The organism is Salibaculum halophilum, from assembly GCF_002094885.1.
Lineage (GTDB): Bacteria > Pseudomonadota > Alphaproteobacteria > Rhodobacterales > Rhodobacteraceae > Salibaculum > Salibaculum halophilum.
The window spans coordinates 165803-214961 of sequence record NZ_MSIT01000006.1 but is presented as its reverse complement, the minus strand read 5'-3'; the positions used below and the strand labels follow the sequence as shown (position 1 = coordinate 214961).

General features: G+C 65.7%; 40 protein-coding genes (1 of these 40 only partly in view). 21 read left to right on the top strand and 19 right to left on the bottom strand.

Annotated elements, in window-relative coordinates; translation table 11 throughout:
• On the bottom strand, positions 1 to 393 hold a 393-nt coding region (locus tag BU124_RS14545; protein WP_218775096.1), incomplete at its 3' end, for a hypothetical protein.
• A gap of 725 nt (positions 394 to 1118) precedes the next feature.
• Between BU124_RS14545 and BU124_RS05560 the strand changes: the two genes are divergently transcribed.
• On the top strand, positions 1119 to 1949 hold the full coding sequence (locus tag BU124_RS05560) for a metallophosphoesterase (protein WP_084861473.1): 831 nt from the start codon (positions 1119 to 1121) through the stop codon (positions 1947 to 1949).
• Between the two features lie 228 nt (positions 1950 to 2177).
• On the opposite strand, the gene BU124_RS05555 is transcribed toward BU124_RS05560, so the two are convergent.
• The 5 genes from BU124_RS05555 to BU124_RS05535 all read right to left on the bottom strand — a co-directional run bounded on the left by BU124_RS05555 (position 2178) and on the right by BU124_RS05535 (position 9646).
• Complete coding sequence (locus tag BU124_RS05555) at positions 2178 to 5432, bottom strand: type I restriction endonuclease subunit R (protein ID WP_084861472.1); 3255 nt, start codon at positions 5430 to 5432, stop codon at positions 2178 to 2180.
• The gene (locus tag BU124_RS05550; RefSeq protein WP_084861470.1) at positions 5429 to 6742 is read right to left on the bottom strand and encodes a restriction endonuclease subunit S; all 1314 of its coding nucleotides are present in this window, start codon (positions 6740 to 6742) and stop codon (positions 5429 to 5431) included. The genes BU124_RS05555 and BU124_RS05550 overlap by 4 nt, the downstream gene beginning before the upstream one ends.
• Positions 6739 to 8757 carry a type I restriction-modification system subunit M gene (locus BU124_RS05545; protein WP_084861468.1) on the bottom strand — a complete coding sequence of 673 codons (2019 nt, stop codon included), beginning with the start codon at positions 8755 to 8757 and terminating at the stop codon, positions 6739 to 6741. The genes BU124_RS05550 and BU124_RS05545 overlap by 4 nt, the downstream gene beginning before the upstream one ends.
• Positions 8754 to 8939 (bottom strand): hypothetical protein, encoded by a 186-nt coding sequence (locus BU124_RS05540; protein WP_084861467.1) that lies wholly within the window; start codon positions 8937 to 8939, stop codon positions 8754 to 8756. The genes BU124_RS05545 and BU124_RS05540 overlap by 4 nt, the downstream gene beginning before the upstream one ends.
• 71 nt (positions 8940 to 9010) lie before the next feature.
• Positions 9011 to 9646: a hypothetical protein gene (locus BU124_RS05535; protein ID WP_084861465.1), complete on the bottom strand. Its 636-nt coding sequence runs from the start codon at positions 9644 to 9646 to the stop codon at positions 9011 to 9013.
• Between the two features lie 288 nt (positions 9647 to 9934).
• Between BU124_RS05535 and BU124_RS05530 the strand changes: the two genes are divergently transcribed.
• From BU124_RS05530 to BU124_RS05510, 5 genes are all read left to right on the top strand, one after another.
• A complete protein-coding gene (locus BU124_RS05530) occupies positions 9935 to 10600 on the top strand; it encodes a hypothetical protein (RefSeq protein WP_084861463.1) in 666 nt (221 codons plus the stop codon).
• A gap of 706 nt (positions 10601 to 11306) precedes the next feature.
• Positions 11307 to 12071, top strand: a complete 765-nt coding sequence (locus BU124_RS05525) for a hypothetical protein (RefSeq protein WP_179141867.1) — start codon at positions 11307 to 11309, stop codon at positions 12069 to 12071.
• Positions 12072 to 12168: 97 nt separating this feature from the next.
• A complete protein-coding gene (locus BU124_RS05520) occupies positions 12169 to 14331 on the top strand; it encodes a Mu transposase C-terminal domain-containing protein (RefSeq protein ID WP_084861461.1) in 2163 nt (720 codons plus the stop codon).
• A 2-nt stretch (positions 14332 to 14333) separates the two neighbouring features.
• Positions 14334 to 15317 (top strand): TniB family NTP-binding protein, encoded by a 984-nt coding sequence (locus BU124_RS05515; RefSeq protein ID WP_084861459.1) that lies wholly within the window; start codon positions 14334 to 14336, stop codon positions 15315 to 15317.
• Positions 15314 to 17149, top strand: coding sequence for a TniQ family protein (locus tag BU124_RS05510; protein WP_084861458.1), 1836 nt, complete (start codon positions 15314 to 15316; stop codon positions 17147 to 17149). The genes BU124_RS05515 and BU124_RS05510 overlap by 4 nt, the downstream gene beginning before the upstream one ends.
• Before the next feature lie 464 nt (positions 17150 to 17613).
• Here BU124_RS05510 and BU124_RS05505 read toward each other — a convergent pair whose 3' ends face one another.
• From BU124_RS05505 to BU124_RS05495, 3 genes are all read right to left on the bottom strand, one after another.
• Positions 17614 to 20298, bottom strand: a complete 2685-nt coding sequence (locus tag BU124_RS05505; protein ID WP_084861456.1) for a DEAD/DEAH box helicase — start codon at positions 20296 to 20298, stop codon at positions 17614 to 17616.
• Between the two features lie 2 nt (positions 20299 to 20300).
• Positions 20301 to 21800 carry a site-specific DNA-methyltransferase gene (locus tag BU124_RS05500; protein ID WP_245831616.1) on the bottom strand — a complete coding sequence of 500 codons (1500 nt, stop codon included), beginning with the start codon at positions 21798 to 21800 and terminating at the stop codon, positions 20301 to 20303.
• A gap of 120 nt (positions 21801 to 21920) precedes the next feature.
• Positions 21921 to 22613 carry a sulfotransferase family 2 domain-containing protein gene (locus BU124_RS05495; RefSeq protein WP_084861452.1) on the bottom strand — a complete coding sequence of 231 codons (693 nt, stop codon included), beginning with the start codon at positions 22611 to 22613 and terminating at the stop codon, positions 21921 to 21923.
• A 197-nt stretch (positions 22614 to 22810) separates the two neighbouring features.
• On the opposite strand from BU124_RS05495, the gene BU124_RS05490 reads away from it, so the two are divergent.
• The 6 genes from BU124_RS05490 (at position 22811) to BU124_RS05465 (ending at position 29213) form a co-directional block, all read left to right on the top strand.
• Positions 22811 to 23827, top strand: coding sequence for a hypothetical protein (locus tag BU124_RS05490; protein ID WP_084861450.1), 1017 nt, complete (start codon positions 22811 to 22813; stop codon positions 23825 to 23827).
• Between the two features lie 371 nt (positions 23828 to 24198).
• A complete protein-coding gene (locus tag BU124_RS05485) occupies positions 24199 to 25125 on the top strand; it encodes a lipid A-modifier LpxR family protein (RefSeq protein WP_084861449.1) in 927 nt (308 codons plus the stop codon).
• Between the two features lie 138 nt (positions 25126 to 25263).
• Positions 25264 to 26328, top strand: coding sequence for a Hint domain-containing protein (locus BU124_RS05480; RefSeq protein ID WP_084861448.1), 1065 nt, complete (start codon positions 25264 to 25266; stop codon positions 26326 to 26328).
• A gap of 151 nt (positions 26329 to 26479) precedes the next feature.
• Positions 26480 to 27100 (top strand): 30S ribosomal protein S4, encoded by a 621-nt coding sequence (gene rpsD / locus BU124_RS05475; protein WP_084861447.1) that lies wholly within the window; start codon positions 26480 to 26482, stop codon positions 27098 to 27100.
• Between the two features lie 110 nt (positions 27101 to 27210).
• The gene (gene hisC / locus BU124_RS05470; RefSeq protein ID WP_084861446.1) at positions 27211 to 28293 is read left to right on the top strand and encodes a histidinol-phosphate transaminase; all 1083 of its coding nucleotides are present in this window, start codon (positions 27211 to 27213) and stop codon (positions 28291 to 28293) included.
• A complete protein-coding gene (locus BU124_RS05465) occupies positions 28293 to 29213 on the top strand; it encodes a prephenate/arogenate dehydrogenase family protein (RefSeq protein WP_084861445.1) in 921 nt (306 codons plus the stop codon). The genes hisC and BU124_RS05465 overlap by 1 nt, the downstream gene beginning before the upstream one ends.
• Here the strand turns inward: BU124_RS05465 and BU124_RS05460 are convergent.
• The 3 genes from BU124_RS05460 to BU124_RS05450 all read right to left on the bottom strand — a co-directional run bounded on the left by BU124_RS05460 (position 29210) and on the right by BU124_RS05450 (position 33332).
• On the bottom strand, positions 29210 to 31558 hold the full coding sequence (locus tag BU124_RS05460; protein WP_084861444.1) for a peptidoglycan -binding protein: 2349 nt from the start codon (positions 31556 to 31558) through the stop codon (positions 29210 to 29212). The two genes, BU124_RS05465 and BU124_RS05460, sit on opposite strands and share 4 nt — an antisense overlap.
• Before the next feature lie 3 nt (positions 31559 to 31561).
• Entirely contained in the window at positions 31562 to 32740 is a 1179-nt protein-coding gene (locus BU124_RS05455; RefSeq protein ID WP_084861443.1) for a biopolymer transporter ExbB, read from the bottom strand.
• A gap of 70 nt (positions 32741 to 32810) precedes the next feature.
• Positions 32811 to 33332: a gamma-glutamylcyclotransferase gene (locus BU124_RS05450; RefSeq protein WP_084861442.1), complete on the bottom strand. Its 522-nt coding sequence runs from the start codon at positions 33330 to 33332 to the stop codon at positions 32811 to 32813.
• 70 nt (positions 33333 to 33402) lie between these two features.
• On the opposite strand from BU124_RS05450, the gene BU124_RS05445 reads away from it, so the two are divergent.
• A complete protein-coding gene (locus tag BU124_RS05445) occupies positions 33403 to 34407 on the top strand; it encodes a DUF2125 domain-containing protein (protein ID WP_084861441.1) in 1005 nt (334 codons plus the stop codon).
• 173 nt (positions 34408 to 34580) lie between these two features.
• Here the strand turns inward: BU124_RS05445 and clpA are convergent, their stop codons facing one another.
• Positions 34581 to 36905, bottom strand: a complete 2325-nt coding sequence (clpA, locus tag BU124_RS05440) for an ATP-dependent Clp protease ATP-binding subunit ClpA (protein ID WP_084861440.1) — start codon at positions 36903 to 36905, stop codon at positions 34581 to 34583.
• Between the two features lie 217 nt (positions 36906 to 37122).
• On the bottom strand, positions 37123 to 37887 hold the full coding sequence (gloB, locus tag BU124_RS05435) for a hydroxyacylglutathione hydrolase (RefSeq protein WP_084861439.1): 765 nt from the start codon (positions 37885 to 37887) through the stop codon (positions 37123 to 37125).
• A 62-nt stretch (positions 37888 to 37949) separates the two neighbouring features.
• On the opposite strand from gloB, the gene BU124_RS05430 reads away from it, so the two are divergent.
• From BU124_RS05430 to BU124_RS05400, 7 genes are all read left to right on the top strand, one after another.
• A complete protein-coding gene (locus BU124_RS05430; protein ID WP_084861438.1) occupies positions 37950 to 38711 on the top strand; it encodes a class I SAM-dependent methyltransferase in 762 nt (253 codons plus the stop codon).
• 282 nt (positions 38712 to 38993) lie between these two features.
• Positions 38994 to 39566, top strand: coding sequence for a F0F1 ATP synthase subunit delta (locus tag BU124_RS05425; protein ID WP_245831615.1), 573 nt, complete (start codon positions 38994 to 38996; stop codon positions 39564 to 39566).
• Entirely contained in the window at positions 39566 to 41104 is a 1539-nt protein-coding gene (gene atpA / locus BU124_RS05420; protein WP_084861436.1) for a F0F1 ATP synthase subunit alpha, read from the top strand. The genes BU124_RS05425 and atpA overlap by 1 nt, the downstream gene beginning before the upstream one ends.
• Positions 41105 to 41139: 35 nt before the next feature.
• Positions 41140 to 42015 carry a F0F1 ATP synthase subunit gamma gene (locus tag BU124_RS05415; protein ID WP_084861435.1) on the top strand — a complete coding sequence of 292 codons (876 nt, stop codon included), beginning with the start codon at positions 41140 to 41142 and terminating at the stop codon, positions 42013 to 42015.
• Between the two features lie 19 nt (positions 42016 to 42034).
• Positions 42035 to 43459 (top strand): F0F1 ATP synthase subunit beta, encoded by a 1425-nt coding sequence (gene atpD / locus BU124_RS05410; protein ID WP_084861434.1) that lies wholly within the window; start codon positions 42035 to 42037, stop codon positions 43457 to 43459.
• Positions 43460 to 43468: 9 nt separating this feature from the next.
• Entirely contained in the window at positions 43469 to 43906 is a 438-nt protein-coding gene (locus BU124_RS05405) for a F0F1 ATP synthase subunit epsilon (protein WP_084861433.1), read from the top strand.
• Positions 43907 to 43994: 88 nt separating this feature from the next.
• Complete coding sequence (locus BU124_RS05400; protein ID WP_342743721.1) at positions 43995 to 44420, top strand: H-type lectin domain-containing protein; 426 nt, start codon at positions 43995 to 43997, stop codon at positions 44418 to 44420.
• Positions 44421 to 44463: 43 nt separating this feature from the next.
• Here BU124_RS05400 and BU124_RS05395 read toward each other — a convergent pair whose 3' ends face one another.
• Positions 44464 to 45480 (bottom strand): ribose-phosphate pyrophosphokinase, encoded by a 1017-nt coding sequence (locus BU124_RS05395; RefSeq protein ID WP_084861431.1) that lies wholly within the window; start codon positions 45478 to 45480, stop codon positions 44464 to 44466.
• Between the two features lie 94 nt (positions 45481 to 45574).
• Here BU124_RS05395 and BU124_RS05390 point away from each other — a divergent pair, with 94 nt between their 5' ends.
• Positions 45575 to 46171 carry a 2-hydroxychromene-2-carboxylate isomerase gene (locus tag BU124_RS05390; RefSeq protein ID WP_084861430.1) on the top strand — a complete coding sequence of 199 codons (597 nt, stop codon included), beginning with the start codon at positions 45575 to 45577 and terminating at the stop codon, positions 46169 to 46171.
• On the opposite strand, the gene BU124_RS05385 is transcribed toward BU124_RS05390, so the two are convergent.
• From BU124_RS05385 to BU124_RS05370, 4 genes are all read right to left on the bottom strand, one after another.
• Positions 46168 to 47217 carry a threonine aldolase family protein gene (locus BU124_RS05385; RefSeq protein WP_084861429.1) on the bottom strand — a complete coding sequence of 350 codons (1050 nt, stop codon included), beginning with the start codon at positions 47215 to 47217 and terminating at the stop codon, positions 46168 to 46170. The genes BU124_RS05390 and BU124_RS05385 overlap by 4 nt on opposite strands.
• Positions 47218 to 47688, bottom strand: a complete 471-nt coding sequence (locus tag BU124_RS05380) for a YcgN family cysteine cluster protein (RefSeq protein ID WP_084861428.1) — start codon at positions 47686 to 47688, stop codon at positions 47218 to 47220.
• Complete coding sequence (locus BU124_RS05375) at positions 47681 to 48607, bottom strand: bifunctional riboflavin kinase/FAD synthetase (protein WP_084861498.1); 927 nt, start codon at positions 48605 to 48607, stop codon at positions 47681 to 47683. The genes BU124_RS05380 and BU124_RS05375 overlap by 8 nt, the downstream gene beginning before the upstream one ends.
• Before the next feature lie 118 nt (positions 48608 to 48725).
• Positions 48726 to 49159: the 3' portion of a MaoC family dehydratase gene (locus tag BU124_RS05370; RefSeq protein WP_084861427.1), read on the bottom strand. The gene runs 10 nt beyond the window's last position; the window shows 434 of its 444 coding nt (coding positions 11–444); its start codon lies off the right edge, out of view; its stop codon occupies positions 48726 to 48728.

Here is a 49159-nt window from a genome sequence, read left to right as displayed (position 1 = left end):
CTCCCCGGGTTTTTTCAGAGTAGAGAACTTGTTCCTAGCGATTTCGTTTGTTTTATTCTTTGATTCCTTGGCTGCTTGAAGTAGCAGCTTGTAAGCTTGTTCAACTGCTTCTTTGCTGTGGCCGGATCTGAGCAAAGCAGCTGCTGTATCCTCGCTAGCCTCATTGGTGGTGATCAGAAAAAATTTGACGTTGCCAAGCTGTACCGTGCCTTCTTCTACAGCGGCCATCCAAATTCTTATTGTCTTCCACAGATCGACGCTCTTATCGTCCAAGGAGCCAGCAGTAACGCTGTGCTTTGCTTGAGTAAGACACTTTGATAAATTGTCGTCTTCAAAGGCAACGTCATCGAACTTTTCAACCGAGATTTGGCCATTGGGGTTCTTCTTGGCCATTCGCAGACCCTGCAGAAGTGCAAGTCTGCATTGAAACAGATACCCGGCTAATGATCCTCCGGCGTTGAAACTCGTGCTTTTCGTCAATCTTTGCCCCTCACCTCAGGCGAGCCTAGCATTTTCACTATTCAAGTCAAAGATGTATGCATGTGAGGTGTGCAATCTTTCGGGATCCATCTTCGACGAGATGGCGGGTTCCAAACGGCGTATGGTTGCTCAAGATTTCGCAGGGGCAGGAACGCCCCTTGTTCGATGTGAGCAGGGATGCCCCCAACGAATGGGACTTCGTGCGTGCGATAGCAACTAAGAAGAACTGATCATTAGCAGGGCCGGTCAGAGGTCCTCGTGACCAAGGTCCGCTTTGGCGATCTCCGCAGGATCTCGCCGCGGAGCAGCGAGTTCACACATCCCGCCCTGCGTGTTGATGCCCCGATACATATTGCTCCCCGCATGCGGTTCCGCTCCGGGCTGGGAGCCGTCATTAGCGGACCCGTCCGCTTGCGGCGAGGTGCAGCCTACGATCATTCGTATCCTGGCCCGGCCGGCGGTATGCCAAGCCGCCCTATTGAGCACCATGGGCGGCGTACACCAAGCGTTGCAGACGGCTCTCTGAAGCGCGAGAACGTTGATGGCATTCCGATACCAACGCTCGCTAAGGTGTTGCCCATGAGCCAGAGTTGAGCGAGCGTACAGATCCACCAAGACCATTGCGGAATAGGACAGGGATGAAAGCGCTCATTATCGGAGACGTCCATTTCGACCGATGGATCGAGGCCGAGCGGGACCCGTTTGCAGCGTTGACCCCGGAGGACTGGGCCGGCCTGGACGCCTTGTTCATCGCCGGAGACTTGTCCGACAAGCCGAGGGTCCGCTGGAAATACGCGATCCGCCACCTCGCGCGCCATGTTGACCCCGGTCGGATCCACATCATTCCGGGAAACCACGACTACTACGACTTCCAGATCGATAGGGATGACCGGCTGGCCGAGATCGCCGCGGGCGAAGGGGCCAATCTTGCGCAGAAGGCGGAAATCAAGGTCACCGATACCAGGTTTCTCTGTTGCACTTTGTGGACCGACTTTGCCCTGCGTGGGGATGTCCCCGGGTCGCAGGTGATCGCCCGCGAGCGGATGAATGATTACCGTTACATCAGGCACGCCAAGGCGAAGTATCGGAAAGTCCGACCCTACGAGATCGTGCAGATACACCAGGAGCACAGGGCGTGGCTCGAGGACCGGATGAGCCGTCCGCATGCAGGGCAAACCGTGCTGATCACGCATCACTGTCCGCATCCGGAATTGATCAGCGCCGCGCCGACCGAGCTGGACCCGGTTTATGGGTCGGACCTTGCGGCGATGATTGCCCATTTTCAGCCTGATGCATGGATCTTCGGGCACACACATCACCGCGCGGAAGCAAGGGAAGGCGCGACCCTGATCAAGAATGTCTCGCTGGGGTACCCTGATGAGGTGACACCGGGACGTGAGGGGGAGTTGCTGAGGCGCGGCTTGCTTGGGGTCGACGAAGACTTGCGCCAGGTCACTGCGGGTCCATAACTCTCCGGGTGTTCTCGCCGATACGCTTCCTCTCGGGCCGCGGTCCTGCTTCACCCCATCATCCAGCGGGAATGTTTCGGGCTCAACGAGCGGCCAGCGTGGCAGAGCATCCAGTCAGGATTTCACCAAGGCCCCGTGCTCGCGCATCGGGATGCCGAACGCGTCGAGCGGTTTTTTTGGGCGTGGGGTGATCGGAGCGCTCATCTTGGCGAAGGATGGCGCAGGCCGCTACCCGATATCCCCCATGTCCAGCCGCTCGCCCGTTCTGAGCAGATCGTACACCGTGGCCGTCAGGATATCGATGGCTTGCGAGTCTTCCTTCAGGACCAGCTTGGCGAGGTCGCGGTTGGACGTCATCGCCCGCACGACGGCCTTCTGAACGGCGCCGGGAAGGTTGCCCTTCAAAGCTTGCTCCTTGGGGTTTTCGTTGACCTGGGCCATGACAACGTCGCTTTCACGGGTGATCGACGCGATCTGATTGACGAAGCTGATCTTGTCGCTGAGCGGGGCCGCGTCCCCGAACAGGCTATTCAGCCGCTCGATGATCTCCTGCAGATAGGCCGGCGTCGTGCCCGGACGGCTGGAGCCGCCGGCCCCGACCGGCTTGAGCGTGATGTCGGGGGCCTGGCCGTCGCCTTCATCGTCGCCGGACCCGTCGCCGCCGCCGACAGGCTCGCGCGCCTTGATGTCGTAGCCGGTCAGGGTGATCCCGCGGAGGTCGACGTTTTCCGCCGGGACGCCGTCGAGGCGGTTCGCCAGCAGCTTCGAGAAGGCCGCGAAGTTCTCCATCTCCGGATCCCCGAGGTCGATGAGCTGCGCGATATAGGCGTAGGTGCGCGAAAACCGTGACAGCCCGGCCTTGAACTCTTCCATCTGACCGATGGCCTCGTCGACCTGTTTGCGCTCGTGGTCGGCCTTTTTCATGCCGTCCTCGTTCCCGGCGGCCTTGGCCGTTCGGTAATCGTCCTCGCAGATCTGCACCGCGTCGCGCAGCTCCTTGAGGCGCCGGTTATAGGCTTCGGTCGGCTCCGCGGTGGCCGCGAACATCGCCTTGTGCTCCGGTTCTCCGGCGCCGGCGAAATCGCGGGCGGTTTGATACCGGGCCGCCTTGAACGCCTCGATATGCGTGTTGGTGTAGATGCCGAACTCGTCCAGCTTCTCCTTCATGTCGTAGATCACGTCGAGGTCTTGCACGGTCTCGATACGGGCGCCGGAGTCATACATCGCGAAGGCCGCCTGGATCGACTCGGGTTCGTTGACGAAGTCGATGATGAAGGTCCGGTCCTTGCCCGGATGGTTGCGGTTCAGGCGCGACAACGTCTGCACGATTTCCACGGGGTTCCCGATCTTCTTGTCGAGATACATCGCCACCAGCTTAGGCTGGTCGAACCCGGTCTGGAATTTGTTCGCCACGAGCATCACGCGGTATTCGGGCCGGTCGAAAGCGACGCGCAGGTCCTGGCCGCTGACGTCCAGGTTCATGTTGGCCTCGGTGAACTCGGTGTCCGCTTCGGCCAGGAAGGTGTCCCCGGCAAGCCCGGCGTCGTCGCTGTGCATCACCTCTTCGCCCGTCAGCTTGCCGGAGAAGGCCACCAGCGCCCGGATCTCGCGGTAGGCGGGGTTGGCCTCGATGAACCGGTCAAAGGCCTTCTTGTAGCGCACGGCGGCCGCCCGGGAGCTGGTCACCACCATCGCCTTCGCCTTGCCGTCCAGCAGGTGGGCGACGTTCCCGGCGAAGTGCTCCATGATGAACTGCACCTTCTGGGTGACGTTCGTGGGGTGCAGGGTCATCCATTTCGCAAGGGCCCGCTTGGCGGCCTTGCCGTCCACGCGGTCCTCCTCGACCATCTCCTGACCCAGGTTGAACGCCGTCTTGTAGGGCACATAGCCCTGCAGCACGTCCATGATGAAGCCCTCGTCGATGGCCTGGCGCATCTCGTACTTGTGGAACGATTGGGGCGGGTTGTCGTCCGAGGCGCGCCGCGTCGGATCGGCCGGGCGGCCGAACAGCATCATGGTCAAATGCTTGGGCGTCGCGGTGAAGGCGAAATGCGAGACGTTGGAGGGCCGCGCGCGGGATTTCTGGATCTCGCTCAGCAGCTCCTCGACCGACATGCCGGCCATGTCCTGCGTCTTCGACAGGGCCAGCGTCGCCTGCAGCTTCGACGCGGTGCTGCCGGTCTGCGAGGTATGCGCCTCGTCGATGATCACCGCGAAGGATTTCTCCTTTAGCGATTTCTCGGTTAGGATCGCCTCCATCGCGTAAGGGAAGGTCTGGATCGTCACAACGATGATGGGCGTGCCCTTGAGCATCGCTTCGCTCAACTGCTGGCTCTTCGACTTTGACGAGGTCTCGCGATCAATCGCCGCGATCAGCCCGTCCTGGTGGTCGATCTGCTTGACGGCGTCCTGCAGCTGGCCGTCCAGCACGTTGCGGTCGGTCACGATGATGGCGGCGTCGAAAATGGCCTTGCCGTCATCGGTGCGCAGCTTGATCAGGTCATGCGCGGTCCAGGCGATGGTCGAGGTCTTGCCCGACCCCGCGCTGTGCTCGCACAGGTAGGCTTGGCCGGGGCCTTTTTCCTTGGCGTCGGCGATCATACTGTTGACCGCGTCGAGCTGATGGAACCGGGGGAAGATCAGCGTTTCCTTCACGGTCCAGTTGCCGCGCAGGTCCACCACGTCTTTCTTTTCGACATAGACGAAGCTGTGGAAGATCCGCAGAAAGGCGTCGGGCTGACAGATCTCTTCCCAGAAATAGGCGACGGGGTATTCGCCGTCGGCGCGCGGCTCGTTCCCGCCGTGGCCGTCATAGCCCTTGTTGAACGGCAGAAAGAAGGTGTCGGCGCCGGAGAGCTTGGTTGTCATCCAGATTTCGCTGTCGGACATGGCGAAATGCACCACGGCCCCACGCTTGAAGGTCAGCAGGGGGTGCTTGCGCTTGGTGCGGGGGTCTTCGGGCAGGCGGTCGGTGCGATATTGCTCTTTCGCGCTTTCGGCGCGTTGGGTGAAATCGGTCTTGAGCTCCACCGTGGCCACCGGCAGGCCGTTCAGGAACAGCCCCAGATCGATCGCAAGCTCGCGGTCGGGGTGGTATTTCAACTGCGGCACGACGCGCAGGCGGTTCGATGCGTAGCGGTGCAGCACCTTTTCGTTGCGCTTGTCCTCGGGGGCGGCCTCGGACAGGTCGATCGGGCCGACTCCAGCGATATCTATTCCCCGGCGCAGCACCTGCATGGTGCCGTTGCGGTTGAGCGCCTTGTCGAGGCGGTTCATCAACTTTTTGCGCGCATCCGCGCCGTTCATGGCGACCAGACGGTCCCATTTGTCGGGCTGGGTGGCCCTGACCCAATCTTCGAGGTCTTGCGGGTAAAGCGCGTAGTCCATGTCATAGCCCGCGCTGTCGCCGCGCAGCCACCCTTGGGCGACCAGCCGGTCGATGACATAGGCCTCGAAATGCTTTTCATGGTGCAGGTCGCTCATGCCGCGCTCCTTACGTCGATTTTACCCGTAACGGCGGCGGTGATCAGCGCCGCGCGCTTTTCCTTGAGCAGGGCGATGCTCTGCTCGGTCTTGGTGATGAGGTTCCGAATGCGATCCAGCTCGCGGTCGATTTCATCTGCGATGGCGCGTTGTTCATCCAAGGGCGGCAAGAATATCGGCAAGATCAAAAATTTCTCGGGTTCAAGCCGCCATTGATCGGTCCGAATGCCGTTCGAAATAAGCCTGTATACCCATGGCATCGGGCGCGCGCGCAGGTAGTGGTGCATGTAGCGGGGGTCATGCTCGCCTACCGGCTCCATGACCACATAATCCGGGCTGGTGATACCTTGCGTCCCGGCGATGCCCATGGACCCCTGCCATGCTTTCATCTTGTTGATTACCAGATCGTTCGGATTGACGAGTTGATACTTGGACAAATCCTCGGGGGTCTTGTTGATGTTGTCGTCACGAGACGCCTTTTCGATGACGCCATATTCGCGATAGACGGATAGAACCGTAAGGGTTTCGTATCCCTGCCGCTTCTGGGGGCGGAAGTGGTTCTTCATTCGCCCCCGCGTCCAGTGAGCGGGAACCTTGCCGCGCCATTCAACACCGACGTCAATTATCTTGGCGTCTGGATCGACACCCAAGCGGACGAAATGGGAAATCTTGGCCTTTTCCTTCTCGTTCAGCAGCGCGATGAAGCGGGCCTTCTTCTCGATCAACCCGTCAATCCGCGCGGTCTCGCGTCTGATCCAGTTTAAGATTGCCGCTTGTTCGGAAAATGGCGGCAAGTAAACAAGTGTGTTTTTGATCGTATTCTGGTTCAGGCCGAAGCGGGTCACCCCCGGTGTGTTCACGTAGAAATGGGCCCGATTGAAGTGCGACATGATCGAAAAATGCAGGTATGCGGACGTTGTCGGGTTGTCGGTCCGCAATACAGAAAGGTGATAGCCGCAAACAACTCCTGGCATATCTGAATTGACGTAAGCTGGAACGCCGATGTCCGTTGGGTCTTCGGAGTCTTTGGTGATGATCACATCGCCTTCCCGCAGCGAGAATTCCTTGATTTCATCAGGCGAGGCTGTCGCGATCATGAACCCGTCTGGTTTTGAGATTGTGTCGTTATAATAAACGTCAGTGTAATTGCAGAGGCGGACGGCCTCCTGATTATCATAGGATTTCTTGTCCACATTGCTGTTCGACACCGAGGCGAGCGAGCGGAGCCGCCGCTCTTCCCAGTGTTCTGGGATAGAATCTACCCAAGGAGCTTTTGCTGGCTTTAAGCCGGGATAGGGCAGGATGCTCATTCCGTCACCTCCGCCAGGATCGCGGCGATTTCGGCCTCCACGGCGTTCAGGTCGGCGTCGATCTCTTCGAGGTCGCGGGGCGGCTGGTATTCATAGAAATACCGGTTGAAATTGATCTCGTAGCCGACGATCCCGACCGCGCCATCGGTCTCGTCCCGGTAGCCCTCGTCGATATAGGCGTCCTCGGCATGGGGCAGGACCTCGGTCGCCAGATAGTCGTGGATGTCGGTGCCCATGGGCACGTTCTCGTAATCCGTCAGGTCGTCATCGGGCAGGATGTTGCCCTTCTTGTCGGTAACGGGGTCAAGCTCGGGGTCGCGCACGCCGAATACGCGCTGGAGCATCTTCACATGCGTCGCGGTGACCTTGCCCAGCCCGGCATCCTTCTTGGCCGCGCCCTTCATCCAGCCATCGACCCAATGCCAGCCATGCTCCGTGCCCATCTGATCGTGCAGGAGGGCGCGCCAGCCTTCGCGCTGATCCTCGGTCAGCTTGGCCCAGGGCTTTTCTTCTTCCAGCTTGGCCAGCCCCTCTTCGGTGATCGCGATCTTCTTGCGCAGGGGGCGCAGAACGCGGATGCGGCGATAGCCGAAGGCGGTGCTGTCGAAGATCTTGCTTTCGCGGGTCTCTTCGAAGGCCGAATACATGCCGACGATATCGCGCGTCTGCGCCTCGCCCACCCGGCGGCGCTTGTTGCCCTCGCTCTTGCGCATGGACTCGTACATATCGGTCGCGTTGATCAGTTGCACGCGGCCCTTGCGATGCGCGGGTTTCTTGGTGGACAGGATCCAGATGTAGGTGCCGATGCCGGTGCGAAAGAAAATCTCCTGCGGCAGGGCGATGATGGCCTCGACCACGTCCTGTTCCAGCAGGTGGCGCCGGATCTCGGACTCGCCCTGGCCCGCGCGCCCGTTGAAGAGGGGAGAACCCGACAGGATGATTGCACCGCGCCCGCCGCCTTTTTCGGGGCTTTCCAGCTTGCTGACCAGATGTTGCAGGAACAGCATGGAGCCGTCGCCCACGCCGGGCAGCTTGGGGCCGAAGCGGCCATCAAAGCCCTTTTCGCGGTGCTCGCGGGTGACGGCGGTCTGGTCCATCTCCCACTTCTTGCCGAAGGGCGGGTTCGAGACGCAGTAGTGGAAGCGGTCGTTTGCGAACTGATCTTCGGATAGCGTGCTGCCGAGTTTGATGTTCTTCGACAGGTCGCGGCCCGGATCGGTCTCCAGCGTCTTGAGCAGCATACCAGCAAGGCAAACCGCGTGGGTTTCCGGCTCCAGCTCTTGGCCGTGGGGGATGATCACCGGTGCGACGCTGTATCGGTCGCGCAGCCCGTCGATATGCTCCATCCCGTCCGACAGGAAGCCGCCGGTGCCGCAGGTCGGGTCATAGAGCGTGCGGATGAGGCCGGGGTTCTCGATGAACATCTGGTCATCGGGGTCGAGCAGCAGCTCAACAGCAAGGTGGACGACGTCGCGCGGCGTCATGAAGTCCTCCGCCGCCTCGTTCACCTCAGCCCCGAACTTGCGGATCAGGTGTTCGTAGACGTTGGACATGACCCGCTCGGGCACCTCGTCGGGGTGCAGCGGGATCGCCGCGAAGTTCTGACAGATCTTGTAGAGCACCCCGGCCTTGTCCATCTTCGCGATGGTGTTCGCGAAATCGAACTGCTCGAAGATCACCCGCGCGTTCGCCGAAAAGCTGGCGATGTAATCCTCGAGATTGGTGCGGGTCCGCGTGCCGCCCAGCGAGGCTAGGCTGTAATCGGAGGTGTTATAGAACGGGTAGCCGGTCAGGTCGCGCAGGACGAGATCCATGTCGATGCCTTCATCGGCCATCGAGGTGTAGGCGTCGCGCACCTCTTCGCGGGAGGGTTCCAGCACGCATTCGAGGCGGCGCAACAGCGTGAAGGGCAGGATGACCTTGCCGAACTCGGTGTGGCGGAACGGGCCCCAGAGGTCGTCGGCGTTTTTCCAGATGAAATCCGCGAGGGAGGTGTTGGTCGTTTGGGTATTCATTTCGACGTATCGCTTTTGCTCTGCTCTTGTTTTTCCAAGTGATCCTCGAGGAGCCGCGCGGCCAGCCGGAACCCGTCAACCTGGCTCATGCGGTGGCGCACGCAGAGCTCCTTGAAGGCCCATCTTTCGTCCTCGCTGACTTTCAGATTCAGGTTCGATAGCTTGGTTGCGTCGCTGGCCATCCCGCTGGACCTCCCGTGATGTCGCAGCGAGTGTCCTTTCTTCCATGAAAGAAATCAAGGCGGTCGGTCGATTATTCGGTCGGCGCGCCTGCAGGGCGGATCGATGAAAACTTGGCCCTGTACTCCGGGTCAGTCATCCCGCCAGAAAGCGAAATACTCTCTTCATAAAAGCAGTCGCTGACATCATCATCGGTGTCGTACCTGAATTCACCGCTGACCACGACGGGGTCCCCCGGGCTGACATCGTTGAGTAGCGTTTCGTGCATCAGGGTGCCGGGTTCATAGTGATTGGAGTCTTCAATAGCGACCTCATCGTTATCGCCGAAGTCGCTCAGTTCCACTTTGATCCGATCCACGGTTTGCCCGTCAGATGTTGTGGAAACCCAAGTCAGCCGACCCGGCCAGTTTCTGAAGAACCGCGAGCTGAAGGTCTGACAAAGGCTTTCACCGCGGCTCTTGCGAACAACGCCTCTTTGGACGTCATTTTCTGCGTTCAGATAGGCGTCACGATGCAGGCTTACGGTTTCAACAAAGGGATCCCGGGCATCTGGGCCCAAGGGGCGCAGCTCTTCACCTGCCGTTGCTGCATTTGTAATCGGCCGCGTCTCAGGCGTTTCCGGGCCCGTTACCGCGGAGTAGATCCAAAAACCGATCACCCCGAAGATGATCAGGTTTGTGATATCGCCAGCGTCAAGTTTGTTCGACATGATGTATCTCCTTCGTCTTAAGAAGATACATGCAATTCGTGCTTTCTTCCAATGCGCTATGCAGACAGCGTTCAGTGTTTTGTGGACAACTACGCCCGGTGGCGGATCGAAAGGCCCGCCTTACCAGCTCGAAAGCGGTCGTCGTGCTTAAGTCGGTGACCGCGTCGTTGGGCGCGGTGTCCGGCCTCCTCAGAAAAACCAGAATTAATAACCGAAGAATTTTGAGAAAATATTTGACTCAAGTCCCCTCGTCGATTTAAGCGCATTTTGTGAGCGTAAAGGAGTGGGATGATGTCGACCCCTGGACAAATGGTGAGAGCACTCGCGGATCTCTTCGACATGTCGGAGAGCTCGGTTGACGTGCTTGATCGCGGCCTTGCGGCTGCGGGGCTGCGGGCAAAGTCCCCGAGGGGACGGGCGGCGACGCAAGTGACATCGCGTGACGTGGCTCATGACGTGATTGCCCTGTGCATGGACGCGTCGATCCGTGACACGCCGGCATTCGTCGAGTGTTTCAGCAAGCTCGAGCTCAAAGGCGGTCAGAGCTGGACATATCAGGGTGTCCCTGATGATCCGGATATCCGGAACCTCCAGGAGCATCCGCGCTTGACGCCCAAAGGGATCCTCGAGGGCGGGCTCTTTCAGGAATATCCGCGCGAGGACTTGCCCATGGCGGCAACCTTCGGCGGGTCTTTGGCGTCGCTCCTCGAGCATTTGCCTGACCTCACGGATATGAGGCGGGTCGAGGTGAGGATGCTGAAAGAGCTTCCTGGTGCGCGGATCTCGTTCAAGTTGGGCGAACAGAGGGTTGAGGTCGATTTCGGCAAAGGCGGTGAACGCGGTCCTGATCTCGGGCTTTGTACGATCAAGTCGCTCAACATGCCGTTCCTGCTGTCGATAGCCGCGATATTGCGGACCGACAAAAGAACCCGGTCCAAGATCCCGCAAGCTTGATCTCGCGGTAGCTGGACCAACCGAATCGGAACGAAGTGAGGGGCAGCGCAGGCGCGTTTTGCAGCCTGTCGGGAAAGATATGTCGTGTGGTTGTGCAGAAAAACTTTTCCGTCGCTCGCGTCCTCGGGGTCCAACGGGACGTTTTCGCAGACCTTGGCGCGGCGCGTCCGGGCCGGGAAACGGGCAGATATCGGCTGGCGTGAGCGGTGGGGTTCAAGGGCTTGTGGCGTCGTGTTTGTGAAAAACCGACCGCGCCGGCTTGTCTCAAGACATTGGAAATAAATGGAAAAAACTTCCGGAGTCGTTTTCTCGATGCTACGACTCCGGCCGTTGAAACACCGGCCGCGCATCGTCGCGCTCAGATCGGACAAGACACGGAGGGTCGAGATGTAGAAACGTAAAACACCCGCGCTGCGCCAACAGCCCGGGTGCTCATATGGCGGAAGTATCCACCTGTCTTTTCATGACTCGAAGTTAGCAGGTCCGCCCTGTCGCTTCAAGGATCCTCTCCGCCGTCAAGCCCGATCCCGCAACGGCTGCAGTCCAGCCGGCCGGGTGGGGTGTGTCCGGATCACCGGTCTGTCCCCGCACCGTCCGACGGATGCGAACGGCACAGCTGTGCCTGTCGTCGCACCGCCCCCGGGATCCTCCCCGGTGCCCGACTTCCCGGGCCCCGGTGCAACGGACAACCTGAGAGGATTTCAAAATGTCCATCCATGACATGGAAGGCATCCGCCTTCCCGAACCCAGCACCGGAGACCGCGCCACGCAGGTCGGGTCTTCGCATCACTTCACCGGCCAGATCGTCCTGGGCGACGGCCCGGGGCGCGTGGTCGGCCTCGAAAGCCACCTCGAGATGAAGGCGGCGCTGATCCTGGCCGCCCGGCCGTCGACCGACGCGCTCTTCGAGCAGATCGCCTTCGCATGGCGGGACGCGGACGCGGCAAGCCGGACCCATTACATCGACCTGGTCGTTCGGCGCACCGATGGTCGCTGGATCGGTTATGCGGTCCGTCCCAAGGGGCGCGTCACGCCGACCTATCTGGCCCAGCTTGCGCGCATCAAGGCGCAGGCCATCGCGGCCGGTTTCCTGTCGGATCTGCGGCTCTTCTCCGAGCACGATGTCGATCCGGTCGCGCTTTTCAACGCGAAGCTGCTGCAGGCGGTGCGCGTTCCGGACCCCGATCCCGACGCCGCCGCCCGGGCCGCAGCGGCCCGCATCACCGGCGTGACGACGGTCGGGGCCCTCGTCGACGAAACGGGTCTTGGCGGGGCCGGCTTTCGGGCGGTCGTCCGGCTCATCCGGTCCGGCCACCTCACGCCGGTCCGCCAGACGCGGATCGACCGTGACACGGAGGTCTTCAAGGCGCGCGCGTGCAACCCGCCCTCCGATGTTGCCGACCCGACCCCTGATGCGGGCCCGGCGCCGGGCGCCGTCGCACCGGCGCGCCCGTCGGCCGAGCCGCGCTGACACCCCGGGGAAAACGCCGCGCCGTGGCGTTTTCCCACCCCCTCAACCCTACGCGGCAAGGGCCGCACACCACGACCATCCATGAAGGAGAAACGAGATGGAACTTTCTTTCACAACCCAGAACGCGACCTTCGCATTCGGTCAGCATGACCGCGTGACCATTGAAGGGTCGCGCTATTGCGTAACCTCGCGCAACGAGGAAGGCTACGTGCTCACCCGCGATGACGGGACCGGCTTGTCCGTGCAATTCGCGCACGCGCAGCTGTCCCGGCTCGCGTCCGCGCGGCGCATCCGGGTCGAGCGTGATTATTACGATCCGCGGGAATGTCAGCGCCGTCTGCGGGGCCAGACATCCATGGTCTCAAACCTGTCTGACAAGGCGCGTGCGCGTGTGTCCAAGAAGGACGCCTATTGCGAGGCCGTGGCAAAGCTCCGCCGCGAGGGCACCACCATCAAGATGACCGATGAGAGTCTCCGGGCCAACATGACCCTGATCATGGGAACCGCGCTGGAGTACGCGGGCAACCTGAACCCGCTCGGGGCCACCAGCCTGGATCTGTCCGCGGACTTCAGGAAGGCGCCGAGTACGCGCACCCTGCGCCGGTGGCTGCAGATCAAGCAGCAGGACGGGCTCGCGGCTCTCGCCGGAGCGATGCACCGCCGTGGCAACCGCGGCTCCGCGATGGAGCCGGAGGCGCTCGGACTGCTCTACAAAGAGGTGCGCGGGTATCTCCGGGTCGAGAAACCGACGCAGAAGATGATCCACGAGAATGTGGTCCTCGCTTTCGAGCAGCGCAACGCGGAACGTGCCGAGGAAGGTCTCGATCCGCTCACCACCCCGAGCCGTGAGACCGTTCGCCGGGCGATCCGCAGTCTGGACCCCTTCGAGGTGGAGTGCGCCCGCAACGGGCTTGCGGCGGCGCGCAAGAAGTTCCGGCCGGTCGCGGACGGGCTGAACCTCACGCGTCCGCTGGAGCGTGTGGAGATGGACGAGTGGACCGTGGACCTCATGACGCTCATGAAGACCAGCGAGATCTATGAGGTTCTGACCGACGAGGAAAAGCTGGCTCTGGGCCTCGACGGCGGGAAAGATCGATGGGTCCTGACGGTCGCCATCTGCTGCACGACGCGCTGCATCGTCGGCATGACGCTCAGCCGAAATGCGAAGTCGGGCGCCGCATGCCAGACCTTGCAGATGGTGCTGTCAGACAAGGGGCAGTGGGCCGATGCGGTCGGTGCCCTGAGTGCATGGGATCTCTTCGGGATGGTGGAGCTGCTGGTGACGGACGGCGGGAACGCCTTCAAATCCGAAGCTTTCCGTCACACCTGCGCGGACCTTGGCATCGCCCTTGAGATCGCAACAAATGGCGTCCCGGAAGCGCGGGGGACCATCGAGCGCGTCTTCAAGACCGTGGCGACGGGTCTGATGCCGCGGCTGTCGGGTCGGACCTTCTCGGACATCATCACCAAGGGCGATACCGACCCGCGGGACCGTGCCGCGCTGACCGTGGACGATCTGACCTTCGCGCTGATCCGCTGGGTTGTCGACATCTATCACAACACTCCGCACCGCGGTTTGAGGGGGGAGACGCCTCTCGAATGCTGGCGCCGGCTTGTCGATCAGTACGGCGTGCAGCCCCCGCCCGACATCGAGCGTACGCGTCTCGTGTTCGGTGAGCGCATGGAACGGCGTCTCGACAAGACCGGCATCACCGTCCTCGGCGTCCGCTACCATTCGGAGGTCCTGGCGACCTGGATGCTGCGCCGCGACCCGGAACAGGTGGAGGTGCGCTGGCATCCCATGGACATCGGGGCGGTTTCCGTCCGCCTTGGTTCCGAGTGGCACACGATCCCGGCAGTGGATGACAGCCTCGACGGGGTTCCCGCCCGCACCTGGCTGACGGCCGTGCGTCACGTTCGGGCCGGGGCGCCGAACTCCAGGCGCGTGGACATGGTGGCCGTGCGCGAGGCGATCAAGGCAATCGACGCCCGCACCGCGGCCAGCATGGCCGCGGCGGGGATCAACTTCGAGGACTGGTCGCCTGAGGCCATGGCGCGCGCGGAGCGCAAGAACTTCGCCGGGGTCGAGTTCTTCGAGCGCAAGGCCCCGCAAAAGGCCGACGCCGAGCCGGGCCATGCCATCCCCGATCTCTCGGAGGTGACCGGCGAGGACGATGCCGCGGCCACCTCCGGGACGTCGTCCGCCGGTGCGACCGGTCCGCGGCCCGGGAAATCCAACCTGACCATCGAGGAGGACTGATCATGCCCGACCATGAGGCCATTGACCGGCAGGTCGAAACCCTGCGCAACATGTATGTGGGCTCGGAACGGGACGCGGAATTCGCGTCCCACCTCCGGCGGCTGCTCAAGCGCGACGCCGAGGGCACCCTGCGTCCCGAGCCGTGCAAGTTCACCCGGACGGGTGAGACGCGCGGCATCCTGCATATCGGGGAGCCGGGCAGCGGCAAGTCCTGCCTGGTGGATCACGCGCTCGCGAAACAGACCGGGCTGGCCGAAGGTGACTTCGGCCAGCCGCTTTATCTGAGCTGCTCGGTGCCGAGCCCGGCCACGTTCAAGAGCGTGACGCTCGCCCTGCTCGAGCAGACCGGCTACACCGGCACGCCCAAGCGCATGGAAGCCTGGTCCCTGTGGCAGCTCCTGCGCGAGCGGCTGAGCCTGCTGGGCATCGTGGTGCTCTGGCTCGACGAGGCGCATGACCTGTTCTGCGCCGACCGCAACCTGATCCTGCGCGCCATCAAGACCCTGATGCTTGGGGATGATGCCGTCGTGGTGATCCTGTCGGGCACCGAGGACCTCTGGCGCGTGATCCGGACCGATCCGCAGGTCCAGCGGCGGTTCTCGGTCATGCGCTGGTCCCCGCTGACCGTGGAGCGCGACGGCGAGGCGTTCCGTGATCTGACCGGCGCGTTCTGCAGCCGCGTCGGGCTGACCCCGCCCGTCGAGGGGGATGTGATCGGCCGGCTGTTCCACGCATCGCGCTACCGGTTCGGCCGGGCCATCGAGATGATCATCAACGCCATCGAAACCGCCCTTCTCGCCGAGGAGGGCCATCTCGGGCTTGATCATTTCGCGGAGGTCTGGGCCATGGCCGAGGGCGCTCCGGCCACGGAGAACGTGTTCTGGGTGGACCGGTGGTGGCTGATCGATCCCGATCCGGCCGAGGAGGTCGAGGCGGCTGCGCCGACGCGAAAGCGCGGCGGCGCAAACCGGAGGGCGCGGGCATGAGACCTCTGTTTCCCGTCCTGCCGTTCGCATCTGACGAGACCCCGCTGTCCTGGGCGGCCCGGCAGGCGGCCTTCCACACCGGCGGGCGCCTCGCCCCGTTCCTGAATGATTTCGACCTGCGCCTGTCCGCGCTGGCCTCCGGCGAGCGGGACACGGTTCTGCGGATGTGCGAGATCGCGGGGCAGGACCCCGCACCTGTTCAGCGCAATACCATCGCGGCCACCGGCAAGCGCCGGTATCGCCTGCGGGATGAGGATATCTCGGTGGCGTTCACCACCGGGCCGGTGACCCGGTATTGCCCGCTTTGCGTGAAGGAGGACCGCGCGTCGGAGCCGCGTCCCGGCGCGGGGCTTCGGCACAGGCTCGCATGGCGTCTTGCGCCGGTGCGGACCTGCGCGCGTCACAAGCTTGCCCTCGTCGAGGCGCGCAGCGGCACGTGGGACGACATCGCCCACGAACTGCAGGTAATCGTGCCGCAGGATGAAGCGGCGCTCGACAGCTTGGCGGCGGCGCAGACGCAGCGTGCGCCATCGCCCCTGCAGGACTGGGTGCTGGACCGCCTCGCGGGGCGCTCCGGGCCGGACTGGCTCGATGCGCAGGGGATCGAGCAGGCCGTGCGGGCGACCGAGATGCTGGGCGCTGTCCTCACCTTCGGACCGGACCGCAAGGCCGCCGAGATGACCGGGCAGATGTGGGATGCCGCCGGGCGCGCGGGCTGGGACGTCACCGCCGGGGGCGAGACGGCGATCCGCGCGGCCTTGTCCGAGCTGATGGAGACGGGCCCGCGCAGCCGCGGCATCGCGCGCCCGCGCGGATGTTACGGCATGCTGTTCAGCTGGCTCTCGGCCAGCCGGCTCGCCCGGGATCCCGGGCCCATCCGGGATATCCTGCGCGCGCACATCCTCGACACCGTCCCGGTGACCCGCGGGCATGTCGTTCTGGGCACGCCGGTCACCGAGCCGCGGGTCGGCACCGTTGCAAGCGTCGCGGCCGCCGAGGGGCTGCATCCGCTCACGCTGCGCAACATCCTGGTCGCCAAGGGCGTTGTGCCGGTCAGCCGGCAGCATGATCCTTGCGGCCATATCATCGTGCGCCACGCCGAGGTCGATCCCGTCGTCCACCGCCTGAAAAACGCGGTCCCCGTCACCCAGCTGCCCGCTATCCTCGGTGCGTCGCGCCCGCTGGTGGCGGCCTTGCTGGACCTCGGGCTTCTGCGGCGGGTCCAGGACCAGGCGCTGCTGGTCAGCAAATGGGGCAAGGCGGTCGAGGGGGCCGATATCGACGCCCTGCGCGCGCGGCTCGAGCGCGACGTCGCGCCGGTCGAGGTACCCTCCGATCAGCTCGTCCCGTTGGCCAAGGCGGCCGAAAAGACGCGCCTGCGTCTCACCCGGATCCTCGAGCTTCTGTTCGCAGGGCACCTGACGCGGGCCCGCCGGCTGCAGAACGCGGAGGGCTTCGCGGCGGTCCTCGTCGATCCGACGGAAATCAAGCGCCTGGTCGAGACGCCGCGCCCCGGCATGCGCGCCTCGCTCGCCTTCATGATGCTCGGGGTGTCACCCACGGCCGGACGACGGCTCATCGCGGACGACGACGGCGCGCCGCTGCTGCAATCCGACGGGCAAGGGTCGGACCCGTGGATTGGTCCCGAGGCGATGGCCGCGTTCCGTCGAACCTTCGCGATCAAGAAACGTCTGTCGCTCGAAACCGGACTGAAATCAGGGACGGTCGATCGGATCATCAAGGAGCACCGCGTTCCACCGATCTTCGATCCCCGCAGAATCGGGGCGACGATTTACCGGCGGTCGGACCTGCCGGAGGCCCTGACCGTCTGAACCCCTCCTAACCTGTTGATCATGCCGCCTTCGGGCGGCATTTTTTTGGGAAAATCGATGGTCAAGAATGCTGTGTTTCATGGTCAGAACGGCCGCCGCCTGTGAGGGGCAATTCAATAAAAACAATGCCTTATGATGGGGCAAATGGACAATAATTCAGGTGTCCGACAGATGTGTACTGTAAAATCCCCCATACTTTTTCCAATATGGGGGATTTTTCCCCCTCGTACCCCCTGTTTTCTTCTACTGTCGCGTAACCCATTGAAAAATAAGGAAGTGCAAAATGCCGCTCCGGCAGGAGCGGCGTTCATGCTTAGGTACGGCTCAGGCCTTCTCCCCGATTGACGAGCGTAGCCCCGCCGGTCAATCACAGCCCGTAAGACACCCGGGTTCTTTTCTTCCACCTCCCCTTCCGCGGCTTCACGCCCCGGCATGCCGGCGTGGCGGCTTTTGCACCGCCGTTCTCAATCCTGTCTCGCAAGGGCCGCTCTCATCTGGTCCTCCATTCCCGCACCGTGCGCGATATTGCGCACCATTAGGAACACATTCCCCGTAGTGCGCGCCCATATCCTCCCGATGGCGTCCTTTTCGCGCGCCTCCGGGGCGCCGATCAGGTGTTCGCCCTTGTACTCCACCACGAACAGCCGACCATCTATTATCTTGGCGACAAAGTCCGGGAAGAAACGGCGGCCGACACGGGGCAGCGAAAACGAGTCCGGGTGCCGGGCGACGTTGCGCACCCAGACCTCGACCTCATCGAGGCTGTCGAGGCTCCAGGCGCACTGGAATTCTTCTCCGTTCAGATCGCCATCGATAAGGGGCGCACGGTCGGCGCCGAGCAGATGCCGCTTGAACCGGAGCGCGCCGATCGGCTGAGTCGGCACAGTCTGGTAAATCGTATCATCGAACCGGACCAGGCGGCTTTCCGACCAGGTCGGTTTCGCCCCCGCGTCGAACAGCGCGATTTGATGCGCGCGGAAGCGTTCAGCGTCCCGGATCGCCTGGATTTTCCACCGGATACGCGCGGCGATCTGATGCTGCCAGTCGATCAGGGTGCGGATGCTGATCTCCCTGGTCGTGACCAGATCGGCCACCACGGCGGCGATCCAGGGCAGCATCTCGGCCTGCGGTATGTCCGGCACCCGGCACTCACGCTCCAGCCATTGCACCAGCGATGCCTCGAGGTCTGCGCCCGACGGAGACGTCAGCCCCGACAGCACCGGTTGCTCTTCTGTCGTGCGGGTATAAACCAGTTTTTCACCATCAAGGTCGATCTCGACGACATCCTGCGACTGGTGAAAGCTGAGCTCCTGCTCGGTCAGCCGCGCGGGGAACCGATCCAGCGACCAGTCGACGCGTTCCATGATCGCGTCGGTTTCGGCGGGGAAGGTCTCGCCCTCCATCTCAACCAACAACCGGGGGACCTCGATCACATGGCCCTTCTGGGCCAGCGTGCGGCTGGCCTCCACGCTGGCGCGATGCTTTTCAAGCTGCGCGTCGAAATGCTGGCGCTCCGCGTCGGGGGTGATGTCCCGCACTGACGCAACCACCGCGTCGGTCACCTCGCCTTTCACGCCGACGGTCAGGGTGCCGTTATCGCGGGGGATATACTCAACACCAGCGTCCTGCATTTCGTTGAGCCGCGCGCGCACGGCGTCGCTGTCGGGCACGGTGACCTGCAAGACGGGCTTGGGGCGCACCGGATCGGGGTCGAACAACTGCCCCTGGTCATCGGCCTCGACGCCCCGCGGCTTGAGCGACTCGCGCACTTCCTCGTCGGTGAAGCCCATGTCGATCAGCTTGTCGGTCAGCGCCTGTGCCGCCTCGCGGAACGACGGCTCGGAGACATGCGCATAGGCGCAGTTCAGGGCCGCATCCTTGCGCCGTGCCGCATAGGGCATGCGCAGGACCCGGCCCAGCAGCTGCTCGACAGCGCCCCGGCTTTGCAGCCGTTGGGTCGCGCAGAGCACATAGGCCGAGGGGCAATCCCAGCCCTCCTTCAGGGCATCCACGGTGATCACGTGGCGGGTCTGCTCCGCCGGGTCGCGCAGGTTGACGCCGTCCAGCTCGCGCTGTTCCCCGGTGGCGATCCTGATCCGGCCCTCGGGGATCAGCTTTTCCTCGATCAGGTATGTCTTCAACTCGGCCACCGTCGGATGCCCGGTCCGCGCCTGCGCCTGATAGAGCACCACGGGCCGGATATGGTCGCGGTCGCGCTTGGCCTTGTCCTCGAGCATGTTGCGCGTCGCAACGGCGCCCGTGACCGCCTCGCGCCAGTCGTCATGCGGCCGCACGCGGATGGGCAGCTTGATCATCTCCGCGTCCTTGAGCGCGCGCGCCGTGACCGAATGCAGGATGTTGTTGCGCCCGCGCGGGGTGGCGGTGAATTCCACGATCGCCGCCGGGCGGATGCGGCCCTGCACCTCGCGCGTCAGGCCCGAGACGGCGTTGTGCGCCTCGTCCACGATCATCAGGGGCCGCTGGTGATAGAGCAAGTTGGCAAAGGAAAACTTCACCGCCCCCTCGGTCGGCATGTCGCTCTCGGCCGCCTCCTCGGCCGAGACGACCTCCATCCCCGCGGTCGGCACGCCGGCGAAATGCGGCTCCAGCTCCTCGTGATGGGAATAGACCTTGCGGCCGGTGGTGTTCGACACCCGGAACGCCTGGATGGTCGAGACCACGACACAGGCCGACCGCGCCAGGTCCTGCGGGCGCAGCATCTCGAACTCGGTGATGTCGAAGACGCGCACATGGCCGCCGAAACTTTCGTCCAGTCGGCGGCGGTAGGGGTGCGTCCGGTCCTTGAGCGCCTCCAGCGTCTGGGTCTTGATCGCGTCCGAGGGCACGAACCACAGCGTCAGCGGCCATGTCCGGCGCAGATAGCTGCGGGTGGCCAGACGGATCGTCTCGGCGGCCAGCAGGGTCTTGCCGCCGCCGGTGGGCAGGCGCAGGCAGACATACGGCACATCGGGCAGCCCCTGCAGCGGCTGGTAGGTCCGCGGCTCCGGCGTGCGGCCCTCGAGGCGGGCCAGCTTGTCCTGCGCGTCCACCACGTGCCCAAACGCCTCGGCCGGGCCGCTGGCCATGGCGCGGGCGAGAAAGGCGTCGAGCGTCTCGAGCGTGTCCTGCTGGTATGTCTTGAGCTGCATGGTCACACCCGCGCCGAGATATCATAGGGGGTCTGGCGGAACAGGATGCCCTGCTCCTTGAGCGTGGCCTCCGACAGGCGGCAGGCGGCGCCATAGACCACCAGATCGCCCGCGAACCCCGGCGCGGCCGCTGCGAGGTCATCGCGGATCAGGCGCAGCACCGCGCGGGTCAGGACATTGCCGCCCTGCGCGCTGCGGTCCCTCAGGATGCCGTTGTAAAGCAGGGCCACCGCGCGCGCGTCCTGCACGCCCAGCAGCGGGCCGGTGGGCACCTCGGTCATGGGCTGGCGCGTCTCGGAAAACCAGATGTGGCGGGCGAGGTCGGCAAAGCGGATGGCGGGGTCGATCCGGCCCTCGGCGTCGAACACCGCCTGCCCGAGGGTGCAGAAGCGAAAGCCGCCGCCGCCCTCCCAGCCGACATCCTGCGAGATGCCGCCCTGTTCGCCCGCGATGACCTTTTGCAGGCGCAGGGCGCAATGGCTGCGGGCATGCGCGCCCATTTCCACCCCGATCCAGCGGCGGCCCATCTTGTGCGCCACGGCCGCCGTGGTGCCGGAGCCGAGGAAACTGTCGAGCACAAGGTCGCCGGGGTTGGTGGCGATGTGGAGGATGCGTTGGAGGAGGCGTTCAGGTTTGGGGGCGGCAAAAGGCTCCTCTTTCAAAAGTTCAAGCTGATGCTTCCGGCCATCTTGGTTGTGACCTGCCTCTTCCCATGTCCAAAGGGTCTGCGCCTTTATACCCTTGTTCTTAAGTGATGATAGGAAGCGTTTAAGTGAGGGAACTTTTGCTTTTCCGTCTTTTCCCCAATAAATAAGGTCTTGAGCAACGTGCTCTGCATGCGCCTCAGGGCCATATCCCCAAACGCGTGTCCGCTTTGGCCAGACAACTTCGCCAGTGTTCGGATTAGTAATTGGATAGTATAGGTTAGGGCGCTCGTCGGCATTTTTTGCGCAGGTATAATTATCGGCGCGCCAATCGCCTCGCGGATCGCTGTCAGGATTTTTATATACTGAAAGAGATTTTTCCGGGCGCGGCAATTGCTCTGGCCGCCAAGTAGCCTTTGATTTTGCGTAGACGTGAATGTGATCATGACTTTCGCTAAGCCATAATGTATCGTTGGCGGGCGCATATTTCTTTTGCCACACAACATTACCAATGAAATTCCGCCGCCCGAATATCTCGTCCATCACCACTTTGAGGTAATGCCCCTCGTTGTCGTCGATCGACACCCAGATCGAGCCATCCTCGGACAGGAACTCGCGCAGCAGCATCAGCCGCGGCACCACCATGGCCAGCCATTTGGCGTGCTCCAGGCTGTCGTCGTAATGCTCGAAGGCCGACCGCGTGTTGTAGGGCGGGTCGATGTAGATGCATTTCACCCGCCCCGCGTAGAAGGGCAGCAGCGCCTTGAGCGCCTCCAGGTTGTCGCCCTGCACCAGCAGGCCCTCATCGCCGTGCCCATGGCTCAGGTCGGGCACCGCGTCCAGCAGCCGATAGGGCACCCGGTCCGCCGCGCGCAGGTCCTCGTCCCTCGTCAACCAGTGCAATAGCGGCATGCCCGTCCCTCGTCTCGCCCCCGGATCTTCGCGGCCCGGCCATGGTGGATCACGTTAGGCGATCCCTCAGCGAGAGGAAACCCGGCCCCGCGCGCCCGCCGCGGGCCTGCCGTCGTCGAAGCCGTAGCCGAAGCGCGCGATATCCTCGGCGCAGAGGTCGGCGAGGTAGGCGGCGTCGTCGTCGGTGTAATAGGGACGCCAGTCCGCCGCCCGGCCCGAGGCGTTGCTGTGCGGCAGCACGAGGTCGAAGCCGAGGTGCGCGCGCAGCGCGGCGGCATCCTCGGCCCGGTGTTCCAGCCGGATGTAGAGGTCGCAGTGTTCCTGGCCCGCGCCATCCGTCATGTAGTGGCGATAGGGGCTGGCGCGGATCGCGCGTTCGGTCGACTCGTGGTGCAGGAACAGCGAAAAGGGCAGGGTCCGGGCCAGCGTGACCTGCGGGTGGTCGAAGTCCTGATCCTGCAGCCAGTGGTAATAGCTGACCATCCGGTCCCAGGGGTTGCGGACGAGGGTGAAGGTGAAGAGCTCGGCCATCTCGGCGCGTGTGACCAGCCCTTCGGCGTCTGCAAGGGTCGCGTGTTTCCACAGCCGCCCGGCGCTCGCCACGCCCTTGAGCCGCTTGCGCCGCCGCTGCGCCTTCGGGGTGTCGCCGATCAGCACGTCATCGGCCATGGCGCGGTCCTCCAGCGCCAGCGCCATGGAGGTGCCGCCGGTCTTGGGGATATGCACGAAGATGTAGCGGCGCCCGCGCGACAAGATCATGGATGCAGTCTAGGGCGTTTGGCGGCGGCTGGGAACGGGGTTTCGCCGGGCCGGGGTGGCCCCCGCGTGACGCGCCCTTGCTGCGCCGTTCCCCCCGGCCGGCCCGGCCGGTCGCGCGGCGCGGGCGGTTCAAGTGGCGTCGGCCGTCGATCTGTCCTATCCTGACACCCGACAAGGTGGCAGGGCAGGCCCCGCAGATGACCGCACTCAAGGAATTCGCACGGCTGGAGAGCGAGGGTCTCTGGCGCGCCGATCCGCAGGATCAGCGGCGCGAGGTGATCCTGACCTTCGGCGACGCGACCCTGGTGATCACCGACAGCGCCGGGCGGGCGCTGGCGCACTGGTCGCTGCCGGCCATCGCGCGGATCAACCCAGGCGAGCGCCCGGCGCTGTTCACGCCCGACCCCGAGGCCAGCGAGACGCTCGAGGTTGCCGACGCAGTCATGATCGACGCCATCGAGAAGGTGCGCAAGACGATCCTGCGGGCCCGGCCCCGCCCCGGGCGGCTGCGCAACCTCGGGCTCGCGGTCGTGGCGCTGGCGCTGGTCGCGCTGGCGGTTTTCTGGCTGCCCGGGGCGTTGGTGCGGCAGGCGCAATCGGTGGTGCCGCCGGTCAAGCGGGCCGAGATCGGGGAGGGGCTGCTTGGCCATATCCAGCGGTTGACCGGGCCGGGGTGCCGCACGCCGCTGGGGACGGCCGCGCTGGCGCGGTTGCACACGCGGGTGCTGGGCCCCGATGCGGGCGGGCGGATCGTCATCGTGCCCGACGGGCCGGACCGCGCGCTCTACCTGCCCGGCGGCCTGATCGTCATGGCCAGCGACCTTGTCGAGGATACCGAGGACCCTGCCGTGGTGGCCGGCCACATCCTGGCCGCGCTCGGCCGTGGACAGGCCGAGGACCCGCTGGTCGGCGTGCTGGAGCACGCCGGCCTTTGGGCGACCGTGCAGTTGCTGACCACCGGCGATCTGCCGTCCGACGGGCTGCGCGCCCATGCCGAGGCCCTGCTGACGGACCCACCCGATCCGCTGCCGACCGATCGGCTCATCGCGCTCTTCGATGCCGCGCAGGTGCCCAGCACGCCCTTTGCCTATGCCCGCGACATCACCGGCGAAAGCACCTTGCCCCTGATCGAGGCCGATCCCATGGCGGGCCGGACCGGGCCGTTGCTGTTGACCGACGGAGACTGGATCAGCATCCAAGGCATCTGCACCTGACGCGCCGAGGGCGGGCCGGGCCTGTGATCTTCGCATTCGGGCCGGGGATTGATCCGAACCGTATCATATTTCCGTTGCTGTCGCCCTCCGGCCCCGCGTCCGGCCAACCTGCCGGCGTCAGCCGCATCGTTGCAGGATTCCGGCAAACATCCCCCGAGTTCGACCCCTGATAGGTCTTGCGCAAGATCGGCAATGTGCAAGGGTGCGGTTGTTGTCCGGTGCCCTGTCGAGCGTGGCGCCGGAGGGCGCCGGGCCATTGCATCCGGGTCACAGGGTGCGGGCGTCGAGCGGAAACCGCTCGCCTTCCGGGCGGGTTTTGGTCTAGGCACGTCCCGCCGTGGGGGCGCAGAGTTCTGGGAGTCGTACCGACAATGACGCCACGCCGCCTGTTTCTGTGCCTCGCGCTCGGGCTTGCCTCGGGACTGCCCGCAACCGCGACCGCGCAGGCGCGCGAAACGCTCGGCTGGGGCCGAATACTCAACAACGATTTCCTCGGCGATGGCAAGGATCGCTGGCGCAGCTCGTCCTACGGTGTCTCGCTCGTTCGGGGGCCGGATTGGGACGGGGGCCTGCCCGCGCGGCCCGGAGAGATTCTTGAGTATCGCGTGCGGGGCGAGATCGTCGCGCCGCGCGCCCTGACGGGGCCGGAGCGCAAGGACCGCGCCTTTGCCGGCACGCTCGGCGTCGGGCTGCACACGCACTGGGCTATGGGGCGCACGGAACTCAGCGCGGGGCTGGACCTTGTCGCAACCGGCCCCCAGACGGGCTGGGCCGAGGCCCAGGACTGGTTTCATGACGTCGTCAACGAACCGCGGCCCTCGGACTTCGTGGTGGAAAATCAGGTGGCCGACGCCCTGTATCCGACGGCCACGGCGGAACTGGGATACCCGGTCAAATTGACGCCGGGGCTGGCTGCGCGGCCCTTCGTCGAGACGCAATACGGCATCGCGGACCTGTTGCGCGTCGGCGTGGATTTTCGGCTTGGCACGCTGGGCGACGCTGCGCTGGACCTGCGAGATCCGACCACGGGCCAGCGCTACCGCGCCATCGCGCAGGACGGGTTCGGCTGGGAATGGGTGGCCGGGGCGGACTACGCTCTGCTGGGCGATAGCGCCTTCTTTCCCGACAGCTTCGGCACCCACGCGCGCGACACCCGCTGGCGCGCGCGGCTGGGCACGCACTGGCAGGGCGCGCGCGACGTCACCTTTTTCTACGGCGCCACCTACCTGTCCGAGGAATACGTCGGTCAGCCCGAGGGGCAGGTCGTCGGCTCCATCAAGCTCAATCTCAACTTCTAGGGCGCGACGATTTTTCAACGCTTTCGGAATTAGTTGCACGCCACCCTTGAAGTGACTTGATCGCCCCGAATCACCTCTGTTAACGATTTGAGCAGAACCCGCACGCAGAGGCGGGACATACAGAGGCATGAGACAGGCATGAAAACGGGCTTGAAAGGCACGTTCGTCATTTCCTGGTCGCAGACGGAACTGGATGGGTTCTGGTCCGCCCCGCTGGAACAGCTGGGTGTCGGCACGACCTGGTCCTGGGCGGGCGAAGCGGTGCGGGTCGACGGGCCGGCGGATGTCCTTCCGCTCGGCGCGGCCAAAGGCGAGGTTGACCTGAGGCGGCGCGCGGCAATGAGCGTGCGCCGGTTGTTGAAAGCGGTCGAGGCCGACACGCGGCGGCTGGACGAGGTCGAGGTCGCGGCGCGCGGCGTCGAGCAGGGGTTCACCGTTACCGACGGCCACACGACATGGACCGTAACGCTGATCGATGGCGAGGCGACGCAGGCGCGGCTGTGCATGTTCATCGGCGACCCGCCCCCGCGGCATACTGATCTCTGGGTAGTCAATCACACCCTCGAACGCCCGGCGCGCGACCAGTCGGCCGCGCCCGGCGGTGTAATCTGCTTCACCCCCGGCACCCTGATCGAGACCGAGCACGGACCGCGCCCGGTCGAGCGCATCGAGGCCGGTTGCAAGGTTCAGACCAAGGACAACGGCTGTCAGGAGGTGCTCTGGACCGGGCAGCGCCGGATCACCGGCGCGCGGCTCTATGTCATGCCCGACCTGGCGCCGGTCCGGTTGCAGCGCGGAGCGCTGGGCGCCGAGGTGCCCGACCCCGGACTTCTGGTGTCGCCGGATCACCGGGTCACGGTCCGCGGCGCCCCGGCGCGCAGCCTGTTCAACACCGACGAGGTGCTGGTCGCCGCCCGCGACCTGGTCAATGACCGCTCGATCATCGTGGACCGCAACCAGCGCGAGTTGACCTATCATCACATGCTGTTGCCCGGTCACGAGATCGTATTCGCCAACGGGGTCGAGACAGAGAGCTTCCACCCCGCCTCCGCCGGGCTGGAAACCCTGGGCGATGACGACCGCTCGCGCCTGCTGGCGCAGGTGCCGGAGCTTTCGCGGGACGTGACCGCCTATGGCCCCTACGCACGGCGCGTGGTCTCGGCGACCGAGGCGGCGATCCTGCGCCACGACCTGGTGGCCTGAGCCCCCCGCATGGCTATTGACAGCCCTGCCCGGCCCGCGTATCCGACGCGCTCATTGGTGTTGGTGGACCCCGCAAGGGGAAACCTGTCGCCCCGGCCAGATCCGGGGAGGAGGACAACGCCCTTCGAAAATTGACCGAAGGAGATCAGCCGTGACCAAACGCACGTCTGCCAAGTACAAAATCGACCGCCGGATGGGCGAAAACATCTGGGGTCGGCCCAAATCCCCCGTCAACCGCCGCGAATACGGCCCCGGCCAGCACGGCCAGCGCCGCAAGGGCAAGGTCTCCGACTTTGGCCTGCAGCTGCGCGCCAAGCAGAAGCTCAAGGGCTATTACGGGGACCTGACCGAAAAGCAGTTCCGCCGTATCTTCGCCGAGGCCGAGCGCCTGCGCGGCGACACGGGTGAAATCCTGATCGGCCTGCTGGAACGCCGGCTGGACGCGGTGGTCTACCGCGCCAAGTTCGTCGCCACCATTTTCGCGGCGCGCCAGTTCGTGAACCACGGCCACGTCCGCGTGAATGGCAAGAAGGTCAATATCCCGTCCTACCGCGTCAAGGAAGGCGACGTTGTCGAGGTGCGCGACAAGTCCAAGCAGCTGGCCGTCGTGCTCGAGGCCACGCAACTGCCCGAACGCGACGTGCCCGACTACATTGAGGCCGATCATTCCAAGCTGACCGCGACCTTCACGCGCACCCCCGGCCTGTCGGACGTGCCCTATCCGGTCATGATGGAACCGAACCTCGTCATCGAATACTACGCGCAGAACTGATCCTGTCGGTTTCCATGCCGGGGCCGCGACGGGGAACCGCCGCGGCCCTTCGCATTTGCGGGTGGTCGCCACAGCGCACCGGCGCTAGAACGTGCTGCAAGGAGGTCCGGATGACCAAGATCGAACCGCAGCCCGGCATCATGGAAATCGCGCCCTACGTTGGCGGCCAATCGGCCATCGCCGGGCGGACGGATGCGCTCAAGCTGTCGTCGAACGAGAACCCGCTGGGCCCGCCGCCGGCCGCTGTCGAGGCCATCGCGCAGGCCGCGCGGACGGCGCATCTCTACCCGTCGACGGATCACGCCGACCTGCGCGGGGCGATATCTCAGGTGCACGGGCTGGAGGCCGACCGGGTGATCTGCGGCGTTGGGTCCGACGAGGTGCTGCAATTCGTCTGCCAGGCCTTCACCGGGCCGGGGGACGAGGTCATCCATACCGCGCACGGCTTTGCCATGTATCCGATCGTGGCGCACATGGCCGGGGCCACGCCGGTGAGGGTGGCCGAACGCGACCGCGTGGTCGACATTGACGCGATCCTCGCCGCAGTCACGGAGAGGACCCGGGTTGTCATGCTGACCAATCCGGGCAATCCCACGGGCACGATCCTGCGGCAGGCCGAGTTGACCCGGCTGGCCGACGGGCTGCCGGGCGACGTCATCCTCGTGCTGGACTGTGCCTATATCGAGTATGCCGCGGGGCACGATGGCGGCGTGGACTTGGCGCGGACCCGCGACAATGTCCTGATGACGCGCACCTTTTCCAAGCTCTACGGGCTGGGCGGGCTGCGCATCGGCTTCGGTTATGGGCCCAAGGCGCTGATCGAGGTGCTGATGCGCATCCGCCAGCCCTTCAACCTGTCGGGCGTGCAACTGGCCGCGGCCGAGGCGGCGCTGCGCGATCCCGACTGGGCCGCCCGCTGCGTCGGCTTGAACGCCGACCAGCGGGCACGGCTGACCGAGGCACTGCGCGGGATGGGCATCGCCTGCGATGACAGCCATACCAACTTCGTGCTGGCCCGCTTCGCCGACGCGGACGAGGCGGGCGCGGCGCATCAGGCGCTGCTGGATGCGGGGATCATCGTGCGCCGCGTTCCCGGTTACGGTTTTCCCGAGGGCCTGCGGATGACCGTGGGCGACGCGGCGCAGACCGGCCGCCTGATCGCGGCGCTGCAGGACTGGCGCGAGGCCGCGTGATGGCGCAGGAATACGACCGCGTGGCGCTGATCGGGCTGGGGCTGATTGCCTCGTCGATGGTCTGGGGCATCCGGCGGGCAGGGCTGGCCGGCGAGGTCACGGGCCATGCCCGCTCGCCCGAGACCCGCGCCATCGCGCGCGAGATCGGCCTGTGCGATCGCGTCTGCGACAGCGCCGCCGAGGCGGTGCAGGGTGCCGACCTCGTGGTGCTCTGTGTACCCGTGGGGGCCATGGGCGCGGTCATGGCCGAGATCGGCCCGGCGCTGCAACCGGGCGCGACGGTCAGCGATGTCGGCTCGGTCAAGCGCGCGGTGATCGAGGCGGCGGCGCCGCACCTGCCCGATAACGTGCATTTCGTCCCCGCCCACCCGCTGGCGGGCACGGAACAATCCGGGCCGCGGTCCGGCTTTGCCGAACTCTTCGACAACCGCTGGTGCATACTCGTCCCCGACGGGGCCGCGCCCGAGGCCACCGCGCGGCTGCACCGCTTCTGGCAAGGGCTGGGGTCGAACACCGACGAGATGGACGCCGATCACCACGACCTGGTGCTGGCCGTCACCTCGCATACCCCGCACCTGATCGCCTACACCATGGTGGGCGTTGCCGACGACCTGCGCCGCGTCACCGACAGCGAGGTCATCAAGTATTCCGCCGCCGGCTTTCGCGACTTCACCCGCATCGCCGCCAGCGACCCGACCATGTGGCGCGACGTCTTTCTGACGAACAAGGACGCGACGCTGGAAATCCTGGGCCGCTTCACCGAGGAGCTGTTCGCGCTGCAAAGGGCGATCCGGCAGGGCGACGGCGAGATGCTGCACGACTATTTCACCCGCACGCGCGCCATTCGCCGCGGCATCATCGAGGCGGGCCAGGACACCGAGGCGCCAGACTTCGGCCGCGCGCCCCTGCGCAAGGGCTAGCGTTCGGTCAACTTCAACTCGATCCGGCGGTTCTGCGCGCGGGCCTCGGGGCTGTCGCCCTCGGCGATGGGTTGATACTGCCCGAACCCGTTGGCGGCCAGCCGGTCTGGCGGGATGCCGAGGAAATCCGTCATGTAGCGCACGACCGACAGCGCCCGCGCCTGGCTGAGTTCCCAGTTGTCGGCATATTCGCCCTGGCCCGACAACGGCACGTTGTCGGTGTGGCCGTCCACCCGGATGATCCAGTCGATCTCGGGCGGGATTTCGTCGGCGATGTCACGCAGCAGGCTGGCGACCCCGGCGATCTCGCGTTCGCCGGCCGTGGACAGGGTCGCCTCGCCCGGCTCGAACAGCACCTCCGAGGAAAACACGAAGCGGTCGCCCTCGATGCGCACGCCCTCGCGGCCCTCGACGATCTGGCGCACCTGGCCGAAGAAATCGGAGCGGAATTTCTCCAGCTTCTCGGCCTCGGCGGCCAGCCGTTCAGCCTCGGCCTCTTCGAGGGCGCGGGCGCGGCGTTCGGCGGCCAGGGCCCGGATGACGGCGCTGTTGAGGTCTTGCGTCAGCGACTCGATCTGCAACTGCGAGTCGGCCTCGGCGTCCTCGGCGATATTGAGCAGGTTCTGCAGCCGGCCCAATTCGCTGCGCAGGGTGGCGACCTGTTCGTTCAAGGCCGCGACCCGGCGCTGGCTGTCGGCCGAAAGCGCCTCTTCCTCGGCCAGTTCGCGGTTGGCCTGGGCCAGGAGCGCGGCCTGGCGCCGCGCCTCGGTGGTGGCCGTTTCGGCCGCGGCTTCGGCTTCGGACCGCGCGGCGAGGGCCTGGGCGAGGCGCTCTTCCAGGCTGGCCTGCTCGGTGGTGGCGGTCTCGGCCCGTGATCGGGCGGTTTGTGCCGCCTCTTCCGCCGCTTCGGCCCGGCTGCGGGCGCTTGCGGCCTGCTCCTCGGCCTCCTGCGCGGCCAGCAACGCCTCGGACAGGCGATCCTGCAGGTCCCGCCGGTCCGTCTCGGCCTGGTCGCGCGCCAGCACGGCGGCGGCCAGCTGTTCCTCGATCCGGGCGAGATCGGCCTCTTTCTGCGACAGGGCCTCGTTCAGGGCGGTGCGCGCGGCCTCGAGGTCGGCCTCGGTCTGGTCCTGCGCGGCCAGCGCCGCCGTCAGCCGGGCGGCGATCTCCTCGCGCGCGGCCTGCGATTGGGCCAGACGGCTTTGCGCCTCGGAAAGCTGCTCTTGCGTCTGTGCCAGGTCGCTCTCGGTCCGCGCCAGCTGCGCCTGCGAGCTGGAAAGCGCGTCTTCCGTGTCGGACAGCTCGGACTGGGTCTGCGACAGGCTCTCCCGTGTCCGTGACAGCGTGCCTGCGGTCTGTTCGAGTTGCGACAGCGCGGCGGCGAGGCGCTCGTCCAGCGCCACGGTGTTGCCCTGAGCCTCGGCCAGCGCCTCCTCGGCTTGCTGCTTGGCCAGCAAGGCATTGGCGAGGTTCTGGTCCAGTTCATCTCGCGCGTTGCGGGCGGCGGCCAGCAGGGTCAGGGTTTCCTCGGCCTCCTTGCGCTGTTCCTCCAGCGCCAGCGTCATGGCCGTCAGTTCCGCATCGGCGTTTTCGAGGCGTTCGCGCAGGGCCTCGGCCGCGGCGGCCTCGGCCAGCCGGGCCTGTTCAAGTTCGGATATGCGCGCCTCGGCGCTTTCGGTCTCGGACTCCAGCCGGGCGATGCGGTTGTCGGCGGCGCTGTTGGCCTTCTCCAGATTGGCGATCAGCGCCTCGAGCGCGTCGCGACGGGCGGCCGCCAGCCGGGCGCTTTCGGCCTGGGCGTCGATCTCGTCGCGGGCCTGCGCGACGGCCGTGGTCAGCGCCTCGTTCTGCGAGACCAGGTCCTCGCGCGTTTCCTCCAGCTCCGCGATGCGGGCCTCGTCCTCGCGCCGCTCGGCCAGAAGCCCGGCAACCCGCGCCTCGAACCCGGTGATCCGTGACTCGGCCTCGGCCAGGGCCTCGGCGCGGGCGTCGCGTTCCACGGTCAGCCGGTCGATCACGTTGGTCTGTTCGGCGATCCGGCCGCGTGCGTCGGACAGCTCGGCGCGGACCCGGCCCAGGTCATCCGAGAGAGTGCCCACCTGCTGGCCCAGCGCGGCCGAGCGATCCTGTTCGGTCGCCAGCGCCGCGCTCAGCGCGGCGACCTCTTCGGAGAGTTCCGACAGGCGGTTTTCCTGTCCCGAGATGGTCTCGCGCAGGGCGAACTGGATCACCATGAAGATGGTCAGCACGAACATCAGGACCAGCAGAAGCCCCGTCATCGCATCCACGAAGCCGGGCCAGATCGACGCCTGGAACCGGGCCCCGGTCCTGCGGCTGAGCGCCATGCGTCACGACCCTCCGTCGGTCTGGTTCTGCCGCGCGGCGCGCCTCTGGTTCTGACGCAGGCTGCGCGCCAGCGCGGCGACCTCGGTGCGCAGGTCCTGCACGGTTTCCTGGCGGCCCGCCGACATCTCTTCGAGGATGCGCATCAGCCCGACGTCGATCGAGCGCAGGCGCATCCGGCTCTCGGGGTCGATACCCTCCATGCCGCTGTCCTTCATGGCCTGCACCAGGGCCTCCTGGCTCTCGGCGATGCGGGCAAGCTGTCCGGGGGTATCGTCCTGCTCCAGCCGCTGGGCCAGCCGTTCCACGGACCCGGCCAGCACCTGCAGGCGTTCGTCCACCTGCGCGTGGCCGTCATCGGTCTGGATCACCATGCGTTGCAGCACTTCCATCTGGTCGGACATCTGGTCAACGATGCTTGCCAGCGCGCTGGTCTCGCTGCCGTCGTCGTCGGCCATGCCGACCCGCGTGATCGAGGACAGCCATTCCTCGAGTTCGCGGTAGAAACGGTTCTGCCCGTGGCCGGCGAAAAGCTCCAGCAGGCCCACCACCAGCGACCCGGCCAGGCCCAGCAACGACGAGGCGAAGGCCACGCCCATGCCGCCCAGCTGCGCCTCGAGGCCCCGTTGCAGGCGGGTGAAGATGTCGACGCCGCTCTCACCCTCTTCGGGGTTCAGCGACCGGATCGTCTCGACAAGCCCGGGCACCGTCGTGGCCAGCCCGTAGAACGTGCCCAGCAGCCCCAGGAAGATCAGCGTGTTGACGATGTAGCGGGTGATCTCGCGGTCCTCGTCGATCCGCTGCGCGACGGACTCGAGGATCGAGCGCGAGGACGACGACGACAGCTGCATCCGCGCCCCGCGTGAGCGCAGCAGCGTCGCCAGCGGCGCCAGCAATTGCGGCGCGCGGATCACCTCGTGGCCCGGGCGGGCCAGCGCGAAGCCCTCGATCCACCGAACCGAGCCGATCAACTGGTAGACCTGCCCGAAACACGACAGCACGCCGATCACGAAGACCAGCCCGATGAACCCGTTCAGGTAGGGATTGGCCAGGAACACGCCGGAGACGCGCGGATAGGCAAAGACGGCCCCTGCGGAGACCAGCCCCAGCACGATAAGCATCGAGATGATCTGCCGCACGGGTTGAGAGAAATGTGGCTCTGCCTCGGCGTCCCGTGTCGCCATGAATAGCACCGGTGTTGTTCTTTCGCCGGACCATAGGGTGTCACAGGCCAAAACCCAAATGAAAAAGGGGTTATCGGGCGAGCCGGGACACCCGTTCGGCCAGCCAATCCATGTCCGGATCGTGGATGCCCATCTGCGTCAGGTGGGCGTGGGTGTTGAGCAGATACTCGCGGTTGGGGCCGCGCCCGCCGACGGCGCGGGCGATCATCTGCGCCTGGGTTTCCAGCGGGTAGTCGACGTATTGGCGGTGGTCGGGATCGATGACATAGGCCAGCGCCTCGACCGTGCGGCCGTCGGCAAGGTGCAGCGGCACATGCCGTTCGTGATAGGCCGCCGAAACCAGCTCGCGCTCGCGCAGGTAGGCCAGCACGGCCTCGGTCTCGTGCGGGGCGGCCTGCAGGGCGACGCCGGTGCACCGCGCGCCGGGGGCGTGGTCGAGCGCCAGCACCAGGCCGGGGGTTTCGCGGGTGCCGCGGTGATGGATCGAGAGCATGCAGAAACTGCGATGGTAATCCGCCAGCACGGCGGTGACCTGGTCGGCGGGTGCGAACCCGGGGTTCCACAGTAGCGATCCGTATCCGAACACCCACATGATCTGGTCTCTGGCCCTTGTTGCACCGTCCCTGTAAACACCAAGCCGAGGACGGGCGAAAGGGCAAGCGATGCGCTGGCTGACGATCATCGTGGCGACACTGGCCGCGCTTTACGGCGGCTACTGGGTCTACACCCGCGGCGCGGTCGAGGAGGGTATCGCCACCGCTCTGGCCGAGGCCGAGGCGAGCGGCCGGGTCGAGATCAGCCACGCGGGCTGGTCCACCGTCGGCTTTCCCTCGCGGTTCGATACCACCTTCGAGGCGCTGCGGATCGAGGACCGGGCGACGGGACTGGCCTGGCAGGCGCCGTGGTTCCAGGTCTTTGCCCTGGCTTATCGCCCCAACGAGGTCATTGCCGTCTGGCCCGAGACCCAGAGCCTTGAGGTGGCGGGGCGCAAGATCACCCTGACCACCGAGCGGATGCGCGCAAGCGCCCGGGTGCGGGCCAACGCGGCGCTGTCCTTTCAGCGCGCAACGCTCGAGGTCGACGCGCCGCGGCTGCAGGGCCTGGCCGATGGTACCGACCTCGCCATGGCGCGGCTGCTGGCGGCGATGCGCGCGGCCCCCGATGTCGCCAACGGTTACGACGTCTTCGCCGAGGCGCAGAGCTTGGTGCTGCCCGCCGGCTGGCGCGAGGTGCTCGACCCCGAGGGCGGGCTGCCCCCCGTGATCCGGCAGTTGCGGCTGGATGCCACGGCCAGGTTCGATCAGCCGCTGGACCGCTTTGCCGGCGGCGCGGGGCCGGTGGGGGTCGAGTCGGTTTCGGTGCGCGAATTCGGCGCGCACTGGGGCGACATGGCGGTCTCGGTCATCGGCGACGTGACGGCGGATGCCGCCGGGCGCGCCGCGGGCAGCCTGACGCTGTCGGTGACGGGGTGGCGCCGGGCTCTGAAGATGGCCAGCCGTGCCGGCCTCGTGGACGAGGGGTTCGACGTGACCCTGGCGACCATGGGCGAGGCGCTGGACGAGACCCCGCAGATCGCCGAGACGCTGACCGTCACGCTGGTCCTCGACGACGGGCAGGCGCGGCTGGGGTCGCTGCCCATGGGCCCGGCGCCGGTGTTGCGGCCCTGAGGCCGCCGGGGTGGTGGTGTTGAGGGCGCGGTCGCATTTGTGCCGCGGGTCCTGCTTGGGCCGTCTGCCGACCGCGCCGCCCGCCTTGTCGCCGCCACAATAGAAAACGCCCCCGCCGATGCCGGCGAGGGCGAGCTATTACAGCTGCGCGCGCGATCCGGTGCTAATCGCGCCTACTCCGCCGTCAACAGGCGGGGCTTGTCCCCGCCCAGGCGTGGGTTCTGTGGCGGCTCGTAGGTCAGCTCGATCTCGCCATCCTTGACACCGACCTTGACCAGCCCGCCCTTGGACAGCTTGCCGAAAAGCAGTTCCTCGGCCAGGGGTTTCTTGATGTGCTCCTGGATTACCCGGCCCAGCGGGCGCGCGCCCATCTTGTCGTCGTAGCCCTTCTCGGCCAACCACTCGGCGGCCTCCGGCGTCAGGTCGATGGAGACGTTGCGGTCCATCAGCTGCGCCTCGAGCTGGAGCACGAACTTTTCGACCACCTGCAGGATCACCGACTTGGGCAGCGCCCCGAAGGAGATGACCGAGTCCAGCCGGTTGCGGAACTCCGGCGTGAAGGTCCGCTCGATCGCGGCGGTGTCCTCGCCCTCGCGGCGGTCGCGGCCGAAGCCCACGGCCTCCTGCGCCTGTTCGGCGGCGCCCGCGTTGGAGGTCATGATCAGGATCACGTTGCGGAAATCCGTGGTGCGCCCGTTGTGATCGGTCAACTGGCCGTGGTCCATTACCTGCAACAGGATGTTGTAGACATCCGGGTGCGCCTTCTCGATCTCGTCGAGCAGCAGCACGCAATGCGGGTTCTGGTCCACGCCGTCTGTCAGCAGCCCGCCCTGATCGAAGCCGACATAGCCCGGGGGGGCGCCGATCAGGCGGCTGATGGCGTGCTTTTCCATGTATTCGGACATGTCGAAACGCAGCATCTCGACGCCCAGGGTGTCGGCCAGTTGCTTGGCAACCTCGGTCTTGCCGACACCGGTGGGCCCGGCGAAGAGGTAGTTGCCGATGGGCTTCTCCGGTTCGCGCAGGCCCGCGCGGGCCAGCTTGATCGCTGACGACAGGGCGTCGATCGCCTTGTCCTGCCCAAAGACCACGCGCTTGAGCGAGCCTTCGAGGTCCTGCAGAACTTCCGCATCGGACTTCGAGACGTTCTTGGGCGGGATGCGGGCGATCTTGGCGACCACCGCCTCAATCTCCTTGGGGCCGATCGTCTTGCGGCGCTTGCTGCCGGCCACGAGGTGCTGCGCAGCGCCGGCCTCGTCGATCACGTCGATGGCCTTGTCGGGCAGCTTGCGGTCGTTGATGTAGCGCGCCGACAGTTCCACCGCGGTCTTGATCGCGTCGTGGGTGTAGCGGATCGCGTGGTGGCCCTCGAAATAGGGCTTGAGGCCCTGCAGGATCTTGATTGCATCCTCGACGGTGGGTTCGGTCACGTCGATCTTCTGGAACCGGCGCGACAGGGCGCGGTCCTTTTCGAAGTGCTGTCGAAACTCCTTGTAGGTGGTCGAGCCCATGCAGCGCAGCTTGCCGCCCTGAAGGGCCGGCTTGAGCAGGTTGGAGGCATCCATGGCGCCGCCCGAGGTCGCGCCAGCGCCGATCACGGTGTGGATCTCGTCGATGAACAGGACGGCATCGGGGTGTTCTTCCAGTTCCTGCACGACGGCCTTGAGGCGCTCCTCGAAATCACCGCGGTAGCGCGTGCCGGCCAGCAGGGCGCCCATGTCGAGCGAATAGATCGTGGCCCCGCGCAGGACCTCGGGGACTTCCTTGCTCACGATCTTGCGGGCAAGGCCTTCGGCGATCGCGGTCTTGCCCACGCCCGGGTCCCCCACAAGAAGCGGGTTGTTTTTGCGCCGCCGGCATAGGACCTGCACGCAGCGCTCGACCTCGTGGCCCCGCCCGATCAGCGGGTCGACATCGCCCGCGTGCGACTTGGCGTTGAGGTCGACGCAGTACTTGGCCAGCGCGGACTCGTCCTTGTTGTCCTCGGGCGCGGTGCGGGTGCTTTCCTCGTCGACCTGTTCGGCCCCGGTGACGGGGCGGCTTTCGCCATAGGCCGGGTCCTTCGCCACGCCGTGGGCGATGAAATTGACCGCGTCGTAGCGGGTCATGTCCTGGTCCTGCAGGAAATAGGCCGCGTTCGACTCGCGTTCGGCGAAGATCGCGACCAGCACATTCGCACCGGTCACCTCGGTCCGGCCCGAAGACTGAACATGAATCGCCGCGCGCTGTATCACGCGCTGGAAGGCCGCCGTGGGCACCGCCTCCGAGCCCTCGACCTCGGTCACGAGGGTGGAGAGGTCATCCTCGATGAATTGCTCGAGAGTCTTGCGCAACTCCTCGAGGTCGACCGAGCATGCTTTCATCACCCGCGCAGCGTCCGGTTCGTCGATCAGGGCCAGCAGAAGGTGCTCCAGCGTGGCCAGTTCGTGGCGCCGCGCGTTGGCCAGCGCCAGTGCTCCGTGAATGGACTGCTCAAGTGTTGTCGAAAAAGATGGCACGTTGCGTGCTCCTCTGTCGGGGGTCGGCGGGGATGGCCCCGTGTCCGACCGTGGCCTCATACTATTAAGTTTTGGTTCCGTGGCGCAGGTTTCAAGCAAAAACTGCGCCTGACCCCTTCACTTTCTGCGCGCTGTGCTGTGATGCCTTCAGATTCCGCGCCTTCGCCACACTGATCCGGGTGGACGTGACGCAGGCGGCCCGGGTCTATGAGACCTGTCACTGGAACCGGTCCCGGCGCGCGCGGACCTCGGCGAAGACGTCCACGGCGCTGGCCTCGGGCATCGCGAGGGCGGCTTTCAGGTCCGGGTGGTCGGCGCGCAGGAAGGGATTTGTCGCCGTTTCCTCGGCCAGGGTCGAGGGCACGGTGGGTCGCTCCTCGGCCCGCGCGGCGCTGATGGCCTCACCCCGGGTCAGGAGTGCGGCGTTGTCCGGGTCGACGGTCAGCGCGAAGCGATAGTTCGTTTCGGTGTATTCATGGCCCGAACAGACCCGCGTTTGCTCGGGCAGGGCGCGCAGCTTGAGCAGGCTCTGCCACATCTGCGCGGGGGTGCCCTCGAACAGGCGCCCGCAGCCCAGTGCCATCAGGCTGTCGGCGGTAAAGACGGCCGCCGCGGCGGGCACATGCACCGCGATGTGGCCCCGGGTGTGGCCCGAGACGTCGAGCACCCGCGCCTCGACCCCGCAGGTGGTGAAGGTATCGCCCTCGGCGACCTCCACGTCGAGCGGGGGCAGGCGGCGAGCATCCGCGGCCGCCCCGATCACCCGCGCCCCGGCGCGCAGGTCGGCGACGCCCTCGACGTGGTCTGGGTGGTGATGGGTGATCAACAAATCGGTCAGGCGCCAGCCGCGGGCCTCCAGCGCCGTGCGGATCGGGGCCGTCTCGGGGGCGTCGACCAGCAGGGTCTGGCCCCCCTCGGGATCATGCAGGAGGAAGGCGTAATTGTCCTGCCGGCAGGGAATGGTCACAAGCTCCAGGGGCATGGCGTTTTCTCTTCCGCTTGATAAGGTCAGCTCGAGTGTGACCGAGGCGGGCGAACGCTGCAATGCATCTGGACGTGCACGACATCCGGGATTTCTATTATCGCAGCACCCTGGGCCGCGCAGCGCAGGGCGTGATCCGGGGCGAGCTGCAGCGCCTCTGGCCCGAGGCGAAGGGCCAGAACGTGGCCGGCTTCGGTTTCGCCGTCCCGCTGCTGCGGCCCTTCCTGGGCGAGGCGCGCCGGGTCATCGGGCTGATGCCCGGGCCGCAGGGGGTGATGTCCTGGCCCGCGGGCCAGCCCAACATCAGCGTGCTGTGCGAGGAACACCTCTGGCCGCTGGCGACCGGCAGCATCGACAAGCTGGTGCTGCTGCACGGGCTGGAAACCTCGGACCGGCCCGCCGCCGTGCTGGCCGAGTGCTACCGCGTGCTCGGCCCCGGCGGATGCGTGGTCTTCATCGTTCCAAACAGGGGCGGGCTCTGGTCGCGGTCGGATCGAACGCCGTTCGGCTATGGCCGGCCCTATTCGATGTCCCAACTCGAAGCGCAGCTGCGCGGCGCGGGCTTCGTGACCGAACGGGCGCGCTCGACGCTCTATCAGCCGCCGTCGCGGCGGCGCACCTGGCGCCGGTTCGGCCGGGTAATGGAAACTGTGGGTCGACACGTCCCCGTCTTTGCCGCGGGCGGCGTTCTGATGATCGAGGCAAGCAAGCAGGTCGTCGCGCCCTCCGGGCCGGGGCTTGCCGAACGAGTGAGCCGCCCGCTGCGCGTCCTCGATGGCAGCCCGCAACCGGCCGGCGCGTCGGGGCGATCGCTGGGCGGCTGAGGTAGGGAATCCCCGTCCGCCCGGCAGTATACAATTGTGTGCGGCCGGCGACCGCCGCCGTGCATGGGACATGGCGCAAAGCGTCGCACCCCCGCGCACCCCCTGTGTTCAAGGCGTCAAGGGCGCTTGCGAAAAGCGGCGCAAGAAGGTTGCCCCACCAAAAACCCTCTGCTACATCCCGCCCTGATCTCGCGCCCGCGGCATCCCGTCCGGGCAAGTCTCGCTGCCTTCACACCCCCGACGTCTCGACGGGTGGTCCGTGCGGGCCTTGAAATCGGAAGGGTGGACGTGTCCGAACCAGCTTCGATCTCGACCGGCATCGCGCAGCGCTATGCCACAGCAGTCTTCGACCTCAGCAAGGAGGGGGGCGCCAAGGGTCTGCAAACCCTCGAAACCGACATCGACGCCCTCTCGTCCGCGTTTGACGACAGCGCCGACCTGCGCGCCCTGATCGCCTCGCCGATCCAGTCGCGCGCGGACCAGGGCAAGGCAATCGCGGCGGTCGCCAAGAAGATGGCCCTCTCCGACACGATGACCAACACGCTGGCCCTCATGGCCGACAAGCGCCGCCTGTTCGTCGTCCCGCATATGCTGGCCGCCCTGCGCGCCATGCTGGCCGAGGAAAAGGGCGAGGTGACCGCCGAGGTGGTCACCGCCAAGGCGCTGACCCAGAAACAGTCCGACGCGCTGGCCAAGACGCTCAAGGAGCGTGTCGGCGCGGACGTCAGGATTAATGCGACCGTCGATGAAAGCCTCATCGGCGGTCTTGTTGTCAAGGTGGGCTCGAAGATGATCGACACCTCGATCAAGGCCAAGCTCGCTGCACTCCAGAACACCATGAAAGAGGCCCGGTAATGGCGATCCAAGCTGCAGAGATTTCTGCGATCCTCAAGGACCAGATCAAGAATTTCGGCCAGGAGGCCGAAGTGGCCGAGGTCGGTCGCGTGCTGTCTGTCGGCGACGGGATCGCCCGGGTCTATGGCCTCGACAATGTCCAGGCCGGCGAGATGGTTGAATTCCCCGGCGGCATCCGTGGCATGGCGCTGAACCTTGAAAACGACAACGTCGGTGTCGTGATCTTCGGGTCGGACCAGGCCATCAAGGAAGGAGACACCGTCAAGCGGACCAACGCGATCGTCGACGTGCCCACCGGTGACGCGCTTCTGGGCCGCGTTGTCGACGGCCTGGGCAACCCGCTGGACGGCAAGGGCCCGATCGAGGCGACGACCCGCACCGCCGCCGACGTCAAAGCGCCCGGCATCATCCCGCGCAAGTCGGTGCACGAGCCCATGGCCACAGGCCTCAAGGCCGTGGACTCGATGATCCCGATCGGCCGCGGCCAGCGCGAGCTCATCATCGGCGACCGCCAGACCGGCAAGACCGCCGTGGCGCTGGACACGATCCTCAACCAGAAGGCCTACAACGACGCCGCCGGCGACGACGAGAGCAAGAAGCTTTACTGCGTCTATGTCGCCGTCGGCCAGAAGCGGTCCACCGTCGCGCAGCTGGTCAAGAAGCTCGAGGAAAACGACGCGCTCGAGTACTCCATCGTCATCGCCGCCACCGCCTCGGACCCGGCACCGATGCAGTTCCTGGCGCCCTACGCCGCCACTGCCATGGCCGAGCATTTCCGCGACAACGGCCGCCACGCGCTGATCGTCTACGACGACCTGTCCAAGCAGGCCGTGGCCTATCGCCAGATGTCGCTGCTGCTGCGCCGCCCGCCGGGCCGCGAAGCCTACCCGGGCGACGTCTTCTACCTGCACTCGCGCCTGTTGGAGCGGTCGGCCAAGCTCAACGAGGACAGCGGCGCGGGCTCGCTGACCGCTCTGCCGATCATCGAGACCCAGGGCGGCGACGTGTCGGCCTTCATCCCGACCAACGTGATCTCGATCACCGACGGCCAGATCTTCCTGGAAACCGAGTTGTTCTACCAGGGTATCCGCCCGGCCGTGAACACCGGCCTGTCAGTGTCACGCGTCGGTTCCTCAGCGCAGACGGCGGCGATGAAATCGGTGGCCGGCCCGGTCAAGCTGGAACTGGCCCAGTATCGTGAAATGGCGGCCTTCGCGCAGTTCGGGTCGGACCTCGACGCGGCCACGCAGAAGCTTCTGAACCGCGGCGCGCGGCTGACCGAGCTGATGAAGCAGCCGCAGTATTCGCCGCTGACCAACGCCGAGATCGTCTGCGTCATCTACGCGGGCACCCAGGGCTACCTCGACGGGCTGGAAGTCTCGGACGTGGGTCGCTTCGAAACGGACATGCTGCAGTTCCTGCGCACCAAACGCCAGGACGTGCTTGACGTCATCACCAAGGACGACCCCAAGATCAAGGGCGAGGCCGAGGAGAAGCTCAAGGGCGCGATCGACGAGTTCGCCAAGGACTTCGCCTGATCTGACTTGAACCGAACCGGAAAGGAGACAGGCGCATGCCAAGTCTCAAGGACCTGAAGAACAGGATCGAGTCGGTCAAGTCGACCCGCAAGATCACCAAGGCCATGCAGATGGTGGCCGCCGCGAAACTGCGGCGGGCGCAGGACGCGGCCGAGGCGGCCCGGCCCTACGCCGACCGGTTCAACGCGGTAATGGCCGGCCTCGCGGCCAGCGTGGGCGACAGCGACAGCGCGCCGGTGCTGCTGCGCGGCACCGGCAGCGACCAGACCCATCTGCTGGTGGTCATGACCGCCGAGCGCGGCCTGTGCGGCGGCTTCAACGCCAACATCGCCAAGCTGGCCCGCACCAAGGCAAAAGAGCTGAGCGACCAGGGCAAGACCGTCAAGATCCTGACCGTGGGCAAGAAGGGCCGCGATGCGCTGCGGCGTGACTGGGGCGAGCATTTTGTCGGCCACGTCGACCTGTCCGAGGTCAAGTACGTCGCCTACGAGAACGCGCAGGGGATCGCCCGCGACATCCTCGGCCGGTTCGACAACGGCGACTTCGACGTGGCAACGCTCTTCTACGCGGAGTTCGTCAACGTCGTCACCCAGACCCCGAAATCACACCAGGTGATCCCCTTCGAGGTGCCCGAGGGCACCGAGGCGGAGGGCGGCACGCTCTATGATTACGAGCCGGGCGAAGAAGAGATCCTCGCCGACCTTCTGCCGCGCGGTGTCGCCACGGCGATCTTTGCGGCGCTGCTGGAAAATGGCGCCTCGGAACAGGGGGCGCGGATGTCGGCGATGGACAACGCCACTCGCAACGCCGGCGAGATGATCGACAAGCTGACGATCGAGTACAACCGCTCGCGCCAGGCCGTCATCACCAACGAGCTGATTGAAATCATTTCGGGCGCCGAGGCGCTCTAAGAGAACCGGAGAAACGACAATGGCAAACGAAAAAGGCAAGGTCACCCAGGTGATTGGCGCCGTCGTGGATGTGCAGTTCGACGATCACCTGCCGGCGATCCTGAACGCGCTGACCACCGACAACAACGGCAAGACGCTGGTTCTCGAGGTGGCCCAGCACCTCGGCGAGAGCACCGTGCGCACCATCGCCATGGACGCCACTGAGGGCTTGGTCCGCGGGCAGGAGGTCACCGACTCCGACGCGCCGATCTCGGTGCCGGTGGGCGATGCCACGCTGGGGCGCATCCTCAACGTCATCGGCGAACCCGTGGACGAAAAAGGCCCGATCGAGGCCAAGGAAACCCGCGCCATCCACCAGTCGGCGCCCGACTTTTCCGACCAGTCCACCGAGTCCGAGGTGCTTGTCACCGGCATCAAGGTGATCGACCTGCTGGCGCCCTACGCCAAGGGCGGCAAGATCGGCCTGTTCGGCGGCGCCGGCGTGGGCAAGACGGTTCTCATCCAGGAGCTGATCAACAACATCGCCAAGGTGCACTCGGGCCTGTCGGTCTTCGCCGGCGTCGGGGAGCGCACGCGCGAGGGCAATGACCTCTACCACGAGATGATCGATTCCGGCGTTCTGACGCCGGACAACCTGCCCGATTCCAAGATCGCGCTGGTCTACGGCCAGATGAACGAACCGCCGGGGGCCCGTGCCCGTGTCGCCCTGACCGGCCTGACCCTGGCCGAGCAGTTCCGCGACCAGTCGGGTGCCGACGTTCTGTTTTTCGTCGACAACATCTTCCGCTTCACCCAGGCGGGCTCGGAAATGTCGGCGCTTCTGGGCCGCATCCCCTCGGCGGTGGGCTACCAGCCGACGCTGGCGACCGACATGGGTGCGATGCAGGAACGCATCGCCTCGACCAAGTCCGGCTCGATCACCTCGATCCAGGCGGTCTACGTGCCCGCCGACGACCTGACCGACCCCGCGCCGGCCACGACCTTCGCCCACCTCGACGCGACGACGGTTCTCAACCGCGCGATCTCGGAAAAGGGGATCTACCCGGCGGTGGACCCGCTCGACTCCAGCTCGCGGCTGATGGACCCGCTCATCGTCGGGCAAGACCACTACGAGGTTGCCCGTGACGTCCAGGGTATCCTGCAGCGCTACAAGGCCCTTCAGGACATCATCGCCATTCTCGGCATGGACGAGCTGAGCGAGGAGGACAAGCTGACCGTGGCCCGCGCCCGCAAGATCGAACGGTTCCTCAGCCAGCCCTTCGACGTCGCCAAGGTCTTTACCGGCTCCGACGGCATCCAGGTGCCGCTGGAGGACACGATCGCGTCGTTCAAGGCGGTGGTGGCCGGGGAATACGATCACCTGCCCGAGGGTGCGTTCTACATGGTCGGCGGCATCGAGGACGTGGTCGCCAAGGCCGAGAAACTGGCCGCCGAGGCGGCATAAGGAGCCCTCATGGCAAACGCGCTTCACTTCGACCTCGTCAGCCCCGAACGGCGCCTCGCGCAGCTGGAGGCGACCGAGGTCCGCATCCCCGGCGCAGACGGGGACATGACGGCCATGGCCGATCATGCCCCGACCATCACGACCCTGCGCCCGGGCCTGTTGACGGTCACTCATGATGGCGGCTCGGACGATTACGTGGTCTCGGGCGGCTTTGCCGAGATCAATTCCGACGGGATCACGGTTCTGGCCGAGAAGGCCCTGCCGCGGGGCGAGATGACCCAGGAGGTCTACGACCGCCTGGTCGACGAGGCCCAGAGCGCCTATGACACGGCAAAGCAAACTGCCAGCAACGACCCGGGGCCGGTCGACGACGCGGCCAAGCTGCTGTCGGACATGGTGGCGATCGGCGGCCATATCGGGCTGAGCCCGAAACAGCCGAACCTGTAGGCCGGGGATCGAAATTCGCAAAAGCGGGCGCCTTCGGGCGCCCGTTTTTTGTTCGGGCCGCCCTGATCGTGACTGCCATTTCGGTTGCATGGTGCATGCGTCCTGCCGAAAATACCGCGATGACAACAGAGACCCGCGAGGAGCGGCCTTTGGGGAAAAGCGGATGAAGCGGTTTCGAAATCACCTGATCGGCGTCGAGCAGGGCGATTTCGTCCTGTTTTCGGATTTTGAGACGGATGGCGCGATGTGGACCGGCGAGGGCGAGCGGCGCATGCGCGCCCGCATTGATTTTTCGGAAAGCTACCGCCGGCCGCCCGCGGTCCAGCTCGCGCCCTCCATGTGGGACATTTCGAACACGGCCTTCGCGCGGGTCGACCTGCGTGCCGAAGATGTGACTGAGGAGGGCTTCGTCATCACCTTCACCACCTGGGGCGACACGAAGATTGCGCGGATGCGTGTGAGCTGGACAGCCATGGGCGAATTGCGCCATGACGACGATTGGGATCTCTATTGACCTGCTGCGCGGCCGCCTGCTGCGGCCCTGCGCGCCAATGGTGTCACACGGTCGCGTACATGCCCTCGTAGATCGGCGTCAGAGTCTCGTGATCGAAAAGCGATGACACGCTTGTGCCGTTCCAGATGTTCAGGATGGCCTGGGCGAACATCGGCGCAGTGGGCACGGTGCGGATATTGGGGCAGTCCACGACTGGCTTGGTGGCTTGGATGCTGTCGGTGATGACCAGCGATTTCATCACCGAGTTGGTGATCCGCTCGACCGCCGGACCGGACAGAACCCCGTGCGTGATGTAGGAATGCACCTCGGTCGCGCCGTGTGTCATGAGCACCTCCGCGGCCTTGCACAGGGTCCCGGCGGTGTCGCAGATGTCGTCCACGATGATGCATTTCTTGCCGGTGACATTGCCGATCACGGTCATCTCGGCGATCTCGCCGGGTTTCTCGCGGCGCTTGTCGACGATGGCCAGCGGCGCGTTGATCCGCTGGGCCAGTTCGCGCGCGCGGGCCACGCCGCCCACGTCGGGGCTGACGACCATCACATCCTCGGCGCCCCTGAAATTGTGCTGGATGTCCAGCGCGAAGATCGGGCTGGCATAGAGGTTGTCCACAGGGATATCGAAGAAGCCCTGGATCTGGGCGGCGTGCAGGTCCATCGTCAGGATACGTTCGACGCCCGCCTCGACCAGCATGTTGGCCACCAGCTTGGCCGAGATGGGCGTGCGCGCCTTGGTGCGGCGGTCCTGGCGGGCATAGCCGAAATAGGGCACCACGGCCGTGATCCGCGCGGCCGAGGACCGGCGCAGCGCGTCGCAGATGATCAGCAGTTCCATCAGGTTGTCGTTGGCCGGGTTCGAAGTGGGCTGGATGACGAACATATCCTCGCCGCGGACGTTCTCGAAGACCTCGACAAAGATCTCGCCGTCGTTGAACCGCTCGACCCGGGCATCGACCAGCCCGACATTTATGCCGCGGTGCATGGACATCCGCCGCGCGACGGACTGGGCAAGCGGCATGTTGGCATTGCCCGAGATGAGCTTGGGCTCGACGATATTCGGCATGTGGCAGGACCCCGAGGTGACAGATTCGTGACGTTGACACCGCTTAGCATGCGTCTAACCTGCCGCAAAGAAAGCAGACGGGGTGCCGGGGCAAATGCCGCAGATCGACTATTACTTCACCACGATATCGCCCTTTACCTATCTGGCGGGCACGCGGCTGGAAGAGATCGCGGCGCGGCACGGGGCGACGGTAGCCTACAAGCCGCTCGACATCATGGCGCTATTCGCGCGCACCGGCGGCACGCCCCCGGGCGAACGTCACCCCAACCGGCAGGCCTATCGGTTGCAGGACATGCGCCGGTCGGCTGAGAAGGCCGGGATGCCGATCACTCTCAAGCCCGCGCATTTTCCCACAAACCCGGCCCCGTCGTCCTATGCGATCATCGCCGCGCAGAATGCCGGGGGCGGGGATCTCGGCGGGCTGGTTCATGCCATCCTGCGCGCCTGCTGGGCCGAGGAAAAGGACGTTGCCGAGGATTCTGTGATCCGCGCGGCACTGGAACAGAACGGGTTCGATCCGGGCCTGTCCGACAGCGGCTTGCTGAGCGGGGCCGAAACCTATGCCGCCAACCTCGAAGAGGCCGTGGCGCGGGGCGTCTTCGGATCGCCCTTCTATGCCGCGGGTGACGAGCTGTTCTGGGGCCAGGACCGGCTTGAGGACCTCGACCTGCACCTGGCAGGCAAGCTCTAGCCTTGCATCGCCGACAGGAATGCGTCGGCCCCCGTGATGCCGATGGACCAGTCGCAGACTAGCCGTGCGGTCAGTGGCGCATCGGGGTCGCCGGTGTGCGGGTCGCCGTCCCAAACGTAATAATAGGCACCGGCGTCGAGGAGCCGCTTGTGAAGGCGGCGTGGAAAGCGTGCGAATATGATGTTTGCCGCCGGCTCGTGCAGAAATTCCACGCTGTCTTGCTGTTGCAAGCCCTCGGCCAGGTGGGCGCAGGTCGCGTTGGCGCGGCGTGCCAACTCCAGCCAGAGGTCGTCGGCGAGATAGGCCTCCATCTGGGCCGACAGGTAGCGGTGTTTGGAAAACAGGTGCGCCCCGCGCTTGCGGCGCAGCTCGAACTCCCAGGCTTTCTCGGGATCGAAGAGGATCACCGCCTCGGCCCCCATCAGGCCGTTCTTGGTGCCGCCGAAGCTGACGGCATCGACCCCCGCCCGCCAGGTCATCTCGGCCGGGGTGCAGTCAAGCGCGACCAGCGCATTGGCAAAGCGCGCTCCGTCAAGGTGGGTCTGCAGCCCGAAGTCGCGGGCCACCCCGGACAGGTCGGCGATCTCGGAGGGCGTGTAGACGGTGCCCTTTTCGGTCGCATTGGTGATCGAGACCGGCCCGCGCTGGGGGCCGTGCACGCCGCGGCTTTCCTCGGCGGCGATGGCCGCGCGCAGGGCCTGCGGGTCCATCTTGGCATCGCGGTCGCCCACGAGGGTCAGCTTGGCACCGCCGGAATAGAACTCCGGCGCGTTGCACTCGTCCTCGTTGATATGGGCCATGGCGGTGCAAAACACCGTGTCCCAGGGGTTCGCCATCGTGGCCAGCGCGAGGGCATTGGCCGCCGTGCCGGTCGCGACAAGGTAGACCGCCGCCTGCGGCGCCTCGAAGACCTCGCGCAGGCGGTCGCGGACGCGCGCCATGGCCGGTTCCGCGCCATAGGCGCTGGTATGGCCCTCGTTGGCGCGGGCCAGGGCGTCGAGCACCGAAGGGTGGGCCGGGCCGCCGTTGTCAGAGGCAAAGAACATCTAGAGCGGCTCCTCGATGATATGATCTTCCCAGTCGTCGTCGGGCGTTTCGAATTCGCTGACCGTCAGGTCCTGCACCGAAACGCCGGCGTCGTGGACTGTCTGCGGATCGCCCGAAATCAGCGGGTGCCAGTGGAACAGGTCCCGCCCCTCGTAGACCAGCCGATAGGCGCAGGTCCGTGGCAGCCAGTACATGTGCTGCCGGATCGTCTCGGGGGTCAGCTGGATGCAATCGGGCACGAACTGGTGGCGGATGTCGTACTGGGTGCAGCGGCAGGTGCTGTCGTCCAGCAGGCGACAGGCGACGCGGGTCAGGGCGACCTCGCCGGTGTCGGCGTCCTCCAGCTTGTTCAGGCAGCACTTGCCGCAGCCGTCGCAGAGCGCCTCCCACTCGGCCTCGGTCATCTTGTGCATCGGCACGCGCGCCCAGAACTCGCGGCGCAGCCCCTCGCGCTTTATCGGATCAGACATGCGCCAGCACCTCGCGCGCGCGGGCGCAATCCGTGTCCATCTGGGCGATCAGCGGCGCGACGCCGTCGAAGGACGCCTCGCCGCGCAGGAATTCGACCAGGGCGACGCTCAGATGCGCGCCGTAAAGATCGCCCGCGAAGTCGAACAGGTAGGTTTCGCAGTTGGCATGATTGACGCCGAAGGTGGGTTTCACACCGATCGAGGCCGCCCCGTGGTAGTGGCCCCGGTGGGGGCCGTCCAGAACCTCGGCCAGCACGGCGTAGACGCCGAACTTGGGCGGGTGCAGCCCGTCGATGGACATGTTGGCGGTGGGATAGCCCAGGTCGCGGCCGCGCTGGTCGCCCTGGATCACCGGGCCGTCGATGCGGTGCCAGTGGCCCAGCATCTCGGCGGCGACGCGCGGTTCGCCCTCGCTCAGCGCGGCGCGGATCGCTGTCGAGGAGGCCGCGCCCGAGGCGGTGCGCAGCATCGGCGCGACGGTCACGCCGAAGCCCATGTCGGCCCCGTAGTGCCGCAGACGTTCGGCATTGCCCGTCCGCCCCTTGCCGAAGCAGAAATCCTCGCCGACGACCACATGCGCCACGCCGAGGCTGTCGCGCAGGATGTGTTCGGCAAAGCCGCGGTCGCTGAGCTCGGAAATCGCGGCGGTGAAGGGCAGCTCGTACAGGTGGTCCACCCCGATCTTTTCCAGCCGGTGCGCGCGGGTCTGGGCGTTCATCAGGCGAAAGGGCGGGGTGTCGGGGCGCAGGACCTCGCGCGGGTGCGGCTCGAATGTCAGCACGCCCAGTGGCGCATCCGCGCGGCGGGCCAGGTCGATCACGGCCTGGTGGCCCAGGTGCACCCCGTCGAAATTTCCGATCGCGACCGAGGCGCCTTTGTCCTCGGGCGGGACGAAATCTATGTCGCGGGTGATGCGCATGCGCGACGGGTAGCGCGGCGTGGCGGCGGTGGCAAGCGCCCGCCGAGCCATGGGCCCATGGCCCATGAACCGGCGGGCCGGTTCGGCCATGGGGCCGGATCGGACCGCCGCGCTGGGGTCAGTCGAACTTTGCCGAAGGCGCCAGGACCTTGGCTTCGCCGGTCAACACCGGCTTGCCCGCGACGAGGCAGCGCGTCTGAAGCGTCACCCGCCGCTTGGCCGGTTCGATCTCGGTCACCTCGACCTCGGCGGTCACGCGGTCGCCGGGGCGGACGGGCCCGAGGAATTTCATCGTCTGGCCCAGGTAGACCGTACCATGGCCCGGAAGCTGTTCGCCGATCACCGCCGAGACCAGCCCGGCGGTCAGCATCCCGTGGGCGATGCGCCCCTCGAAGATCGTGTCGCGGGCATAGGCATCGTCCAGGTGCACCGGGTTGTGATCGGTCGAGACGGCGGCGAACATCTCGATGTCCTGATCGGTCACGGTCTTGGACAGGGACCGGACCATGCCGATCTCGATATCCTCGATGCAGATCGTTCCCTTGGGCAGAT

Coding starts and splice junctions, on each gene's coding strand:
- BU124_RS05515 (WP_084861459.1), top strand. CDS start 14,334: ATGCCCGACCATGAGGCCATTGACCGGCAGGTCGAAACCCTGCGCAAC.
- BU124_RS05375 (WP_084861498.1), bottom strand. CDS start 48,607: ATGCGCATCACCCGCGACATAGATTTCGTCCCGCCCGAGGACAAAGGC.
- BU124_RS05415 (WP_084861435.1), top strand. CDS start 41,140: ATGCCAAGTCTCAAGGACCTGAAGAACAGGATCGAGTCGGTCAAGTCG.
- BU124_RS05525 (WP_179141867.1), top strand. CDS start 11,307: ATGTCCATCCATGACATGGAAGGCATCCGCCTTCCCGAACCCAGCACC.
- gloB (WP_084861439.1), bottom strand. CDS start 37,887: ATGCCCCTGGAGCTTGTGACCATTCCCTGCCGGCAGGACAATTACGCC.
- atpA (WP_084861436.1), top strand. CDS start 39,566: ATGGCGATCCAAGCTGCAGAGATTTCTGCGATCCTCAAGGACCAGATC.
- BU124_RS05530 (WP_084861463.1), top strand. CDS start 9,935: ATGATGTCGACCCCTGGACAAATGGTGAGAGCACTCGCGGATCTCTTC.
- BU124_RS05480 (WP_084861448.1), top strand. CDS start 25,264: ATGAAAACGGGCTTGAAAGGCACGTTCGTCATTTCCTGGTCGCAGACG.
- BU124_RS05505 (WP_084861456.1), bottom strand. CDS start 20,298: ATGCAGCTCAAGACATACCAGCAGGACACGCTCGAGACGCTCGACGCC.
- BU124_RS05460 (WP_084861444.1), bottom strand. CDS start 31,558: ATGGCGCTCAGCCGCAGGACCGGGGCCCGGTTCCAGGCGTCGATCTGG.
- BU124_RS05540 (WP_084861467.1), bottom strand. CDS start 8,939: ATGGCCAGCGACGCAACCAAGCTATCGAACCTGAATCTGAAAGTCAGC.
- BU124_RS05495 (WP_084861452.1), bottom strand. CDS start 22,613: ATGATCTTGTCGCGCGGGCGCCGCTACATCTTCGTGCATATCCCCAAG.
- BU124_RS05560 (WP_084861473.1), top strand. CDS start 1,119: ATGAAAGCGCTCATTATCGGAGACGTCCATTTCGACCGATGGATCGAG.
- BU124_RS05520 (WP_084861461.1), top strand. CDS start 12,169: ATGGAACTTTCTTTCACAACCCAGAACGCGACCTTCGCATTCGGTCAG.
- BU124_RS05400 (WP_342743721.1), top strand. CDS start 43,995: ATGGTGCATGCGTCCTGCCGAAAATACCGCGATGACAACAGAGACCCG.
- BU124_RS05430 (WP_084861438.1), top strand. CDS start 37,950: ATGCATCTGGACGTGCACGACATCCGGGATTTCTATTATCGCAGCACC.
- BU124_RS05545 (WP_084861468.1), bottom strand. CDS start 8,757: ATGAATACCCAAACGACCAACACCTCCCTCGCGGATTTCATCTGGAAA.
- atpD (WP_084861434.1), top strand. CDS start 42,035: ATGGCAAACGAAAAAGGCAAGGTCACCCAGGTGATTGGCGCCGTCGTG.
- BU124_RS05485 (WP_084861449.1), top strand. CDS start 24,199: ATGACGCCACGCCGCCTGTTTCTGTGCCTCGCGCTCGGGCTTGCCTCG.
- BU124_RS05450 (WP_084861442.1), bottom strand. CDS start 33,332: ATGTGGGTGTTCGGATACGGATCGCTACTGTGGAACCCCGGGTTCGCA.
- BU124_RS05445 (WP_084861441.1), top strand. CDS start 33,403: ATGCGCTGGCTGACGATCATCGTGGCGACACTGGCCGCGCTTTACGGC.
- BU124_RS05465 (WP_084861445.1), top strand. CDS start 28,293: ATGGCGCAGGAATACGACCGCGTGGCGCTGATCGGGCTGGGGCTGATT.
- BU124_RS05555 (WP_084861472.1), bottom strand. CDS start 5,432: ATGAGCGACCTGCACCATGAAAAGCATTTCGAGGCCTATGTCATCGAC.
- BU124_RS05490 (WP_084861450.1), top strand. CDS start 22,811: ATGACCGCACTCAAGGAATTCGCACGGCTGGAGAGCGAGGGTCTCTGG.
- BU124_RS05385 (WP_084861429.1), bottom strand. CDS start 47,217: ATGTTCTTTGCCTCTGACAACGGCGGCCCGGCCCACCCTTCGGTGCTC.
- BU124_RS05455 (WP_084861443.1), bottom strand. CDS start 32,740: ATGGCGACACGGGACGCCGAGGCAGAGCCACATTTCTCTCAACCCGTG.
- BU124_RS05380 (WP_084861428.1), bottom strand. CDS start 47,688: ATGTCTGATCCGATAAAGCGCGAGGGGCTGCGCCGCGAGTTCTGGGCG.
- BU124_RS05390 (WP_084861430.1), top strand. CDS start 45,575: ATGCCGCAGATCGACTATTACTTCACCACGATATCGCCCTTTACCTAT.
- BU124_RS05550 (WP_084861470.1), bottom strand. CDS start 6,742: ATGAGCATCCTGCCCTATCCCGGCTTAAAGCCAGCAAAAGCTCCTTGG.
- BU124_RS05395 (WP_084861431.1), bottom strand. CDS start 45,480: ATGCCGAATATCGTCGAGCCCAAGCTCATCTCGGGCAATGCCAACATG.
- BU124_RS05510 (WP_084861458.1), top strand. CDS start 15,314: ATGAGACCTCTGTTTCCCGTCCTGCCGTTCGCATCTGACGAGACCCCG.
- hisC (WP_084861446.1), top strand. CDS start 27,211: ATGACCAAGATCGAACCGCAGCCCGGCATCATGGAAATCGCGCCCTAC.
- BU124_RS05535 (WP_084861465.1), bottom strand. CDS start 9,646: ATGTCGAACAAACTTGACGCTGGCGATATCACAAACCTGATCATCTTC.
- BU124_RS05405 (WP_084861433.1), top strand. CDS start 43,469: ATGGCAAACGCGCTTCACTTCGACCTCGTCAGCCCCGAACGGCGCCTC.